At 47.9% G+C, this 57671-nt stretch carries 49 protein-coding genes and 1 other annotated feature (2 of these 50 running past the window's edge); of the genes, 47 read left to right on the top strand and 2 right to left on the bottom strand.

Annotation, left to right across the window (positions count from 1 at the left end; genetic code table 11):
- From thiI to argH, 10 genes are all read left to right on the top strand, one after another.
- On the top strand, positions 1-1143 hold the 3' portion of the coding sequence (gene thiI, locus ACTTK7_RS02995; protein WP_462865646.1) for a tRNA uracil 4-sulfurtransferase ThiI. 63 nt of this gene lie to the left of the window's left edge; 1143 of the gene's 1206 nt are visible here — the last part of the coding sequence; the start codon falls outside the window, past its left edge; it ends in the stop codon at positions 1141-1143.
- Positions 1144-1241: 98 nt separating this feature from the next.
- On the top strand, positions 1242-2867 hold the full coding sequence (locus ACTTK7_RS02990) for an amidohydrolase (protein WP_462865644.1): 1626 nt from the start codon (positions 1242-1244) through the stop codon (positions 2865-2867).
- A gap of 2 nt (positions 2868-2869) precedes the next feature.
- Positions 2870-3865, top strand: coding sequence for a signal peptide peptidase SppA (gene sppA / locus ACTTK7_RS02985; RefSeq protein WP_462865642.1), 996 nt, complete (start codon positions 2870-2872; stop codon positions 3863-3865).
- A gap of 11 nt (positions 3866-3876) precedes the next feature.
- The gene (locus ACTTK7_RS02980; protein WP_462865641.1) at positions 3877-4431 is read left to right on the top strand and encodes an RDD family protein; all 555 of its coding nucleotides are present in this window, start codon (positions 3877-3879) and stop codon (positions 4429-4431) included.
- A gap of 31 nt (positions 4432-4462) precedes the next feature.
- Positions 4463-4963 (top strand): thiol peroxidase, encoded by a 501-nt coding sequence (tpx, locus tag ACTTK7_RS02975; RefSeq protein WP_462865639.1) that lies wholly within the window; start codon positions 4463-4465, stop codon positions 4961-4963.
- A 165-nt stretch (positions 4964-5128) separates the two neighbouring features.
- Positions 5129-6127 (top strand): class I SAM-dependent methyltransferase, encoded by a 999-nt coding sequence (locus ACTTK7_RS02970; protein WP_462865638.1) that lies wholly within the window; start codon positions 5129-5131, stop codon positions 6125-6127.
- Between the two features lie 29 nt (positions 6128-6156).
- A complete protein-coding gene (locus ACTTK7_RS02965; RefSeq protein ID WP_462865637.1) occupies positions 6157-7350 on the top strand; it encodes an acetate/propionate family kinase in 1194 nt (397 codons plus the stop codon).
- 121 nt (positions 7351-7471) lie between these two features.
- On the top strand, positions 7472-9850 hold the full coding sequence (locus ACTTK7_RS02960) for a Lon protease family protein (protein WP_462865635.1): 2379 nt from the start codon (positions 7472-7474) through the stop codon (positions 9848-9850).
- 337 nt (positions 9851-10187) lie between these two features.
- On the top strand, positions 10188-11393 hold the full coding sequence (locus ACTTK7_RS02955) for an argininosuccinate synthase (RefSeq protein ID WP_462865634.1): 1206 nt from the start codon (positions 10188-10190) through the stop codon (positions 11391-11393).
- Positions 11390-12769, top strand: coding sequence for an argininosuccinate lyase (gene argH / locus ACTTK7_RS02950; protein WP_462865632.1), 1380 nt, complete (start codon positions 11390-11392; stop codon positions 12767-12769). The genes ACTTK7_RS02955 and argH overlap by 4 nt, the downstream gene beginning before the upstream one ends.
- A gap of 127 nt (positions 12770-12896) precedes the next feature.
- On the opposite strand, the gene ACTTK7_RS02945 is transcribed toward argH, so the two are convergent.
- Complete coding sequence (locus tag ACTTK7_RS02945) at positions 12897-13337, bottom strand: universal stress protein (RefSeq protein ID WP_091614868.1); 441 nt, start codon at positions 13335-13337, stop codon at positions 12897-12899.
- A gap of 174 nt (positions 13338-13511) precedes the next feature.
- On the opposite strand from ACTTK7_RS02945, the gene ACTTK7_RS02940 reads away from it, so the two are divergent.
- The 30 genes from ACTTK7_RS02940 (at position 13512) to rplT (ending at position 48986) form a co-directional block, all read left to right on the top strand.
- A complete protein-coding gene (locus tag ACTTK7_RS02940; RefSeq protein ID WP_462865631.1) occupies positions 13512-14270 on the top strand; it encodes an SDR family oxidoreductase in 759 nt (252 codons plus the stop codon).
- Positions 14271-14347: 77 nt separating this feature from the next.
- Positions 14348-15031, top strand: coding sequence for a metal-dependent hydrolase (locus tag ACTTK7_RS02935; protein WP_462865629.1), 684 nt, complete (start codon positions 14348-14350; stop codon positions 15029-15031).
- A gap of 200 nt (positions 15032-15231) precedes the next feature.
- On the top strand, positions 15232-16542 hold the full coding sequence (locus tag ACTTK7_RS02930) for a DRTGG domain-containing protein (RefSeq protein ID WP_462865627.1): 1311 nt from the start codon (positions 15232-15234) through the stop codon (positions 16540-16542).
- A 17-nt stretch (positions 16543-16559) separates the two neighbouring features.
- Positions 16560-17519 (top strand): DHH family phosphoesterase, encoded by a 960-nt coding sequence (locus ACTTK7_RS02925; protein ID WP_462865625.1) that lies wholly within the window; start codon positions 16560-16562, stop codon positions 17517-17519.
- 42 nt (positions 17520-17561) lie between these two features.
- Complete coding sequence (locus ACTTK7_RS02920; protein WP_462865623.1) at positions 17562-20858, top strand: DNA polymerase III subunit alpha; 3297 nt, start codon at positions 17562-17564, stop codon at positions 20856-20858.
- A 114-nt stretch (positions 20859-20972) separates the two neighbouring features.
- On the top strand, positions 20973-22208 hold the full coding sequence (ystJ, locus tag ACTTK7_RS02915; RefSeq protein WP_462865622.1) for an NADP-dependent malic enzyme: 1236 nt from the start codon (positions 20973-20975) through the stop codon (positions 22206-22208).
- A 265-nt stretch (positions 22209-22473) separates the two neighbouring features.
- The gene (gene accD, locus ACTTK7_RS02910; RefSeq protein WP_462865667.1) at positions 22474-23319 is read left to right on the top strand and encodes an acetyl-CoA carboxylase, carboxyltransferase subunit beta; all 846 of its coding nucleotides are present in this window, start codon (positions 22474-22476) and stop codon (positions 23317-23319) included.
- A gap of 15 nt (positions 23320-23334) precedes the next feature.
- Positions 23335-24297 (top strand): acetyl-CoA carboxylase carboxyltransferase subunit alpha, encoded by a 963-nt coding sequence (locus ACTTK7_RS02905; RefSeq protein ID WP_022793099.1) that lies wholly within the window; start codon positions 23335-23337, stop codon positions 24295-24297.
- A gap of 210 nt (positions 24298-24507) precedes the next feature.
- Complete coding sequence (gene pfkA / locus ACTTK7_RS02900) at positions 24508-25467, top strand: 6-phosphofructokinase (protein ID WP_462865620.1); 960 nt, start codon at positions 24508-24510, stop codon at positions 25465-25467.
- 84 nt (positions 25468-25551) lie between these two features.
- Positions 25552-27306: a pyruvate kinase gene (gene pyk, locus ACTTK7_RS02895; RefSeq protein WP_462865618.1), complete on the top strand. Its 1755-nt coding sequence runs from the start codon at positions 25552-25554 to the stop codon at positions 27304-27306.
- An 85-nt stretch (positions 27307-27391) separates the two neighbouring features.
- Entirely contained in the window at positions 27392-27790 is a 399-nt protein-coding gene (locus ACTTK7_RS02890) for an FxsA family protein (RefSeq protein ID WP_462865617.1), read from the top strand.
- 108 nt (positions 27791-27898) lie between these two features.
- Entirely contained in the window at positions 27899-28372 is a 474-nt protein-coding gene (locus ACTTK7_RS02885; RefSeq protein WP_022793103.1) for a DUF441 domain-containing protein, read from the top strand.
- Positions 28373-28609: 237 nt separating this feature from the next.
- Positions 28610-29725, top strand: a complete 1116-nt coding sequence (gene citZ / locus ACTTK7_RS02880) for a citrate synthase (protein ID WP_462865615.1) — start codon at positions 28610-28612, stop codon at positions 29723-29725.
- Positions 29726-29847: 122 nt separating this feature from the next.
- Positions 29848-31116, top strand: a complete 1269-nt coding sequence (gene icd, locus ACTTK7_RS02875) for an NADP-dependent isocitrate dehydrogenase (protein WP_462865613.1) — start codon at positions 29848-29850, stop codon at positions 31114-31116.
- Between the two features lie 29 nt (positions 31117-31145).
- A complete protein-coding gene (mdh, locus tag ACTTK7_RS02870) occupies positions 31146-32090 on the top strand; it encodes a malate dehydrogenase (RefSeq protein ID WP_462865612.1) in 945 nt (314 codons plus the stop codon).
- 171 nt (positions 32091-32261) lie between these two features.
- Positions 32262-32966, top strand: coding sequence for a response regulator transcription factor (locus ACTTK7_RS02865; protein ID WP_462865610.1), 705 nt, complete (start codon positions 32262-32264; stop codon positions 32964-32966).
- Complete coding sequence (pnpS, locus tag ACTTK7_RS02860) at positions 32963-34744, top strand: two-component system histidine kinase PnpS (RefSeq protein ID WP_462865608.1); 1782 nt, start codon at positions 32963-32965, stop codon at positions 34742-34744. The genes ACTTK7_RS02865 and pnpS overlap by 4 nt, the downstream gene beginning before the upstream one ends.
- Positions 34745-35007: 263 nt before the next feature.
- Positions 35008-37632, top strand: a complete 2625-nt coding sequence (gene polA / locus ACTTK7_RS02855; RefSeq protein WP_462865606.1) for a DNA polymerase I — start codon at positions 35008-35010, stop codon at positions 37630-37632.
- Between the two features lie 12 nt (positions 37633-37644).
- Positions 37645-38508 (top strand): DNA-formamidopyrimidine glycosylase, encoded by an 864-nt coding sequence (gene mutM, locus ACTTK7_RS02850; RefSeq protein WP_462865604.1) that lies wholly within the window; start codon positions 37645-37647, stop codon positions 38506-38508.
- Positions 38481-39074: a dephospho-CoA kinase gene (coaE, locus tag ACTTK7_RS02845; protein ID WP_322526535.1), complete on the top strand. Its 594-nt coding sequence runs from the start codon at positions 38481-38483 to the stop codon at positions 39072-39074. Before mutM ends, coaE begins: the two co-directional genes overlap by 28 nt.
- A 139-nt stretch (positions 39075-39213) precedes the next feature.
- Positions 39214-40245, top strand: coding sequence for a glyceraldehyde-3-phosphate dehydrogenase (locus tag ACTTK7_RS02840; RefSeq protein ID WP_462865602.1), 1032 nt, complete (start codon positions 39214-39216; stop codon positions 40243-40245).
- A 370-nt stretch (positions 40246-40615) separates the two neighbouring features.
- Positions 40616-40999, top strand: coding sequence for an adenosylmethionine decarboxylase (speD, locus tag ACTTK7_RS02835; RefSeq protein ID WP_022793113.1), 384 nt, complete (start codon positions 40616-40618; stop codon positions 40997-40999).
- 171 nt (positions 41000-41170) lie between these two features.
- Positions 41171-41650, top strand: a complete 480-nt coding sequence (gene nrdR / locus ACTTK7_RS02830; RefSeq protein WP_022793114.1) for a transcriptional regulator NrdR — start codon at positions 41171-41173, stop codon at positions 41648-41650.
- Positions 41651-41666: 16 nt separating this feature from the next.
- Positions 41667-43067: a replication initiation and membrane attachment family protein gene (locus ACTTK7_RS02825; protein WP_462865600.1), complete on the top strand. Its 1401-nt coding sequence runs from the start codon at positions 41667-41669 to the stop codon at positions 43065-43067.
- 18 nt (positions 43068-43085) lie between these two features.
- Positions 43086-44012, top strand: a complete 927-nt coding sequence (gene dnaI / locus ACTTK7_RS02820; RefSeq protein WP_322526532.1) for a primosomal protein DnaI — start codon at positions 43086-43088, stop codon at positions 44010-44012.
- A gap of 141 nt (positions 44013-44153) precedes the next feature.
- Positions 44154-45263 (top strand): cyclic dehypoxanthinyl futalosine synthase, encoded by a 1110-nt coding sequence (gene mqnC / locus ACTTK7_RS02815; RefSeq protein WP_322526531.1) that lies wholly within the window; start codon positions 44154-44156, stop codon positions 45261-45263.
- A gap of 330 nt (positions 45264-45593) precedes the next feature.
- On the top strand, positions 45594-47534 hold the full coding sequence (gene thrS, locus ACTTK7_RS02810; RefSeq protein ID WP_462865598.1) for a threonine--tRNA ligase: 1941 nt from the start codon (positions 45594-45596) through the stop codon (positions 47532-47534).
- 196 nt (positions 47535-47730) lie between these two features.
- Entirely contained in the window at positions 47731-48342 is a 612-nt protein-coding gene (infC, locus tag ACTTK7_RS02805) for a translation initiation factor IF-3 (protein ID WP_322526529.1), read from the top strand.
- A gap of 42 nt (positions 48343-48384) precedes the next feature.
- Positions 48385-48588 carry a 50S ribosomal protein L35 gene (gene rpmI, locus ACTTK7_RS02800; RefSeq protein WP_022793119.1) on the top strand — a complete coding sequence of 68 codons (204 nt, stop codon included), beginning with the start codon at positions 48385-48387 and terminating at the stop codon, positions 48586-48588.
- A gap of 41 nt (positions 48589-48629) precedes the next feature.
- The gene (gene rplT, locus ACTTK7_RS02795; protein WP_462865596.1) at positions 48630-48986 is read left to right on the top strand and encodes a 50S ribosomal protein L20; all 357 of its coding nucleotides are present in this window, start codon (positions 48630-48632) and stop codon (positions 48984-48986) included.
- Between the two features lie 41 nt (positions 48987-49027).
- Here the strand turns inward: rplT and ACTTK7_RS02790 are convergent, their stop codons facing one another.
- Positions 49028-49435 carry a hypothetical protein gene (locus tag ACTTK7_RS02790; protein WP_022793121.1) on the bottom strand — a complete coding sequence of 136 codons (408 nt, stop codon included), beginning with the start codon at positions 49433-49435 and terminating at the stop codon, positions 49028-49030.
- 266 nt (positions 49436-49701) lie between these two features.
- On the opposite strand from ACTTK7_RS02790, the gene ACTTK7_RS02785 reads away from it, so the two are divergent.
- The 7 genes from ACTTK7_RS02785 to polX form a co-directional block, all read left to right on the top strand.
- Positions 49702-50790, top strand: a complete 1089-nt coding sequence (locus ACTTK7_RS02785; protein WP_462865594.1) for a M42 family metallopeptidase — start codon at positions 49702-49704, stop codon at positions 50788-50790.
- 105 nt (positions 50791-50895) lie between these two features.
- Positions 50896-51663 carry a TrmH family RNA methyltransferase gene (locus ACTTK7_RS02780; RefSeq protein ID WP_462865592.1) on the top strand — a complete coding sequence of 256 codons (768 nt, stop codon included), beginning with the start codon at positions 50896-50898 and terminating at the stop codon, positions 51661-51663.
- A 55-nt stretch (positions 51664-51718) separates the two neighbouring features.
- Positions 51719-51937, top strand: a binding site (T-box leader).
- A 47-nt stretch (positions 51938-51984) separates the two neighbouring features.
- Positions 51985-53019 carry a phenylalanine--tRNA ligase subunit alpha gene (pheS, locus tag ACTTK7_RS02775; protein WP_462865590.1) on the top strand — a complete coding sequence of 345 codons (1035 nt, stop codon included), beginning with the start codon at positions 51985-51987 and terminating at the stop codon, positions 53017-53019.
- A 15-nt stretch (positions 53020-53034) separates the two neighbouring features.
- Positions 53035-55458: a phenylalanine--tRNA ligase subunit beta gene (gene pheT / locus ACTTK7_RS02770; protein ID WP_462865589.1), complete on the top strand. Its 2424-nt coding sequence runs from the start codon at positions 53035-53037 to the stop codon at positions 55456-55458.
- Positions 55459-55575: 117 nt separating this feature from the next.
- Positions 55576-55827 (top strand): cell division protein ZapA, encoded by a 252-nt coding sequence (gene zapA / locus ACTTK7_RS02765; RefSeq protein WP_022793126.1) that lies wholly within the window; start codon positions 55576-55578, stop codon positions 55825-55827.
- Positions 55828-55832: 5 nt separating this feature from the next.
- Positions 55833-56405 (top strand): CvpA family protein, encoded by a 573-nt coding sequence (locus ACTTK7_RS02760; protein ID WP_462865588.1) that lies wholly within the window; start codon positions 55833-55835, stop codon positions 56403-56405.
- Between the two features lie 137 nt (positions 56406-56542).
- A protein-coding gene (gene polX / locus ACTTK7_RS02755) for a DNA polymerase/3'-5' exonuclease PolX (RefSeq protein WP_462865586.1) crosses the window boundary here: on the top strand, positions 56543-57671 show its 5' portion. The gene runs 587 nt beyond the window's last position; the window shows 1129 of its 1716 coding nt (coding positions 1-1129); the start codon lies at positions 56543-56545; its stop codon lies off the right edge, out of view.

Below are 57671 nucleotides of genomic sequence, written 5' to 3'. Positions count from 1 at the left end.
GAATTCGAGCGGCAGTTAAGAGAAAACATTGATCACGCGGTGAAGGATTTCCCCCACTGTGAAGTGCGGCGTACCTACGGACGTATTGCGATTAATCTGCTCGGGGAACCTGCTGAAGAAGTTATTGAGGCAGTGAAGCCGGTGTTTGGAATATCCTCCATCAGCTATGCGAGAAAAGCAGACTTGTCGGAAGAGGAGATACAGCAGACGGCCTATCAAATGTTTTCGGAATATAAGGATAGAAAAACTACGTTTAAAGTGGAAGCAAGGAGGTCCAATAAAGACTTTCCTATTCATTCCACAAAGCTCGCTCCAAGCGTCGGAAGTTATATTCTCCATCATACCGAAGGCGTCGGGGTGGACGTGAAGAATCCGGAAGTAACCGTGGAAATTGATGTTCGCGAGCAGGGAGCTTATGTAAGCTGCGGGCGTATCAACGGGGCAGGGGGACTGCCGACAGGCACTGGCGGAAAAGTAGTCAGTATGCTTTCGGGTGGCCTGGACAGTCCGGTCGCTGCATATTTAGCCATGAAGCGCGGAGTAACGATCGAGGCAGTTCACTTTCACAGTCCACCTTACACAAACGAACGGGCAAAGCAAAAAGTGGAGGATATCGCCCGAGTTCTCAGCCGGTTTGGAGGGAGTATCAATCTTCATGTGGTCCCATTTACCCGTGTTCAGGAAGCTATCCGAAGGCAGGTGCCGGACGACCATACGATGACGATTACACGAAGAGCGATGCTTGAAATAGTAACCAAAATAGCGGAGAAGGAAGATGCCAGGGCAGTAGTGAACGGTGAAAGCCTCGGGCAGGTAGCTTCCCAGACGCTTGAAAGTATGAATGTTATCAACGAAGTAACAAGTGTACCGGTCCTTCGGCCGCTGATTGCCATGGACAAAGAAGAAATTATCAGCATCGCTAAGCGTATAGGCACCTATGATATTTCTGTGCGACCGTATGAAGATTGCTGTACTGTGTTTCAACCGGCCAGTCCTGCCACCAAACCAAAAATTGGTTTAGTCTACAAATATGAAAAACGCCTGAATAAAGAGGAATTGTTTGAAGAAGCGATAGCTGAAACGAAAGTGATTTCTGTATCTAATATGAAAAGTGGAAAAGAAGAGTTTGAAGACCTTCTCTGAAGAGCTTTTTTCATTTGCATAAGTGGTATAAAATGGAATTTTGAAAGGATTGAAACAAAACGGGGATTCGTCCGTAAAAAGGAGAGGCGGTTAATGCTGTGAAAACACTTTGGTATAACGGAAATATTTATACGATGAAAAAAGAAAAAGAACAGGTCGAGGCAGTTTTAACCTCGGACGGGACGATTGAAAAAGCAGGGATGCTAAGAGAGATAGAAAAAGAACTGCAAAATGCTGCTGTCCGACGGGTGGATTTAAACGGAAGCGCGATGTATCCTGGTTTTACAGACAGTCATTTACATATGATCGGACTGGGTGAAACGATGATCCAGCTGGATTTATCAGAGTGCACTTCTGCGGAAGAAATGGCTGCGCTGATTAAGGAGAAAACAAAAGAAATTCCTGCCGGGAAATGGGTCATCGGAGAAGGGTGGAATGAGAACAATTTCCCTGACCGGAAAATTTTCCACCGGGAGGAGCTTGATGATTTAGTGCCCGCTCATCCATTACTGCTGACACGAATATGCCGACACGCCGCATTGGTTAACACACGTGCCCTCGATGCTGGAGGTATCGATAAAGATACTCCGGACCCGGAGGGCGGCATTATTGTTAAATCAAGGAATGGGGAGCCTACAGGCTATTTGCTCGATCAGGCCGCCGATTTAGTGAAAAATGAAATTCCAGAGGTGTCTGAGGAATATTTACATGAAGCACTTGGAAAAGCGGTGAGTCATATGCATCAATGCGGACTGACTGGCGGGCATACGGAAGATCTTAATTACTACGGCGGATTTACGAGAACATTGAACACATTCAGAAATATTTTGGCCGCCACTTCATTTCGGGCGCATCTTCTCGTGCATCATGAAGTGTTTCCGGACTTTATACAGCAGGGTCATACGTATGGTCTTCTTGATGAAGGTCTGGAGCTCGGCGCTATGAAAATATTTGCAGATGGAGCACTCGGGGGACGTACCGCCCTTCTCAGCCGTCCCTACAATGATGCCCCTGAAACAGCAGGTGTTGCTATCCATTCGAGAGAGGAGTTAAAACAGCTCGTGGCAGAAGCCAGAAAAGAAAATATGCCGGTGGCTGTTCACGCTATTGGCGATTTAGCTTTGGAATATGTGATAGATGCTTTAGAAGCCTGGCCGGTGCCAGAAGGAGTGCGGGACCGGATTATTCACGTACAAATCGCTAGGGAAGATTTGGTGGAACGGCTGAAGGCTCTGCCGGTAGCCCTCGATCTTCAGCCACGTTTTGTGCTTTCGGATTTCCCGTGGGTCGAAGAACGTCTCGGAAAAGAAAGGCTTCGTTATTCCTTCGCCTGGAAAACGCTCCTCGATCAGGGGATCAACTGCGCGGGAAGCTCGGACGCTCCTATTGAATCTGTAGACCCGAGGACTGGGATTTATGCGGCTGTCGCCCGGAAAAAACCAGGTGAGACGCACGACGGCTATATGCCGGAAGAAAAACTAACTCCTTTTGAAGCCGTGGAGCTGTATACTGGAGGCAGTGCCAGGGCCATCAGCCGTGAACACGAGCTGGGAAGAATTGCTCCCGGTTATAAAGCAGACTTTACGGTGCTCAGGAAGGATCTTTTTCAAATAAAGCCGGAAGAGATTTTAACAGCCGAGGTGGAAGCAACCGTTGTAGGAGACGCAGTCGTGTTCCTGCCGGAGGAGAGCAGAATCAAAATTAATAATGAAACGGAGGAATAATCATGAATGCAAAAAGGTGGTTTGCTTTATTAGCGGCAGCGGTGCTTCTTATCGTTTCGCTTGGCGCCCAGACAGCTTTTTCCCTGTGGAATACAGTTTCGAACCAGGCGCAAAATCAGCAGAATCAGGAGGATATAGTGAAAGAGGGCTCTTCAGACAGCCGGATAGCAATGCTTGATGTAGAGGGCACCATTCAATCCTCGGGCGGCTCCGGTGCCTTCTCCGGGGAAGGCTACAACCATGATGAATTTCTGAGTAATCTCGAAGAAGCCGGGTCGAGCGCAGATGTGGACGGTATTATTATTAATGTAAACAGCCCGGGTGGCGGGGTCGTTGAAAGTGATGAAATCCACGACGCCGTCGTCGAGGTACAGGAGGAAGAAAATAAACCTGTATATGTTTCGATGGGGAACACGGCTGCTTCCGGCGGCTACTACCTCGCGGCCCCAGCGGATAAAATTGTAGCCCATTCGGCGACTATTACCGGTTCAATAGGTGTGATTATGTCTTCCCTGAACTACTCCGAGCTGGCTGAAAACCTGGGCATTGAAGGCGTGAACATAACGAGCGGAGAGTTTAAGGATATGGGATCACCTACGGAAGAAATGACAGAAGAAGATCGGGAAATCATGCAGGGAATCGTCGATGACATGTATGAAGATTTTCTGCAGGTGGTAATAGATGGAAGAGGCTTTAGTGAAGACGAGGCAAGGGATTTAGCTGATGGCCGTATTTATACGGGTGAACAGGCGGAAGAAAATGGACTGATCGATGAGCTTGGGACTTCAGAGGATACTATTGCAATGATGGAGGAAGATCTTGAACTCGGAGACGCTACTGTAGAGCGCTACACTTCGGATGCGTTTAGCTGGCAGTCGCTTCTGCAAAACTCCGTTCAGGGATTGTTCATTTCTGACGAAAAGCTGCTGGGACTCCAGGAACTGCTGAAGTCAGTCGGAAGCGACAGTCCGCGGCCAATGTATTTGTATGAAGGATAGGAGGGATAATGATGACTACAAATGGCGGCTATCCGGAAGACCCCCAGGGAACGGCACAAACAGTGCCGGAAGAAAACAATAAGAATGCTGATTCTCAGCCCGGCTCAGCAGATAAACAGAATTCCAATGGAAGAAATGAAACGATGGAAGAGCTGTTCGCAGGGTTTTGGATGCGCTTTTGGGCCTACCTTACCGATTTGATTATACTTTTTTCCTTAAACGGGATTCTTCTTTCTCCCTTCTATTTCACGGGAGAAGGGGAAATCTGGGGATTCATTACATTGTATGCTGTGTTTAACGCATTGATCACCTACGGATATTTTTTGCTTATGACAAAATTTTACGGGCAGACGCTTGGTAAAATGATTTTCGGTTTGAGAGTAGTCCGGGTGAACCGGGAAAAACTAAAATGGTCCGATATCATTTTCAGGGAAATCGTTCTCCGGTTTGCCTACCGCAGCCTGGTTATTACAAATCTGGCATATATCGTAGTAGCCTTCACACCACAAAAGGCTGGTATTCATGATATGATTGCGGATACGAGGGTCATTCATACAAGAAAATGATGCCCGGAACAAAAAGTGAAGGAGGAGTAAGATGACAGCAGTAACATTTAAAGAAAAGCCCGTGACACTTGTGGGAGACAAAGTCGAAGTCGGAGAATACGCTCCCGATTTCACTGTACTTGCCAATGATATGAGCCCGGTATCACTAAGTGATGCCTCAGGTAAAGTAAGGCTGATCAGTGTAGTGCCATCTATTGATACAGGTGTCTGCTCACAGCAGACCCGGAAATTCAATGAAGAAGCTGCTTCGCTTGATAATGTGGAAGTATGGACCATCAGCTGCGATCTTCCTTTTGCACAGCGGCGCTGGTGTGCAGCAGAAGGAATTGAAAATGTCCGTGTACTTTCCGATCATAAAGACCTGGACTTTGGTGAACAGTTTGGTCTGGTAATGGATGAGATGAGATTGCTTGCCCGTTCGGTGATCGTAGTGGACAGCGAAGGCAAGGTTTCCTATAAGGAGATTGTTTCAGAAGGAACGGACCATCCGGATTATGAAGCGGCAATTAACGCAGTCAACAATACAAACTAATGAAGAGAATGGCGCCTGCAAAGGCGTCATTTATTGTGTGTGCAGGCCTGGAGAGTAATCGGGTTTTTCCGTTTTCATTACTTCTCTTTAAAGACCACATTTGCTATACTGGCGTATTGTAAAGTGAGAGTGGGAAAGCATTACGCTGCAGAAGGAGGGCGTGTCATGGACGAAACGACACCGGTTGAACAGCTTTTTGAATTGCTGGATGACCTTGCGAAAACGATACAGCAGGAACTGAGTATAACGTATTTGGAAGCGATAGCCGAAGCCGGGGAGGATATCTTTCAGGGGACGGTAGTACAGCGCATGTCTGCAGAAGAAAAAGACCGTCTGGAGCAAAGCCTGGAAGAAAAGATGCCTGAAGCGATGGAGCAGGAGGATGTCCGCAAAGCGTTTCAGCTCGCCCTGATTAAAGGAATGAAGCAGTCCGTGCAGCAGCACCATGCTATTACACCGGACGCTGTTGCTATTTTCATGGGTTATTTAGTAGACAAGCTCATGAATGGCCGTAATGAATTTGTTATTGCGGATCCGGCTGTAGGAACGGGTAATCTGTTATCAGCCGTATTAAACCAGCTGTCGGAAAAAAATATTGAGGCTTACGGTTCAGAGGTTGACGAGACGTTAATTAAAATTGCCTATACGCTGGCGAATCTGCAGGAGCATGCTGTCCAGCTGTTTCATCAGGACAGCATCGAACAATTTGGTGCGCCAGATCCGGATGTGGTCATGAGCGATCTTCCGGTCGGCTACTATCCGAAAAATCAAATCGCCGAATTGTACCAGCTCGGAAGCACGGACGGAAAATCCTATGTGCATCATCTGCTTGTGGAGGGTATGATGAACCGGCTGAAGCCGGGTGGTTTTATGGTGCTTCTCATTCCAAACAACCTGTTTGAGGATGAAAAAGCAGCGGAGCTTCAGGCTTATGTAAAAAGACATGCGCATACGCTCGGCCTTCTTCAGCTGCCGGAAACGATGTTTCAGGCCAAAGAAGCATCGAAAAGCATATGGATGCTTCAAAAGAAAAGTCCTGATGTAAAACAGCCGGGGCAGGCGCTATTGGCAGAGCTGCCATCATTCAGCCGCCAGGAAGCGCTCCAGGATATGATGAAGCGGATCAACGACTGGTTTGTGCAAGAAGGGTTTATCAATAAATAAAGAGAGTAATTATTAGGAGTGGAGAAAGAATGTCTACCATTATTGCTATTAATGCGGGGAGCTCCTCGCTGAAATTCCAACTGCTGCAAATGCCTGAAGAAACCATTATCACTAAAGGAGTTGTGGAACGGATCGGCCTGGAGACTCCTTTTATTACCGTAGAGGTACAGGGAGAAAAGAAAACGGAATATCCTTCGCTGCAAAACCACGAAGAGGCTGTAAAAGCCCTGCTGGATTCGTTAACAAAGTACAATATCATTACCGATGTTAATGACATTGAAGGAGTGGGCCACCGGGTAGTTCACGGGGGTGAAACATTTTCGGATTCTGTTTTAATTACAGACCAGGTGCTCAGCGAACTGGAAAATGTAAGCGAGCTTGCCCCGCTTCACAACCCCGCTAACATTGTCGGCATTAAAGCGTTTCGTGATATTCTCCCGGATGTTCCATCGGTAGCGGTATTTGACACAGCTTTTCACCAGTCGATCCCAAAAGAAAAGTATTTATACGGTGTCCCGTATGAATACTACGAAAAGTACGGGGTGCGCAAATACGGCTTTCACGGAACTTCCCATAAATATGTAAGTCAGCGGATGACAGAGTTAATGGGCCGTCCGGAAAATGACCTGAAAATCATTTCCTGCCATATCGGCAACGGTGCCAGCATCACGGCGGTGGATCACGGCGCTCCCGTCGATACATCGATGGGCTTCACACCGCTTGCAGGTGTAATGATGGGCACGCGATCCGGCAATATTGACCCGGCGCTGATTCCGTATTTAATGGAAAAAACCGGTCAGACAGCTGCAGAAGTTATTGACACATTAAATAAAAAGAGCGGTCTGCTTGGCGTAAGCGGAGCATCCAGTGATTTCCGCGATGTTGTTCAGCAGGCAGGGGAAGGTAATGAAAGAGCCCAGACAGCGCTTGATATATATTTGACGCGGATGCATAAATATATTGGCACCTATGCAGCCAGTATGAACGGCGTCGATGCAGTTATATTCACTGCCGGTGTAGGGGAAAACAGCGCCCTGGTCCGTGAAAAAGTAATGGAAGGCCTTGAATTTATGGGCATTCAAATTGATAAAGAGAAAAACGGCAAGGCTTCGGGAGAGGCATTTATTCAGACAGATGACTCCCGTGTAGCTGTCGCAGTGGTTCCTACTGATGAAGAAGTAATGATTGCCCGGGACACAGTCCGGCTCGGCCAGGTTCAATAATTCAGATTCAACTCCTGTTTCGATGAAGCAGGAGTTTTTTACAAAATATATTATATTTCTGCATATATTCTCTGGATAATGGGAAAGAATGAGTAACAGTACTTTGAAAGGAGACAGATTTATGCAAACAGCCGAAATGCGCTGCAAACTTCCTGTCTCAGCATTAGCGGAGCGCTGCGATCCGCGCATGTTTTCCTTTCACACAACGAAAGAATTAACAGATAGAACTCAGGGAATGATTGGACAAGAGCGTGCAGTGAAAGCTATGGAGATGGGTTTGGAGATTCAGGATGAAAATTATCATATGTTTTTAACCGGAGCAAGCGGGCTTGGGAAAACGACATATGCCCGGAGAAAAGCAAAGCAGGCAGCAGAAAAAAGGCAGGTGCCGGCTGACTGGATTTATACATATTCTTTTGAGGATCCCCGCCGGCCGAGGGTGATGAGCATCCCCGCCGGTCTGGCTGAGCCGTTTGCTAAAGATATTAAAGAACTGATTGAGGATCTGCAGGAGGAGATCGCTGCGACACTTCGCAGTAAGTCCTTTGAGCGGAAAAAAGTATCTATGGCAGAAAAGCATGAAAAAGTGATTAATGATCATTGGGAAAAGCTTGAAGAGGAAGCCGCAGCAAAGGGGTTTGCTCTTGAAAAAACAGAAGAAGACATCGTGGCGGTGCCCCTTAAAGAAGACGGCGAACCCCACAGCGACGAAAGCTATAACGAACTTTCAAAAACACGGCAGGATTATATAATGGAGGAGTCTCAGGCAATTACCAGACAGGTGAACGACTTTTTGAGACAACAGCAGGTGGCGAAGCGTATTTTAAGACGCCAGCTCCGGGAAGCCGACGAGCAGATGGTTCAAACATCCATTCAGGGCTTTATTTCGACTTTAAAAGATGAATATATCAATGAAGGCTTACATAAATTTCTTTCGGACATGGAAAAGGACGTTATTCAGCACTGGCAGGAGTTTCTGCCGACAAAAAAAACCCAGGAAGGACGTCAGGCCGTATCGAACTTTTCGTTCCGCCGGTATGAAATTAATATCTTGGTGAATAACAGCGGTAATTCGGGTGCACCTGTCGTTTATGAGTCTCATCCGACCTACGTCAACCTGTTTGGAAAGGTTGAAATTGGCCGCAATGGAGGTTCGCCGGTGGATTTTTCCCACATCAGGGGCGGCGCTCTTCACCGGGCAAATGGTGGTTTTTTAATCCTTCATGCCGCAGAACTGATGTCGCATCCATTTGCATGGAAAGCATTAAAAAGAGCCATGCGGCTGGGCTATATCCGGCTCGAGACGCCTTATGAGGATTCTGATATATTTGCCAGCACTTACCTCGAGCCGGAGCCTGTGCCTTTCCAGGCAAAGGTGCTTCTTGTCGGCACGAATGCTTTATACCAGAAGCTGCAAAAAGAAGATGAAACCTTCCGCAAGCTTTTTAAAGTGAAGGTGGATTTTAATACCACCATGGAGCGGACAAAAGAAAATATATGGCAATACGCGACTTTCCTGGCCTGCTTTTGTGATAATAAACGGCTTCGTCCTCTGACACCGGAAGCAGTCGCAAGGCTTATTGATTACAGCACCAGGGAAGCAGGCCACCAGCGTAAGCTTTCAGTTAAATTTCACGAAGTAACATCTTTATTAATTGAAGCGGATTATTGGGCGGCGCAGGAACAATCAGCCATCATTGAACAAGAGCATGTGCACGCTGCCTTAAAAGAAACAAATTACCGCTCGGCTCAGCCGGAAGCAGCCATTCATGAAGCGATTGAAGACGGGACGATCAATATCGCAACGAGCGGAGAAAAAATTGGCCAGATCAATGCACTGGTGGTAGCTCACACAGGAGATTATTCATTTGGTTATCCGACCCGTGTCACCGCGCGTACATATGCCGGGAGCGGCGGTATCGTTAATATCGATAGGGAATCCCAGCTTACCGGGGCTTTTCATACGAAGGGCCTTCATACACTGACCAGCTACCTGCAGGCGGAATTTGCAAGTGACCGGCCCCTGCCGCTTGCGGCAAGCATCACCTTCGAACAGTCATATCATTTGGTGGATGGTGACAGTGCTTCAAGCACGGAGCTGTATGCGCTCCTTTCTTCGCTGGCAGAAGTGCCGCTCCGTCAGGACATTGCTGTAACCGGGGCTGTCAATCAGTTTGGTGATGTTCAGGCGATCGGAGAAGTGAACGAAAAAATTGAAGGCTTTTATTATGTATGCAAGAAACAGGGCCTTACAAAAACCCAGGGGGTAATTGTACCGACGCAGAACATTAAGCATTTAATGCTTCGAAACGAAATCAGGCGGTCAGTGGAGGCCGGTGATTTCCACATCTGGGCAGTGGATACTGTAAAGGAAGGCATGGAAATACTTATGAGTGAACATGCCGGTGAGGTAGGAGAAAATGGATTTTACGCTTCTAATACTGTCTACGGTAATGTACAGCAGCGGTTAATGGAAATGGCCGAAAAACATCAGGAATAAATAAGCAGAGAGGCCTGTGCGGGCCTCTCTGCTTATTTGTGTATTTATCCGTCTGCTTAGCAGAAGCATTCAATACTGGTTATGGGTCGTGCATGCACATACATTGGATTGCATGATATAGGGCAGATAACGCATAAAATATCAAAAAAATACAATTTTTATACTAAAAAATTGTATTTTCCGGTTGCAAATTCTTTCTGGGCTTGTTAAAGTAATGAAAGAAGTTGAATACAGTAATCATAAACAAAGGCGCTGGTCCTTTTAATTTTTTCAAAACAATGTATAAAAATAATTAATCAAGTATGAATATTCAATTATAATCTGGAGGGAAATAAGAATGGCAGACAAAAAAGTAGTTCTCGCTTATTCAGGCGGATTGGACACATCAGTAGCAATTAAGTGGTTGAGCAGTCAAGGGTACGAAGTAGTGGCGGTAGGACTTGACGTAGGCGAAGGAAAGGATCTGGAGTTTGTAAAAAATAAAGCACTGGAAGTGGGAGCGGTACAGTCATATACGGTAGATGCAAAGAAAGAATTTGCCGAGGATTTCGTACTTCCGGCCCTGCAGGCACATACGCTGTATGAACAAAAATATCCGCTCGTCTCTGCGTTGTCACGGCCGTTGATTTCAAAGAAGCTTGTGGAAATTGCTGAGCAGACAAATGCCGACGCGGTAGCACACGGCTGCACTGGCAAAGGAAACGACCAAGTAAGATTTGAAGTGAGCATTCAGGCTCTTAATCCTGATCTCGAAGTACTCGCACCTGTACGGGAGTGGAGTTGGTCGAGAGATGAAGAAATCGCTTATGCGAAAGAAAATGATGTTCCTGTCCCGGTCAACCTCGATAATCCATATTCAGTTGACCAGAATCTCTGGGGCAGAAGCAACGAGTGCGGTGTTCTTGAAGACCCATGGGCTACACCGCCGGAAGGCGCGTATGATTTGACGAATCCGCTCGAAAAAACACCGGACGAAGCAGATATCGTTGAAATTGAATTCAAGCAGGGAAAGCCGGTGGCACTTAACGGCCAGGCCTATGAACTGCAGGATTTGATTTTGGAATTAAACGACGTTGCCGGTAAGCACGGCGTGGGCAGAATTGATCATGTGGAAAACAGAATGGTCGGAATTAAATCAAGAGAAATTTATGAGTGTCCGGCTGCCATGACGCTGATTCAGGCGCACAAAGAGCTTGAAGATCTGACGCTATCCAAAGAAGTAGCGCACTTTAAGCCGGTTATTGAGAAGAAATTGAGTGAAGTGATTTATGAAGGACTGTGGTTCTCCCAGGTAAGACCGGCGCTTGAAGCGTTTTTGAAAGAAACGCAGACTAACGTGACAGGTATTGTACGGGTGAAATTATTTAAAGGCCATGCTATCATTGAAGGAAGAAAATCAGACTACTCCTTGTACAATGAAAACCTGGCTACCTACTCAACACACGACGAATTTGATCATAATGCAGCTGTCGGATTCATTCAGCTGTGGGGTCTGCCGACCAAAGTACAAAGTGCAGTTAACAAGAAAGGTGTTAATGTATGACCAAACTGTGGGGCGGGCGCTTTACAAAACAAGCGGAAGAATGGGTGGATGCCTTTGGGGCATCCATTCCTTTTGACCAAAAACTGGTGGAAGAAGACATCCAGGGAAGTATTGCGCACGTACATATGCTGAAAAACCAGGAAATCATCACCGAAGAAGAAGCCTCCGAAATTCACCGTGGCTTGAAAGCGGTGCTTGCCAAAGCAAAAAACAAAGAATTGGAGTATTCGGTGCAAAATGAAGATATTCATTTAAATATCGAAAAGTTTTTAATTGATGAAATCGGTCCGGTAGGGGGCAAGCTCCATACAGGCCGGAGCCGGAACGACCAGGTGGCCACAGATGTGCATCTGTATGTGCGAAATCATACACACATCGTTATGAATTCTATCCGGGCCCTGCAGCAGGCGCTGCTCCTGCAGGCAGAGGAGCATGTGGAAACTATTATTCCGGGCTACACTCATTTGCAGCGGGCCCAGCCTATATCCTTTGGGCATCACATGATGGCTTATTTTTGGATGCTTGAGCGGGACTATGGGCGTTTTGAGGACAGCTTAAAACGCACGAACATTTCTCCTCTCGGTGCAGGGGCCCTCGCCGGCACAACATTCCCTATTGACCGCCGGCAGACGGCAGAGGAACTGGGCTTTGACGATATTTACCAAAACAGCCTGGATGCGGTTAGCGACAGAGATTTTGCCCTGGAATTTATGAGCGCGGCGTCCACGGTCATGATGCATTTATCAAGATTGGCCGAGGAAATGATTTTCTGGTCAAGCCAGGAATTTCAGTTTATTGAGCTCGATGATTCCTTTGCGACAGGAAGCAGTATTATGCCGCAGAAGAAAAATCCGGATATGGCAGAGCTTATTCGAGGGAAAACCGGGAGAGTATACGGTAACCTGATGGGCCTGTTTACGCTTTTGAAGGGGCTGCCACTTGCGTATAACAAAGATATGCAGGAGGATAAAGAAGGACTGTTTGATACCGTGCGGACGCTCGAAGGATCTCTGGACATTTTTGCGGGAATGGTGGAAACGATGGAAGTCCGGACGGAAAAAATGGCGGAAACAACGAGCAAAGACTTTTCCAATGCTACAGAACTGGCGGATTATCTTGCTGTCAAAGGAGTCCCGTTCCGGGAAGCCCATGAGATTGTTGGCAAATTAGTGCTGGACTGCATACAAAGCAATAAGTATCTTGTGGACCTTTCCATGCAGGAATTTAAAGAAGCTAATGAAGCATTTGAAGAAGACATCTATGAAGTCTTAAAGCCTGAAACTGTTGTCAGCCGCAGAAATAGTGAAGGCGGCACCGGCTTTGAACAGGTGCGTGCCGCGATCAGGCAGGGAAAAAAGGTAATAAACCGAGCGTAATAAGCAATGCTTCTGCCCCGTCCGGACTAACCCTCCAGACGGGGCTTTTTAGGGTACAGAAGGGCCTGCCTGCATCGCCAATAGAAAGCCCCGCATCCTTAAGGATACGGGGTGTTTTTTCCGGTTCTTATTTACGTACAATTAAGACGTCACATTTTGCGTGGCGGGCAATGGCTTCAGACACGCTGCCGATAAACACACGCTCAACAGCATTCAGGCCGGTAGCCCCGGTGATGATTAAATCTGCTTCATAGTTTTTGGCCAGCTCACGCGGAATTTTTGTTTTTGGAGAACCAAACTCCAACGAGGAGACGACGTCAGGGACTCCTGCATTTTTTGCTTCTGCGGTATAGTTCTCGAGCAGTTCGTTGCCATATTCTTCTGCTCGTGCAATAATAGTACGGTCATACCGTTCCATTGTAGCGAATGTTCTTGTGTCAATAACATGAGAGATGATTAGTTTCGCCTGCTGCTCCTGTGCGATCTCAACAGATTTTTTGAACGCTGTTCTGGATTCATCTGAGCCGTCGACGGCAACAATAATAACTTCGTATCTACTCAATGCCATCCTCCCCTTTTGTCGTAGGATTTCTCTTTCCTATAGATATTTTTCCCTATTTTTTTATTTTAAAACGATTGTCTGTAGGTAAAAGGATGTGCCGGAGAAACAAGTAAAAAATGTTCAAATAATTTTCACTATTAAATGACTAATGATGGATGATATAAAGGCGGGTGAATAACGATGAGGCATGCGTTAATTACAGCAGGCACCAAAGGCCTCGGCCGAAAAGTTTCTGAAGCTTTAAAAGAAAAAGGATATACATTAACTGTTACTTACCGAAAGAAAGACGAAGCCTATTACAGAATGAAAGAGCAGTGGGAAGAAGAAAGCAGCCGTGTTCAGTTTGTTCAGGGTGATATGGTGTCCAGGCAGGACGTTGAGCGGATGGTGGAGGAGGCTTACACAGCCTTTGGCCGTCTGGATATTGTCGTAAATAACGCCGGCCCCTACATATTCGAGAAAAAAAAGCTGGCAGATTACTCTGATGAAGAATGGTACCGGATGATCGACGGCAATTTAAGTGCTGCCTTTCATTTGGCACGAAAGGCAATACCGATTATGCGCCGGCAGCAGTTCGGCCGTTTCGTCACATATGGTTTCCAAAATGCCCCAACAGCCCCGGGGTGGATTTATCGTTCAGCCTACGCCGCAGCGAAAAGCGGCCTGGTCTCGCTGACAAAATCAATATCAATTGAAGAAGCTTCTCACGGCATTACCGCAAATATGGTATTCCCAGGCATAGTGACCGGAGATTTTAAGGAAGCGGATATTCAGGAAGGCAGAAAGATAACCGACGAGTCCATTCCTGTAGGAAGACCAGCAACAGGCGGTGACATTGCGAGAACTATTTTGTTTTTAACGGATGACGATGCAGATATGGTTACAGGTTCTGTAATTGAAGTAACCGGCGGTGTGGATGTGCTTCATAAACGCAGGTAAATGGAAGGCAGTTTAAGTTAGCTCTGTAAAAGGTATAGTTCTCCGGAAACAGTATTTGATTGCGGAGGAGGATATACATGAAAGTATCTTATCATGGTCACTCAGTAGTAAAGATTGAAACGAACGGAAAAACGATTTTGATTGATCCATTTATTACAGACAACCCGTTAACTGATTTGAACGCGGAGGAAGTAAAGGCAGATGCTATTCTGCTGACTCATGGTCACTTTGATCACGTTGGCGACACGGTGGATATTGCTAAACGAAACAATGCGCTTGTCGTGGCACCGTTTGAACTGGCGCAGTACCTTGGCTGGCAGGGAGTAGAAACACACCCAATGCATATCGGCGGAGGGTACACGTTTGATTTCGGTCACGTGCAGCTAACGCAGGCATTTCACGGTTCCGGCTACTTCCTTGAAGAAGAACAAAAGATTATTTACACCGGCATGCCAAGTGGAATCATTTTCGAAGCAGAAGGTAAGAAAGTGTATCATATGGGTGATACCGGCTTGTTCTCTGATATTAAGCTCATCGCTGAAAGAAACAAGATTGATCTTTTATTCGTTCCTATCGGTGATAACTTCACAATGGGGCCAAAGGATGCCAAAACGGCAGCAGAATGGGTGAACGCGGAATATACAGTCCCAATCCATTACAACACTATGCCGCCTATTAAGCAGGATCCACAACAGTTTGTGGACTCGCTCTCACCGCTCAAAGGAAAAGCGCTGGAAGCAGGCGGATCCATCGAGCTGTAACACTTTTAAAAAACCGTTCAGTCATTAAAACAGACTGAGCGGTTTTTTTTAATGCAATTGCCGGCAGGCAGTTGAAGGGAGGGTTCTTGAACCGTATAATGTAATAGTACAGATGATATAACAGAAGTAATACAGTTAGAAATTTACGCAGACAGAACGCTCCCGGTAAATGCGTGAATAAAAAGGAAGGTACTGTGCCTATGGCGACCAAACATGAACAAATATTAAACTACATACTGGCCCTGGATGCAGGGGAAAAAATCTCGGTCCGTGGAATTGCAAAGAATTTAGAGGTAAGTGAAGGGACAGCGTACCGGGCGATCAAAGAAGCGGAAAACCAGGGAATTGTCAGTACAATCGAACGAGTTGGCACGATACGTATCGAAAAAAAGCAAAAAGAAAATTTTGAGCGCTTAACGTATGCTGAAGTAGTCAATATTATCGACGGTCAGGTGCTCGGGGGCAGAAACGGCCTGCATAAAACCCTGAACCGTTTCGTTATCGGTGCTATGAAGCTCGAAGCGATGATGCGCTACGTGGAGCCCGGAAACCTTCTGATTGTCGGCAACCGTTATCAGGTGCATAAGCTTGCGCTTGAAGCTGGAGCAGCTGTTTTAATCACCGGCGGGTTTGACACGAATGAACATGTTATTTCTCTGGCGGATGAACTGGGACTTCCGGTCATTACAACGACGTACGACACGTTTACGGTAGCCTCAATGATCAACCGGGCGATCTATGACCAGCTGATTAAAAAGGAAATTGTGGTCGTAAACGATATTTTAATTCCACTTCAGGACACTTATTTTATGACAGTGGATAACACTGTGGAAAAATGGCACGAAATGAACCAGAAAACCGGCCACAGCAGATACCCGGTGATCAGTGAAGATATGAAAATCCAGGGGATGGTGGCAGCGAAGGACGTTCTGGGGGCTTCTGTGCAGACACCGATCGAAAAAGTAATGACAAAATCTCCGATTACGGTGAGTGAACGAACGTCTGTGGCTTCGGTAGCCCACACCATGGTATGGGAGGGAATCGAACTGCTCCCGGTGATGGACGATGCGAAAAAGCTGCTTGGAGTCATCAGCCGGCAGGACGTATTAAAAGCACTGCAGATGGTGCAGCGCCAGCCGCACGTCGGGGAAACCATCGAAGATACGGTGACAAGCCGTTTTCGGGAGGCTCCGCCCGGGTCAGGCTTTATGTTTGAATGCGATGTTACCCCGCAGATGACTAACGCGCTTGGAACAGTGGCAAACGGAGTTATTATGTCTCTTGTTACAGAAACCGGCCGGCGTCTGCTTAGAGAATACAAAAAGGGTGACATGGTTGTAGAAAATGTAACACTTTACTTTATCCGCCCGGTACAGATTGAAAGTAAAATAGGTTTGAACGGAAAAATTCTTGAAGTGGGAAGAAAACACGGAAAAGTGGATGTAGAACTGTACTACGAAGGTGCAATTGTCGGTAAGGCGATGATGATGGTACAGCTGCTCGACCGCTGATCAATGGAGGAAAGATAATGCAGATGTTTCAGGCAATCATACAAACGATAGAACAATACAGTAAAATCATGATTTACCGGCACGAACGTCCGGACCCGGATGCTCTCGGTTCTCAGGCTGGAATGGCAGCATGGATTAGAAAACAGTTTCCGGACAAGCAGGTGGGCACTACAGGTGAAAATGAACCTTCTCTTTCGTTTTTAACGACGATGGATGAACATTCATTTGAAGTGGACGCTGAAACACTGGTTATCGTGTGTGACACTGCCAATATGGCAAGAATCGACGGCGCAGGCTGGGATCAGGGAGCGGCAGTTATAAAAATCGACCATCATCCAAACGAAGATCCATACGGCGAGCCGATGTGGGTGGATACGAAAAAGAGCTCCACCTGTGAAATGATTACCGAGCTGGTGCTGTATGCCCAAAAGTCTTACGGCTGGACAATCCCGAATGAAACCGCCAGCCTCTGCTACGCTGGGATTATCGGAGATACCGGACGTTTCCAGTTCAGTAACACAACGCCGAACACGATGCGCATGGCAGCTGAACTGCTCGCATTTGATTTTGACCCGGGAGCAATCTATGCCGAAATGTATAAAAACCCCGAGAGCCTGGTGCGTCTGCGCGGAGAGGTGCTTCAAAACTTCACGCTGACCGAAAACGGAGCAGCTTACATGTACCTGACCCGGGATCTGCTTGGTAAATACAATGTAACCATTAATGAATCTTCAGCGGTAATTAACTCGTTTGCTGATACAGAAGGAGTCATTGCGTGGGTATTTTTTGTGGAAGAAGAGCAGGGTTCATACCGTGTGCGTTTTCGTTCGCGCGGGCCGGTGATCAACCAGCTGGCTGTTAAATACCGCGGAGGCGGACATACAATGGCTGCAGGAGCGCAGGCAGAGAACAGGAAGGAAACGGAAGATATTATACTGGAGCTTGAAAATATCTGCCGAGATTGGAAGCAGCGGTAAAGAACGTTCATCACAGACCAGGACGAAGGGAGGGAGAGGCGCATGTCACTGCACGCGTATTCGGAATACAGCATTTTACAAAGCACTATCCGTCTCGAAAACCTTGTCCGCAAAGCAAAGGAATACAACTGGCCGGCAGCAGCGGTTACTGACCGGGACACGATGCACGGGGCAGTGGCTTTTTACCGTCTCTGCCAACAGTATCAGGTGAAGGGCCTCCCGGGGATTGAATTGTGGGTCCAGGGAGACACTAAAGAGGATGAAGAATTTCCGGTGGTTGCGCTGCCGCAGGACAACCAGGGCTACGGGCAGCTCATGCGGTGGGCCGGGGACAAGCAGCAGGACAGAAAGGTAACATGGGAACAACTGGCAGAGTCTGCCGGTTGTCTTTTTATCCTCCCGCTTGAAAACAGCGAGCCGGGCACCTTTAAGAACCGGAAAGATGCATTACATGCGTTTTTTGAAAAGTGGAGCAGGCGGTTCGGAACTGACGTTCTGTGGCTTGAAGCGCCCATGGCTGGAGAAGAAGTAGAATGGAGAAGGGCTGCAGAGCAATTCGGGCTCCCGATGGCAGCGTCTCCATTAATCAATATGCAGACAACCGAAGAGGAGCGGGCCTACAAGCTGCTGCATGCAGTAAAGAAAGGAATTGTCTGGAAAGATACCGTAATAGAACAGACCCCTTTCTCGCTCGAAATGTGGCAGCAGGAAGGATCTGTGATGTATGAAGCTGAACATATCGGTAACTGGAAACGGGCAGCTGATAAATGCCACGTGGATATTTCATTAGGGGAGAAGCACCTTCCGGTATTTCCAGCTCCGCGCGGGCAGTCTGCCGGCCTGTATTTAAAAAAACTTGCGGAAAAAGGAATGCAAAAGCGTTATAGTGCCGTTTCGGAACAAATGAGAGAGCGGTTGAAGCATGAACTGAATGTTATCATCGATGCCGGCTTTGCTGATTATTTTTTAATTGTGCAGGATTTTGTCGCGTTTGCTAAAAAGCAGGGAATGTATGTAGGACCGGGAAGAGGGTCGGCAGCGGGATCGCTCGTTTCCTATCTTATCGGTATTACGGATGTGGATCCCCTGCAGTACGGCCTTCTTTTTGAGCGTTTTCTGAACCCCGAACGTGCGGCGCTTCCGGACATAGATATTGACTTTCCGGACCACCGGAGGGAAGAGGTGCTGCACTATTTACGAAATAAATATGGGGAGAGCCATGTGGCTCAGATTGTTACATTCAATACGTTCGGGGCGCGGGCGGCAATAAGGGATGCGGGAAGGGTGCTCGAAATTCCGCAGGGGCTCATTAACCGGACGGCCGGTATGTTTTCAAGCGCTGATTCCATTGGCGGAAAAACTGCCGGCGACAAACAGCTGCAGCAGTGGCAGCAGAAAGAACCAAAAGTTGACTCCCTTCTCCGGGCGGCTTCCTTTTTGGAAGGGCTGCCACGCCAGACATCTATTCATGCCGCTGGCATCGTGTTAAGCAGCGAACGGCTGGAATCCTATACTCCCTTAATGGAAAGGAACGGCTCGCTGCTGTTAACGCAGTACCCGATGGAGGACCTTGAAGCTCTTGGACTTGTGAAAATCGATCTGCTGGGGCTCCGGAATTTAACGCTGCTTGAATATATGACCGAGGCTGTTCAAAAGATAGAGAAGAATTTTCAGTTAAGACGCATACCCATGGATGATGAAAAAACGTATCAGCTGCTGAGCTATGGGAAAACTAACGGAATATTTCAGCTTGAGTCGGCAGGAATGAAATCTGCCCTGCAGCAGATCAGGCCCGACCGTTTTGAGGATATTGCCGCCGTGAGTGCTCTTTACCGGCCGGGCCCAATGGCTCAGATCCCCTTGTATGCAGAGCGCAAGCACGGGATAAAAGAAATGCCTGATCTCCCTGAACATATTGAAGATATTGCAGGGTCTACATATGGCATTATCGTATACCAGGAGCAGATTATGCAGATTGCGGTGAAAGTGGCGGGGTATACAATGGGAGAAGCGGACTCCTTCCGGAGGGCTATCAGCAAAAAAAACGCTGATGAAATGAAAAAAGAAGAAAAACGCTTTCTTGAAAAAGCCGCAGCGTCAGGCGTGCCGAAAACAGAAGCAGAAACAATATTCAGCTGGATAGAACAGTTTGCCAATTATGGTTTTAATAAAAGCCACGCAGTGGCCTACAGCGTCATCTCCTATCAGCTGGCTTATATTAAAGCCCACTATCCGGCCGTATTTTTCTCTTCATTAATGACAAGTCATGTGCGAAGTGAAGAAAAATTTCTGGAATATCAGCGGGAAGCAAAAGAGCTTGGCATTAGGCTGCTTCCGCCTTCAATCAATCAAAGCGGCTACGGTTTTCGTATTGAGGAAGGAAATCTTCGTTTTGGCTTGAATATCATTAAACAGGCAGGTAAAAATAATATCCAGATGATTTTAAACGAAAGGAAAAACGGTGGACGCTTTGAATACTGGCTTGATTTTCTTCACCGCGTGGATACAAGAGCGATTGGCCGTCAGGGGTTTGTATACCTTATTCAGGCTGGGGTGTTTGATGAATTTGGTGTTGAGCGGTCGACGCTGCTCGCTTCGCTTGACCGTTCACTGCGGATGATCGAAGGAGAACAGGAATTCCAGGAGTTTGGCACAGAGCTGGCGCCGAGAATGCGCTGGATTGAAGCTGAGCCCCTTACCCGCGAAGAAAAGCTTGAGATGGAAAAAGAAGCCTCCGGATATTACTTAAGCGGCCATCCGCTGGATGCATACAGTGAACTTTTTGCTTCCTTCCGGTTATGGGATCTTGGAAGCTCGCTTCCAGCGGATAATCAGCTGCGCTGGGCCGGAGGGTTCGTGCGGACCGTAAAAACGGTGCGAACGAAAAATGGACAGTCCATGTGTTTTCTGACGATGGATGATGGCTCCGGGGAGCTTGAAGTGGTCGTATTTCCGAACGTCTACCGAAATGTAAAATCACTGCTTACAGAAAAGTCGATCCTTTTGATCCAGGGGCGCACTGATAAACAGGCCCGCACCAGCAAAATGATCGCAGAAGACTGTCTGTCCCTGCAGGAGCTTGAAAAACAGTCGGAGAATACACTGTTTGTTAAATTGCCGGCAGAAAGCGGAGAACAGGCACTGCGCCGAATTAAACAGATACTGCGGCAGTCGCCCGGTGCTGTACCTGTCATCGTCTATGATGAGCAGCAGGAGCGCACCATTCAGCTCGGAAAAAGCTTAAAAACGAATGCCGGCAGTGCGTGTATACGTGAACTTGAAAAGATTGTTTCAACAAAATCCATTATTTTAAAATCAAATAAAGATGCCGCTGACTGATTATTCTGTTATAATAGGTAACGTTTATAATTAAAACGAATGAAACATTTAATGTGCTTCTAAAAGCACAGGGTTATAATTAAAGTATAAAAAACGCTGAAGGAGAGTGGCACCATGCCGACAACCCGCGAGGAAGCACTACATATTCATAAACAGAATCAGGGAAAACTGGAAACGGTCTCGAAAGTACCGGTGAGAAATGGAAGAGATTTAAGTCTGGCATATTCTCCAGGTGTAGCCGAGCCGTGCAAAGAAATTTTTGATGATAAACAAAAGGTATTTGAATATACAATGAAAGGAAATATGGTAGCGGTCGTGTCCGACGGCTCTGCCGTGCTTGGCCTGGGTAATATCGGCCCGGAAGCGTCCCTGCCTGTTATGGAAGGAAAGGCGGTGCTGTTTAAATCCTTCGCGGGTGTAGATGCTTTTCCGATCTGCCTCGAAACAAATGATGTCGACAAAATTGTAGAAACGGTAAAATTAATGCAGCCAACGTTTGGCGGCGTGAATCTTGAAGATATCGCCGCTCCTAACTGCTTTGTCATTGAAGAACGGCTGAAAAAAGAAACGAATATTCCTGTTTTTCATGACGATCAGCACGGCACTGCAATCGTTACTGTAGCCGGGTTAATCAACGCCCTGAAGCTCAATAAAAAGCATATGTCTGAAATCCGCGTAGTTATTAACGGGGCAGGTTCAGCCGGCATTGCTATTATTAAACTTCTGCGCCGCTTTGGAGTGAAGGACGTAATTTTATGTGACTCCAAGGGAGCCATCTACGAAGGGCGTCCGGAGGGCATGAACGACATGAAAGCGGAAGTCGCAAAAGTAACGAACAATGAAAATGTTGCCGGCGGATTAAAAGAGGTTGTACAGAACACGGATGTATTTATTGGAGTTTCTGTGGCGGGAGTGTTATCGAAGGAAATGGTAGAGTCCATGAATGATGACCCTATCATCTTTGCGATGGCCAACCCGGACCCTGAAATTACTCCGGACGACGCGAAGGAAGCTGGAGCGAAAGTGATCGGTACGGGCCGCTCCGATTTTCCGAACCAGGTAAACAACGTGCTCGCGTTTCCGGGTATTTTCCGGGGGGCCCTCGATGTAAACGCCACCCATATTAACGAGGATATGAAAAAAGCAGCTGTATATGCTATTGCAGAGCTGATTACCGACGATGAGCTGAACGAAGATTATGTTATTCCGAATCCGTTTGATCCGAGAGTCGCTCCAGAAGTAGCTGCAGCAGTAGCGAAAACAGCTATGGAAACAGGTGTGGCGCGAAAAAATGCTGATCCGGAAAAAATTAAGGAAAAAACAAGAGCTCTTTCTGATATCGAAGAATAGTAAAGACCTACACTCTTAGCCATTGAAGATGTCTGGCTTTTCCTATATATTAGAGCCTGTATGTGATAAACTATGTGGGAGACTAATAGCAGGAGCGATCGCTGACAAAACGGTCGCTCCTGATGTACATCTGCAAATAAAACAACAGCGCTGCGTTATGTACACCCGCTGAACGGTGAATTGCATTCCGGGACGCTGCAGTCTGCTTGCGTTTTTATTATTTGCGGAGCAGCCAAGCATTAAATATGAAGAAGGTGTCTTTATGATGATCAAAGATTTATTCAGCAAAAGGCGGAAATATGCTTCAATGCCGGCTGAACGGGAACAGCCGAAAACAATGAATGAAGGCGTTATGACAAAATGCCCTAAATGTAAAACAATTGTGTATACGAAAGAGTTAATGAAACATGCCAATGTCTGTATGCACTGTGGTCATCATATGCCGATGACTCCTTCCGAACGGATCGATTTGATCCTCGATACGGATTCCTTCCGTGAATTAAACCCTCATATGGTTTCGGCAGATCCTCTGGAGTTCCCGGAATACAAAGAAAAGCTTGAAAAGGATCAGAAAAAGACTGGTCATAAGGAAGCTGTCGTCACAGGTGAAGGGACGATCGGAGGCACCCCGGTGGTTCTTGGTGTCATGGACCCGGCGTTTAGGATGGGGAGCATGGGGTCGGTAGTCGGAGAGAAAATCGCACGGGCAATCGAACGGGCACTTGACCTCCATGCCCCCTTTATTTTGTTTTCGGCTTCGGGCGGGGCCCGGATGCAGGAAGGGATTCTAAGCCTCATGCAAATGGCCAAGACGAGTGCAGCGCTGAAAAAAATGGATGAAGCAGGGCTTTTATTTGTATCAGTTATGACTCACCCTACTACCGGCGGCGTTTCCGCAAGCTTTGCCTCTCTTGGGGATTACAATTTTGCCGAGCCGGAAGCGTTAATAGGCTTTGCTGGAAGAAGAATAATTGAACAGACAATACGCCAGGAGCTTCCCGAAGACTTTCAGACAGCGGAATTTTTGCTTAAACACGGACAGCTCGACAAGGTACTGCATAGGCAGGACATGAAAAATGTTTTGTCCGCGATCGTGCAGATGCATACGTGAAGGGAGTAAGTGACAATGGAAAATCATCTTCCTTTTGAAAAACCAATCATGGAGCTCCGGAACAAAATCGATGAATTAAAAAGCTTCACAGATGAGAAGGACATTGATTTAAGCGGAGAGATAGAAAAGCTGGAACAGCGGCTGGAGCAGCTCGAAGCAGAAGTATATAATAATTTAAAGCCGTGGCAGCGGGTGCAGATCGCGAGGCACCCGGAGCGGCCCACCACGCTGGATTATATTGACAGTTTGTTTGAGCAATTCATTGAACTGCACGGCGACCGGCTGTTTGGCGATGACGAAGCAATTGTCGGAGGCATTGCCTTCTTTGAAGGAAGCCCGGTAACTGTTATCGGACATCAGCGTGGAAGGGATACGAAGGAAAATGTGCGCCGGAATTTCGGCATGCCGCATCCGGAAGGGTACCGCAAGGCGCTTCGACTCATGAAGCAGGCCGAAAAGTTCAACCGGCCGGTGATCTGCTTCGTTGATACGAAGGGCGCTTATCCCGGAAAAGCAGCGGAAGAGCGGGGTCAGAGTGAAGCTATTGCGCGTAACCTGATGGAAATGGCCGGGCTGAAAGTGCCGGTGATTAGTGTTGTTATCGGAGAAGGCGGCAGTGGAGGCGGTCTTGCGCTTGGAGTAGCGAATCATGTACATATGTTCGAAAATTCATGGTATTCGACGATTTCTCCAGAAGGGGCTTCCTCTATCCTGTGGAAGGATGCTTCATATGCAAGGGAAGCTGCTGAAGCTATGCGTATCACAGCCGGTGACTTGAAGGAATTTGGCGTAATTGATGAGATTGTGAAGGAACCCCGGGGAGGGGCCCATCATGATCCGAAAGAACAGATGGCTATTCTGCGAAAAACGCTTCAGCAATCTTTGAAGGATCTGCTTGTATTAACACCGAATGAATTAATAGAATCAAGGTATGAAAAATTTAAGCAGATGGGTACGTTTGAAGAAAGTGATTTTTAGGAAAGCGCCGGGTGGCGCTTTTTTTATGAAATTGAACGGGCCCCTGTTATTCAGCCGGTATTGAAGAAGCCGTACCGGGGACTGTCACAGAGGTCCCCTCTTAGTGTGGCTTTTCGTTTATAGCGGTTTTTTAAATACAATTACTTTTGTGTCATCGGGTCTATAACGGGTATAATGATAAACAGGAATGCAAAGGGAAGGAGTTATGGAATGAAACGGATTGGAGTACTAACTAGTGGAGGAGATTCTCCGGGAATGAATGCAGCCATCCGTGCTGTGGTCCGGAAGGCGATTTATCACGATCTTGAGGTTTACGGGGTTCAGTACGGTTATGCCGGGTTGATCGAAGGCGATATCAAAAAAATGGAGCTTGGCGACGTAGGGGATATTATCCACCGCGGCGGAACAAAATTGTATACCGCCCGCTGCGAAGAGTTCCGTACCCCCGAAGGACGCCAGAAGGCAGTGGATCAGCTGAATGCAAGAGGGATTGAAGCATTGGTCGTTATAGGCGGTGACGGTTCCTTCCGCGGCGCTGAAAAATTGACAGAGCTTGGTTATCCGACGATTGGCGTACCGGGCACAATCGATAATGACATTTCGGGAACGGATTACACCATCGGCTTTGATACGGCGCTGAACACAGTCATCGACGCTATTGATAAAATTCGTGATACCGCCACTTCACATGAGCGTACATACGTTATTGAAGTAATGGGCAGAGATGCCGGTGACCTCGCTCTCTGGTCCGGGCTCGCCGACGGCGCAGAGACGATTCTTATTCCAGAAGAAGAGTATGACATGGATCAGGTAGTAAGCCGTCTCCGCCGCGGTCACGCGAGGGGCAAAAAACACAGTATCATCATTATCGCTGAAGGCGTGGGAAGCGGAACAGAATTCGGCCAAAAAATTCAGGATACGACGAATCTTGAAACGAGGGTGACCGTGCTTGGCCATATCCAGCGCGGAGGCTCGCCGACCGGATTTGACCGTGTGCTCGCAAGCCGTCTCGGAGCGAGGGCCGTGGAGCTTCTTTTAAACGGTAAAGAAGGACGTATGGTCGGCATTGAAAAAAATGAGATTGTTGATAAATCCATTCCGGAAGTGCTTAAGCAAAAGCATCAGGTAGACTCCGGCATGTATAAATTGTCTCAGGAACTGTCGATTTAATTCCGGATTCAACGCAGTGTCACGGATGAAAAGTTTCTATGGTACAATGAACTAGGATTTTAGAGAGAGAACAGGAGGAAAATCATGCGAAAAACAAAAATTGTATGTACGATAGGACCGGCAAGTGAAGCGCCGGAAACGCTGGAGAAATTAATTGAAAATGGCATGAATGTAGCGAGACTTAACTTTTCCCACGGAGACTTTGCTGAGCATCAGGCCCGGATTGACAGCATACGCGAAGTTTCTGCCCGTTTGAAAAAAAACGTTGCTATTCTGCTGGACACAAAGGGTCCGGAAGTACGGACTCATACGATGGAAGGCGGCTCCATCCAGCTTGAAAAAGGGCAGTCACTCATCATCAGCACAGAAGAAGTCGTAGGGACAACTGAAAAAATCTCTGTCACCCACGATGGCCTGACAGACGATATGGAAGTCGGCAAAAAAATCCTTCTCGATGATGGACTGATTGAGCTCGAAGTTACCGGTATTGAGGACAAGGAAGTTCATACGAAGGTGCTGAACAACGGTGAACTGAAGAACAAAAAAGGCGTTAACCTTCCGAATGTGAAGGTCAATTTGCCAGGTATCACAGAAAAAGATGCGGATGACATCGAATTCGGGATCAGAAACAACGTCGATTTTATTGCCGCTTCGTTTGTGCGCCGGGCCTCTGATGTTTTGGAAATCCGGGAGCTCCTGGAAAAACACGGAGCAGAGGATACGTTCATTGTGCCGAAAATTGAAAACCAGGAAGGCATCGACAACGTTGAGGAAATTCTTGAAGTGTCCGACGGATTGATGGTGGCGCGCGGGGATATGGGCGTTGAAATTCCACCAGAAGAAGTACCGCTCGTACAAAAGCGTCTGATTAAACGCTGTAACTTCCTGGCGAAGCCAGTCATTACAGCTACACAGATGCTTGACTCCATGCAGCACAACCCGCGTCCAACCCGCGCTGAAGCAAGTGATGTGGCGAATGCCATTTTCGATGGTACAGACGCTATCATGCTTTCCGGGGAAACCGCGGCCGGGGACTATCCAGTGGAGTCCGTGGAAACGATGAGCAACATCGCGCTGAGAGCAGAATCCTCGCTGCAGTATCGCAATACGCTTGATGAAAAAACAAAAGAAAGCAAGCCTTCCATTACCAACTCCATCGGGCAGTCGGTTGCCTATACCGCCCATTCATTGAATGCTTCGGCGATTCTGACCGCCACCGAAAGCGGGTATACTGCACGCATTGTTTCAAAATACCGTCCGGAGTCACCGATCATTGCAGTTACAAGTAATGAGCGTGTCTATCGCCGGCTCGCTTTAATTTGGGGCGTTCAGGGGCTGCTTGGCACAAAATCGAGCACTACCGATGAAATGCTTGATGTTACCGTAAGCAAAGCGCTGTCGGAAGAACTTGTCAGCCGTGGAGATCTTGTGGTTATCTCTGCCGGAGTGCCTGTAGGTGAAACAGGAACGACTAATCTGATGAAGGTCCACGTGATCGGTGAAACGGTTGCAAAAGGCCAGGGTATCGGCCGTTACACTGCATCAGGCCGAGTCGTGGTAGCAGGAAGTGCAGAAGAAGCAAATGCCAAAATGACAGAGGGCGCAGTACTCGTCACCCAGGCAACGGATAAAGATATGATGCCGGCTGTGGAAAAAGCGCTGGCTGTGGTGACAGAAGAAGGCGGCTTAACCTCCCACGCTGCTGTTGTAGGATTGAATCTGGGTATCCCTGTAGTAGTGGGGGTTGAAGAAGCCAGAAGCTTGTTTGAAGACGGTGAGGAAATTACAGTCGACGCTTCAAGAGGTGACATTTACCGCGGACATGCAAGTGTACTGTAAGGAGTTCTGGGCACTATCTATATAACCGAAATTCTGAAACGAGGCAGGGATCTGGATAAAATTTTAAATGAAAGGGGGCGGGCAGATGGCTAAATGGTTTTTATTACTGCTGATTATTGTACCGGCCGCAGAAGTAGGTGTATTAATATTATCCGGTAACACGATTGGCATATGGCCGACAATTGCACTCATTATTGCGACCGGACTGCTTGGTGCCTGGCTTGCGAAACGGGAAGGCCTGCAGGTGTTCCGTACGCTGCAGATGCAGACGCAGCGGGGAGAGGTGCCTGGAGATATTGTTCTGGATGGCGTCTGTATTCTTGTTGGCGGTACGCTTCTGCTCACCCCGGGATTTATCACAGACGCTCTCGGTTTCAGCCTGTTAATTCCGTGGTCGAGAAGAGGAATGAAAGCCGTTTTAAAGAAATGGTTTAAAAAAATGGTGGATAATGGGAATATAAGAGTGATGGGGCGCAGGTGGTGAGCCTGCTCCCGATTGAAACTTCTGAAAACTTTCCGGGCGTACATGACATGAAATTGTCAAATGTGGTAGGATTATTAGGAGCGTTTAATTTGGAAGGATGACCATGCATTGTTATCGCAAGCCTCAGTTTTTTTACTTATACTGCTTGCGGTGGGGATTTTCGCAAAAAACCAGTCATTAATCATAGCTGTCGCTGCTTTAATCGTTATAAAATGGACAGGACTGGGCGATAAAATATTTCCGTTTATGCAGGCAAAAGGCATTGAAATTGCTGTTACTATTTTGACATTTGCGGTTCTGGTCCCCATTGCTACCGGGGATATTGGCTTTCGCCAGCTTGGTGAAGCAGTTCGTTCCTATTATGCATGGATTGCGCTCGCCTCGGGCATACTGGTTGCGCTTATTGCCAAGGGTGGTGTAGAGCTGCTTCAAACAGATCCGCATATCACTACTGCGCTTGTGCTTGGCACCATTTTAGCAGTAGCTCTGTTTAACGGTATTGCCGTCGGGCCTCTTATCGGGGCCGGCATCGCTTATATTGCGATGAGAGCCGTGGAGTGGTTTTCCTCTCTCGGCGGATAGGCGGCTGGATAACAGCCGGAGGTGTCTCCGGCTGCCCCCCACAGGGTAAAAGTCATTATTGTGTACACAATTGAATGCGCTATACCTCCAAAAAGTGGCAGTGCAATTGGGCTTTTATGTCAAAAACAGACCAACCGTTCTGTTTTCGAAGCGTATGTTTTATTAAAAGGAAAATGTAAGCATTTTCCTTCTTCAGTACATACGCTATACTTTTTGAATTAAAGGAGAGATTGTGTAATGAGTTCAACTCGTGGTTTAGAAGGCGTTGTAGCTACTACTTCCAGTGTCAGCTCCATTGTTGATGATGTATTGAGATACCAGGGTTATCATATTGATGACCTTACAGAAAATGCATCTTTTGAAGAAGTTATTTATCTACTTTGGTACGGGGAGCTTCCAACCAAAGAAGAATATAATAATTTCCGTCAGTCGCTCATGGATAATATGAGTGTACCGGATGAAATTTTTGAATACATGAAACAGTATCCGGTCGATAAAGTGCGCCCTATGGCTGCTCTTCGTACTGCAGTTTCGCAGTTGAGTCTGTACGACAGTGAAGCCGATGACATGAGCGAAGAAGCAAACCAGCGTAAAGCTGTGCGACTGCAGGCACAAATTTTATCTCTCGTTACAGGTTTTGCAAGAGTTCGAAAAGGAAAAGACCCGATTAAGCCTGATCCTGCACTGAGCTTTTCTGCAAACTTTTTGTATATGCTAAACGGAGAAGCACCGGATGAAACATCGATCAAAGCGTTTAACAAAGCGATGATTCTGCACGCTGACCATGAACTGAATGCATCTACATTTACTGCCCGTGTTTGTGTAGCCACGCTTTCGGATATGTATTCTGGAGTGACAGCGGCTATCGGCGCATTAAAAGGCGAGCTTCACGGCGGTGCCAATGAGCGTGTAATGGGAATGCTGACAGAAATCGGCACCCCGGATAATGTGGACAGCTATGTGCAGAAGCTTCTCGATAACAAAGAAAAGATTATGGGATTTGGACACCGGGTATATAAAAATGGCGATCCGCGTGCCAAATACCTGCGCGAGATGTCCCGTCAGCTGACAGAAGTTACCGGAGAATCAAAATGGTATGACATGTCGATGAAAGTTGAAGAAAAAATCGAAAACGAAAAAGGTCTTCTGCCGAACGTGGATTTCTTTTCAGCGTCTGTGTATCACAGTCTCGGCATTGACCACGACTTGTTTACACCGATTTTTGCAGTCAGCCGTACGTCCGGATGGATCGCCCATATTCTTGAGCAGTATGAAAATAATCGTTTAATCCGTCCGCGTGCAGAATACGTCGGTCCGGAAAATAAAACGTATGTTTCTCTGGAAGAACGGTAAGCTGGAGTTAAACAAGCGGAAAACGGTGCTTCGTTTTCCTGCTCCGCTTATTCAGCGTTCCGGGCATAATTTTGTGCCCGGGTAAAAAGAAAAGTTGATCACATTAAAGGAGGATTTATTTTATGTCTAACGGAGAAAAAATTCAAACTAATAATGGTAATTTAACGGTGCCAAACGAACCAATCATTCCTTATATCGAAGGGGACGGCATTGGCCCGGACATCTGGGCTGCAGCGGAGAAAGTATTGGATGCAGCTGTAGAAAAAGCCTATAACGGTGAAAAGAAAATTCACTGGAAAGAAATTCTTGTAGGCCAGAAAGCTTACGATAAAACTGGCGAATGGCTCCCGGAAGAATCCCTGGATGCTATCCGTGAATACTTAATCGCTATTAAAGGCCCGCTCACCACTCCTATCGGTGGAGGCATCCGTTCCCTGAACGTAGCACTGCGTCAGAAGCTTGACCTGTTTACGTGCCTGCGTCCGGTACAGCACTTTACAGGCGTACCTTCCCCGGTAAAGCGTCCGGAAGACGTTAACATGGTTATTTTCCGTGAGAACACTGAGGACATTTATGCCGGTATTGAATTCCAGGAAGGTACAGATGAAGTGAAAAAAGTAATCGACTTCCTGCAAAATGAAATGGGCTCCGAAAACATCCGTTTCCCTGGAACATCCGGTATCGGCGTAAAACCTGTTTCCAGAGAAGGTACTGAGCGCCTCGTCCGTGCTTCTATTCAATACGCACTTGATGAAGGCCGTGAAAGCGTGACCCTCGTCCACAAAGGAAATATTATGAAGTTTACCGAAGGCTCCTTCAAAAACTGGGGCTACGACCTTGCAGAGCGTGAATTCGGCGATAAAGTCTTCACATGGCGCGAATACGATGAAATCGTAGAAAAAGAAGGCAAGGAAGCAGGAAACGCTGCTCAGGATAAAGCGGTAAGCGAAGGCAAAATCATCGTAAAAGATGCTATTGCAGACATCTTCCTGCAGCAGATTCTGACACGTCCGAAAGAGTTTGATGTAGTAGCCACTATGAACTTAAACGGAGACTATGTTTCCGACGCGCTGGCTGCGCAGGTTGGCGGCATTGGTATCGCTCCGGGCGCCAACATCAACTATGAGACAGGACACGCTATTTTCGAGGCTACACACGGCACAGCGCCAAAATATGCCGGCCTGGACAAAGTAAATCCTTCTTCTGTTATTCTTTCCGGAGAACTGCTGCTTCGTCACCTTGGCTGGAATGAAGCTGCCGAGCTTGTGCTTCAATCCATGGACAAAACCATCGGAAGCAAAGTCGTTACCTATGACTTCGCCCGTCTGATGGACGGAGCAAAAGAAGTGAAGTGCTCTGAGTTCGGTGACGCTCTAATCAGCAATATGTAATCCAATCAATTGATAGGAGATGAGCATGCATGGCTATTACGCGCAGAAAAGTATCAGTTATAGGTGGCGGCTTCACAGGTGCTACTACGGCTCTTATGGTTGCCCAGAAAGAGCTTGGGGATGTAGTGCTTGTAGACGTCCCGGACAATGAAGGACCGACAAAAGGAAAAGCACTCGATATGCTCGAGTCGACTCCGGTAAACGGCTCGGATGTTAATGTGACCGGCACCTCGGATTACGCTGATACAGCTGGATCGGACATTGTCGTAATCACAGCAGGTATTGCAAGAAAGCCGGGAATGAGCCGGGATGATCTGATTAATACAAACGCAAAAATCATGAAATCTGTCACAAAAGAAGTGGTGAAACATTCGCCGGAATGCATTATTGTCGTGCTCACCAATCCGGCAGATGCAATGACATATGCGGTGTATAAAGAATCCGGCTTCCCTAAAAGCCGTGTTATCGGCCAGTCCGGGGTGCTCGATACGGCACGCTTCCGTACGTTTGTCGCCCAGGAAACCGGCATTTCCGTTGAGGACATCCAGGGATTCGTTCTTGGTGGTCACGGAGATGACATGGTACCGCTGATCCGTTACTCAAACGCTGGCGGAGTGCCGCTGACTAAGCTCATATCCCAGGAGCGTATTGACGCAATCATTGAACGCACGCGCAAAGGCGGGGGAGAAATTGTGCAGCTTCTTGGTAATGGAAGTGCCTATTACGCCCCGGCCGCTGCTCTTACGGAAATGGTTGAAGCGATTTTAAAAGATAAAAAGCGAGTGCTCCCATCCATTGCTTATCTTGAAGGCGAATATGGATATAATGATCTTTACCTCGGAGTGCCAACCATTCTTGGCGGTAACGGGTTGGAAAAAATTATCGAGCTCGAGCTGACAGATGAAGAACAAAATCAATTGAATACTTCTGCTGATTCTGTTCGTGATGTCATGAAGGCATTACCGAACGATTAAAGAAGTACTGTAGGCTGCCTGTACGATTACAGGCAGCTTTTTTATGCCTTCAGGAGAAAAACGATAAACATTGAGCTGTATGACTCGCTTATAGTATGATGAATGTGACAGATGCAGCAGCTCGGGAAAATAATCAGTGCCAAGGGGGGCACTGAGAGGCGGAGGGTTCATATGGCAACACGGTTATTGGTAGTAGATGATGAAGAATCCATTGTAACGCTGTTAAAATACAATCTTGAGCAGTCGGGATACACTGTTGATACAGCTTACGACGGCGTGGAAGCACTTCGGAAAGCACAGGAGGTAAAGTACGATTTGATTGTGCTCGATCTAATGATTCCAGAGATCGACGGCCTTGAAGTGTGCCGGAAAATCCGGACAGAAAAGATTCAGGTTCCAATTTTGATGCTGACGGCAAAAGACGAAGAGTTTGATAAAGTGCTCGGTCTTGAACTGGGAGCCGATGATTATATGACAAAGCCGTTCAGTCCTCGCGAGCTGGTTGCCCGTGTCAAGGCGATCATGCGCAGGGTGGACTATTCCGGTCAGGAAATGGAAAAAATAGAAAGAAAAAGCATCGGCCACTTAACAGTGTATCCCGAAAATTATGAAGCATACGTGAAGGAAGAAGAGCTTGAGCTGACGCTGAAGGAATTTGAGCTGCTCGTGTACTTAATTAACCATAAAGGACGGGTGCTCACACGTGACCAGCTGTTGAATGCTGTATGGAATTACGAATTTGTCGGGGATACGAGAATAGTTGATGTACATATCAGTCATCTGCGTGAAAAAATTGAACCGAATACGAAAAAACCGGTATACATCAAAACGGTCCGCGGTTTAGGCTACAAATTTGAGGAGCCGGCACCTGCATGAAGCGATTCCGTACCAGTCTGATCGTAGCTCTGATGGCGATTATTTTAATCGTTTTGACCGTCGTGGGGCTTATTATCGGGCAGATTGTCCGTTCTCTTTACGTGGATGAACTCGAGAACAGTCTGGAAAGAGAGGCCAACCTTTCTGCCTCGATTGCTGAAGAACGAGATGAAGAAAGCTGGGAAGCGCTGGCACAGAATATCAGCAGCCAGCTGGATGTCCGCGTGACGATTATGAATGAAACCGGTGAGGTTATTGGGGAAACGGAAGCTGAATCAGAGGAACTGGACAATCATTTTGAGCGTCCGGAAATAGAGGACGCCCGCGAAAGCGGAGAGGGAAGTAACATCCGTTACAGCAATACGCTGGAAGGAGAGCTCCTTTATTACGCTGTGCCATTTTCGTATGAAAACGATACCTATTATATGAGGCTTGCGATTCCTGTCGAACGAATCAATGCCACCAACTGGCTGATCTGGGGAACATTGATTGGCAGCTTTGGTATCGCGCTTCTGATCATTTTATATATTACCACAAAAGTGACAAATCAGTTGACAAAACCAATCACTCAGGCTACAAAAACGGCCAATGAACTGGCTAAAGGAAATTTCAGCGCCAGGGCTTATGGAAATACGCAGGATGAAGTCGGTCAGCTGACCCGTTCGATTAACGTGCTCGCATTTAATCTTGAAAGTGTGACAAAGGAAAACCAGGAGCAGCAGGAACGGCTTGAAACGCTGATCAATACGATGGAGAGCGGCTTGGTGTTTATAAACAGCCGCGGCGAGATTACATTGATGAATGCATACTGCGCCCGTATTTTTAAGGAAGACACAAGCCAGTGGCTCGATTTGCTGTACTATGAAGCGATGGACGAGAAAGAAATCATTAAGCTTATCCAGAAGATATTTTTAACGGAAAGCCGCTCCAGTGCTACTGTGCAGATGCTTCATGAACTTGAAGTGCGTTTTTTCCACGTCTACGGTGCTCCGGTGCTGGGGGAAAAAGAGGAGCTGCGCGGCATTGTGCTTGTGTTGCATGATATTACAGAGCTGAAAAAGCTCGAAGAAGTGCGAAAAGATTTTGTCGCGAACGTATCACACGAATTAAAAACGCCGGTTACTTCCGTGAAAGGCTTTACCGAGACTCTCCTGGACGGAGCCATGCATGACGAAGCTCTAAGCAGGCAGTTTCTGGATATTATTTGGAAGGAAAGCGACCGGCTCCAGGATTTAATTAGTGATCTTTTGGAGCTTTCAAGAATTGAGCAGGATTATTTTGAATTGAACCGGGCACGATTCGATGTAAGCAATACGGCCGCAGAAGCCGTCCGTCTGCTTGAGCCTAAAGCGATTGATAAGCACCTGCTGCTTACTTCGCGTGTGGACGCAGGGATTTATATGGACGGGGACGAAGCCCGGCTGAAGCAGATTATTATCAACCTGGTCAATAACGCCATTATTTACACAAAAGAAGGCGGGGAAGTGCAAATCCGGTTGTTTAAAGAATCAGAGGAAGTAGTGCTTGAAGTGGAAGACAACGGCATCGGTATCAGTCCCGAGCAGCTGCCGCGTATCTTTGAGCGGTTCTATCGTGTTGATAAAGCGAGAAGCCGCGGTTCGGGCGGGACCGGACTCGGGCTTGCCATTGTTAAACATCTGACGGACGCCCACGGCGGCCGTATCGAAGTGAACAGCACGAGGGACGCAGGAACGGTATTTACACTGCGTTTTCCGGGAGAAAGACAATCCATAGAGGAAGAATTTACAAATTCTTAACCTCCGGTAAACGACCTATTTACATTTATGCTATAACATAGTGGTCGAACGGGTTTTCATCCGCTGCTTGTTTTTGCGGCGGGCTGCATCCCCTCTGGAACGAAAGCACCCCTTGGCTTTCGTTCTTTTTTTATGCTTTTTTTCAGGTAGACATTCTGACGCTGTCCCCGGTATATGATAAAATATAACGATGAACGTGAAAGCCCGATTGATGGTGTACATAAGAAGCCGGTTTGGCTTTTTGAAATAAGGAGGACAATGATTTGAGTAAACTAGTGTTATTGGATGGAAACAGTATTGCTTACCGGGCTTTTTTTGCCCTGCCTCTTTTAAATAACGATAAAGGCGTTTATACAAATGCGATTTACGGCTTTACAACCATGCTTTTGAAAATTCTGGAGGATGAGGAGCCAAGCCACGTGCTGGTGGCCTTTGATGCCGGAAAAACAACCTTCCGCCACGATACTTACAGCGAGTACAAATCCGGCCGGGAAAAAACTCCTTCTGAGTTATCCGAACAGCTTCCAGTCATTCGTGAAGTGCTGGACGTTTTTAAGGTTCCTTATATCGAAAAGGAGAACTATGAAGCAGATGATATTATCGGCACCCTCTCGAAACAGGCCGAGGATGAAAACTGGGACGTGCGCATCTATACCGGTGACCGGGACCTGCTGCAGCTGGTCAGCCCTCACGTGCACGTTTCCTTTATCAAAAAAGGAATAACAAATACCGAACTGTACGATCCGGACGCGATTCAGGAGCGTTACGGCCTTGAACCTCTGCAGATTACTGATATGAAGGGGCTTATGGGAGACAGCTCGGATAATATTCCAGGCGTGCCCGGGATTGGGGAAAAAACTGCATTAAAGCTTTTACAGGAGTATGGCTCCGTGGATAAAGTGCTGGAATCCATTGATAAAATTTCCGGGAAGAAAATGAAGGAACGGCTCGAAGAAAACAAGGATCAGGCGAAAATGAGCAAAGAGCTCGCTGTTATTTACCGGGACACGCCGCTTGATTTGGAGCTTCAGCAGTTAAAGCATGAGGAATATGACGTAAAAGAAGTGACAGATCTTTTCCGCGAGCTTGAGTTTCAAACGCTCTTAAACAAATTTGATGACGTTGATGAAGCGCAGCAGACCTTCGATGAGCTGGCCTACAGGCATGTGACAGACGTGCAGGAGGATATGCTCGTTTCCCCATCTGCCCTGGTGGTGGAAGTGCCGGAAGAAAATTATCACCACGGAAGTATCTGGGGCATAGCGGTTATTAATGAAACCGGACGTTATTTTATTTCCACAGAGGATGCGCTGCAGAGTAAAGCGTTCCAGAAATGGGCTAAAGATGAATCCAAAGAAAAATATACGTTTGATACAAAGCGTGCTGTCGTGGCTCTCGGCTGGAAAGGCGTGGAACTCCGGGGCATCACCCATGATACGCTTATAGCCTCCTATTTAATTGATCCTTCCGTATCTTCGCACCACGTGTCTGATATAGCTAAGCGCCGGAATCTGCAGGTGGTTGACACTGACGAAGCGGTTTACGGCAAAGGCGCAAAACGCAAAAAGCCGGAGGAAGAAGCACTGGCAGAGCATCTGATCCGAAAAGGTGAAGCCGTCTACCGGCTGCAGGGAAAAATTGAAGAGGACTTAAAGCAGAACGAGCAGCTTGAACTGTTTAAGGAGCTGGAAATGCCGCTGTCGCTTGTACTCGGACAGATGGAAACTCAGGGCATCAGCGTGGACCGTCAGCAGCTTGAGGTGATCGGTGATGAGCTGGACGGCCGTCTCGCAGAGCTTGAAAAGGAAATTTACAAACAAGCCGGGCGTGAGTTTAACATTAATTCGCCGAAGCAGCTCGGGCCGATTCTGTTTGAAGAGCTCGGGCTGCCGGCTGTTAAGAAGACGAAAACCGGCTATTCCACGTCGGCGGATGTGCTCGAAAAGTTGAGTGACCAGCATGAAATTATCCCGAGTCTGCTGCTGTACCGCCAGATTTCGAAGCTGCGCTCCACGTATATTGAAGGGCTGTTAAAGGTGATCCACCCAACTACGGGCAAAATCCATACGATGTTCAACCAGGCGATTACGCAGACAGGGCGGCTGAGTTCTACCGAGCCGAATCTGCAGAACATCCCAATCCGCCTTGAAGAAGGCCGGCGTATCCGGAAGGCTTTCATTCCTTCTGAATCCGGGTGGTCCATTTTATCGGCAGACTATTCGCAGATTGAACTTCGGGTGCTTGCTCATATTGCAGATGATGAGGGGCTCAAGGAAGCTTTCCAAAACAATATGGACATTCACACAAAAACTGCGATGGATGTGTTTGGCGTTGGGCACGATGAAGTGACATCCAACATGCGCAGAAGCGCGAAAGCTGTAAACTTCGGAATCGTTTACGGCATTTCGGATTACGGCCTTTCGCAGAGCCTTGGCATCACGAGAAACGAAGCGAAAGAATTTATTGAGAGCTATTTAAAAAGCTATCCCAACGTGCAGAATTACATGAATGAGATCAAGGATGAAGCGAGGCGCGACGGATTTGTGACCACTCTTCTGCACCGCCGCAGATACCTGCCCGACATGAACAGCCGCAACTTTAACCAGCGCAGCTTTGCGGAAAGAACAGCTATGAATACTCCTATTCAGGGCACTGCGGCTGATATTATTAAAAAAGCGATGGTGGATGTAAGCAGAGCCCTTGAAGAAAAAGGTCTGAACAGCCGCCTGCTGCTGCAGGTACACGACGAATTAATCTTTGAAGTACCCGAAAATGAAGTGAAAACCATGCAGGAGCTTGTGCCGGAGCTGATGGAGCAGACAATTGAACTGTCGGTGCCTTTAAAAGCAGATGTAGCCCAGGGTCCGACATGGTATGATGCGAAATAAGGAGAGAGAACGATGCCTGAACTACCGGAAGTTGAAACGGTCCGGCGGAATCTGGAACACACGGCCGTAGGAAAAACGGTGGAGACCGTGAAAGTATACTGGCCTAATATTATTAAACGCCCCGATGACCATGAAGCCTTTTCCATGATGCTTGGGGGAAAGACAATTGAGCGCGTGCACCGTAAAGGAAAATTTTTAGTAATTTATCTTGAAGATCTGGCAGTTGTTTCTCACTTGCGTATGGAAGGACGTTACGAATGGAGTGATGGCGGGGAGCCCGATAAACACACGCATGTGCGCTTTCATTTCACCGACGGCACGGAGCTTCGCTATCGTGACGTGCGTAAATTTGGCACGATGCACGTATTCAGCCGGGGAGAGGAATGGAACGAAAAACCATTGAATCAGCTCGGCGCGGAGCCTTATCGTGACGCTTCTTTTACCGCTGATTACCTGCACACCCGGTTTCAAAAAACGTCGCGCAGTATTAAAGCGGTGCTGCTCGACCAGTCAATCATTGCAGGGCTTGGCAATATTTATGTAGATGAAGCGCTGTTCCGGGCAGGTATTCTCCCAGACGCTCCAGCTGCAGGACTCGGAAAGCCTGTGGTGGAAATCCTCCGAAAGCAGATAACGGAAGTGATGGAAGAAGCGGTAAAACAGGGAGGAAGCACGGTGCGTTCCTATGTGAATGGAGACGGGCAGGCCGGCGCTTTTCAATTAAATCTGTTTGTATATGGAAGAAAAGGTGAGCCGTGCAAGGTATGCAGTCATGAAATCGAGCGGGCTGTAGTAGCGGGCCGGGGCACGCACTACTGTCCAGTCTGTCAGACGAAGGAGGGGACGGAATGGTTATCGGCCTTACAGGCGGAATAGCAAGCGGGAAGTCACTGGTGGCAGACGCTCTGCGGGAGCAGGGCCTTCCTGTGATTGACGCTGATGTGATTTCACGGGAAGTGGTGGAGCCGGGAGAGCCTGCCCTGGAGCAGATTATTGAGCACTTCGGCCCGGAAATTCTCCAGTTTGATGGAACGCTCGACAGAAAAAAATTAGGCTCTGTCATTTTTAATGATACTGAAAAACGCCAGGTGCTTAATCAAATTATTCATCCGGCTGTGAGGCAGCGCATGATGAGCAAACGGGATGACCTCGTACGTGAAGGAAATGAACATGTCGTGCTCGACATTCCGCTTCTGCTCGAAAACAATTTGAACTTTCTGGTCGACCGCATTATCGTCGTTTATGTCAATGAAGCAACACAAAAACAGCGGCTCGTGGAGCGTGACGGCCGGGGAGAAGAGGATGCGGCCGCGAGAATCAAATCGCAAATGCCCCTCGAAGAAAAAAGAGACCTGGCAGATGCAGTTATCGATAATTCGGGGACAGAGAAGGAAACAAAAACTCAGGTAAACGAGCTGCTCCATCAATGGAAAATAAAATAAAGACGTCTGGATAACCACTTTTCGTAAAAGAAAGTGGTTATTTTTTAAAAATAGGTTGCAAGAATACGCTATCAATGTGTTATACTATTTTTAGATTTTACTTATAAAAGCATAACATATTTCCAGAGGAGGATATTAAATGAAAACAAGCATAGCGATCAACGGTTTCGGACGAATTGGGCGTATGGTTTTTCGAAAGGCAATGATGGACCCTGAAATTGAAGTGAAAGCCATCAATGCCATGTATCCTCCTGAAACGCTGGCTCATTTAGTGAAATACGATAGTGTGCACGGTCCGTTTCCGCTTGACGTGAAATCCGAAGGGGACGAAATGATTGTGGACGGAAAGCGGATCCGGCTGCTTCAAAACCGAAATCCCCTCGAACTTCCCTGGGAAGAACTGGGGGTAGATATTGTGGTCGAAGCAACGGGAAAATTCAACCGTGGCCCGGACGCTGAAATGCATATAGAAGCCGGAGCGAAAAAAGTAGTGTTGACTGCTCCTGGCAAAGAAGTCGATAAGACCATCGTAATGGGAGTAAACGAAGAGGACTACGATCCGGAACGTCACCACGTAATCTCGAACGCCTCCTGCACGACGAACTGTTTGGCGCCGGTCGTCAAGGTGCTTGAGGATAACATCGGTATTGAAAGCGGTTTAATAACAACTGTGCATGCATACACCAATGACCAGAACAATATGGATAATCCCCACAAAGATTTGCGCCGGGCAAGAGCCTGCGGTCAGTCGATTATCCCGACCTCTACCGGGGCAGCTAAAGCTCTTTCAGAGGTGATTCCTTCCATGGAGGGAAAAATGAATGGTATGGCTCTCCGGGTGCCAACACCGAACGTATCGCTTGTGGACATGGTCATTGATATGAAGCGTCCGGTAACAGAGGAAGAGATCAATCAAACGCTAAAAACGGCTTCAGAACAAAAATTAAAAGGCATTATTTCCTACTGCGAGGATCCGCTCGTATCAACAGACTTTAATGGAAACGAAAATTCATCTATTATCGATGCTCTCTCCACCATGGTCATTAACGACCGCCAGGTTAAAGTGCTTGCATGGTACGATAATGAGTGGGGCTACTCCTGCCGGGTAGTGGACCTCGTAAAAATGGTGGGGGAACCAGCTGTCGGCTACTCCTCCGTCGCTTCGTTTTAAAAATCGTTAATGTGGGAAAGCGTCCCTTGAGCGGGGCGCTTTTTTGTTTATCCTCTAAGGGGATTATGTACAGAAGTTACGGAGTATATACAGGCATTTAAGCCCTGGATTAAAGCTTTAAAGATGCTGCATGTGAAAACTGGTTGCAAATTGCAAATAAACGTCGTATACTGAATTTCGTGCCTGTGCGTCCTTGAATTTAACGGCAGAAATGCACAGTTTTCAGGCGTATACAGGTATACTAGCGGTTACTGTAAGGGTTAGTGCCAAATTGGACTAACTTTCCCCCAGAGTAGCCTTTAAAATGTGACGGGCCGATAAAAATACAGCGACCTAATGATATAAAAAGAAACAAAGGGGGAAACGTACCATGGAAACAATGGGACGCCATGTCATTTCCGAGCTCTGGGGTTGTGACGAAGAAACTTTAAACAATGTAAATGCAATCGAACGTATCTTTGTAAACGCCGCTTTAAAAGCAGGCGCTGAGATAAGAGAAGTGATTTTTCATAAATTCGCTCCGCAGGGTGTAAGCGGAGTAGTCATCATTTCAGAATCGCATTTAACGATTCACAGCTTTCCGGAACACGGCTACGCAAGTATCGATGTTTATACGTGCGGAGATCATATTGATCCGAACACGGCCGCTAAATATATTGCCGGTTCGCTCGGTGCCGAAGCGGAAGAAACAATAGAAATCCCCCGCGGCACAGGGCCTATCCGTGTAGAGCGCCCGGAAGCAAATGCCTTATAATACGCATACGAACACCGTTTAAGCACAGGTAGCTGCTTGAACGGTTTTTTATTGCCTGCAGTACAGGGGATTCAAAGAAATACACAAATTGTCATCCTCCCGTCAGGAGCGAATGTGATATGATAGAACCAATAAAAATAGAGACCGCCCATCAAATTGGAGATGATAATAATGAAATGCCCTGTATGCTACTCCAATGGCACACGTGTATTGGATTCGAGGCCAAGCAATGAAGGCCGTTCCATCCGGCGCCGGCGTCAGTGTGATACGTGCCACCACCGCTTTACCACATTTGAAATTGTGGAAGAACTGCCGCTTGTCGTAGTGAAAAAAAATGGTAACCGGGAGGAATTCAGCCGGGAAAAAATGCTGAGAGGCTTAATCAGGGCCTGTGAAAAGCGGCCAATCCCAATGGAAACGCTCGAGGGCATCGTTTCGAGGGTTGAAAATAAACTGCGGGAAGAGGGACGAACAGAAGTGAAAAGTGAGGAAGCCGGGGAGCTTGTCATGGAAGAGCTCGCGGATATTGATGAAATCGCTTATGTCCGTTTTGCTTCTGTTTACCGGCAGTTTCGTGATATAAATGTATTCATCAATGAATTAAAAGAACTGATTGATAAAGAAAATAAAGAGGATTCATCAAAATCATAAAAAGGAGGGCGGCGCTTTGAGTCTGCATTGGATGGAAGTAAAGCCGGTGGACGGGTACTACGTTCGCACAAGTAAAGAATTCAGCGAGAGCACAGATAAGACGATGTCTATGCTCTACCAGCCGTTAGTCGGAAGCAAAGCGATCGCTCTCTACCAGACTCTGCAGAATAAACTGGAAAAAGACTGCTATGAAAGCTCCGAAGCAACCCATCATGAACTGATGGCTTTTTTGCAGATGCCTTTAAATGAAATTTACGCTGCCCGCCGCCTACTTGAGGGTATCGGGCTTCTCAGGGTTTATGAACTCGAAACACACTCCCAGGATAAGACATTTGTGTATGATATCCAGCCGCCCATGTCGCCGCGCGCTTTTTTTCAGGATGATGTGTTAAGCGTATTTTTATATAACCGCCTTGGGAAAAACAAATACATTCAGTTGCGCCAGCGTTTTGGCATTTCAGCTGTGCCTGAAGGAGCAGAAGAAATTACGGCTTCGTTCAATGAAGTATTTGCTTCCCTGCATGCGTCGGAAATGGCTTCCGAGCCGCCTCCGGCAGATGAAGGGACAGAGTTTGTCGGTGGCAGTGAGCCGTCGCGTCTGCAGCTTGAAGAGAATGGATTCGACATGGAACTGCTAAAAGCTTCGCTTCCTTCCTTTCTCGACAGCTCCCGGCTGCTAACACCTTCGCTGCAGCAGACTGTCCGCCGGCTTGCTTTTGTGTATCAGCTGTCTCCTATTGATATGGGAAAAGTGATTCAGGAGTCCTTATCAGCAGACGATGAAGTAAATATAGAAGATCTGCGTAAAAAGGCAAAAAATCATTACCGTATGGAGCACGGAGCAGCCCCGCCTGCGCTCGGAAACCGCACAGAGCGTCAGGATCCGGCGCCGGCAGAGAGCCGCCCGGTGTCTGAACAGGAGCAGATGAAGCAGTTTTATGAACAGACGTCCCCCGTCACGTTTCTTCGTTCGGTGGCCGAAGGAGCCACTGTGCCGGAGTCGGATATCCATCTCGTGGAGGAGCTTTTATTCAGCTACCGTTTATCCCCGGGAGTCGTGAACGTGTTGACAGATTACGTGATGAAGAAAAATAATATGAAATTAAGCAAAGCGCTTGTGTATAAAATTGCCGGCCAGTGGACAAGGAAAAAAGTACATACCGTAGAGGATGCCATGAAGCTAGCGAAAGAAGAACACAAGCAGGCGCAGGAACGCCAGGCGCCTAAAAACAATTATACGAATAGGCGGTCTCAGGGCTATGTCCGAAACGATAAGCTGCCTAAGTGGCTGGAAAAAGAAGAGCAAGCGGAAAACAAACCGGCAGAAGGTGAAAATTCCACGCAGGAGCAGCTGTCGAAGGAAAGAGAGCGCTTTGAAGAAATGCTGAAGGAACGACGGGAAAGAGCAAACCGTTAAAAGAAAGGAGGCGGCTGGATGGATTCGATCGGATCCTCGTTGAACAGATGGATGGATAAGGATTGGAAGGAACGGATGGCCAGACTTGAAAAAGAAGTATTTGCCTACCCGGGAGTTATCGATTTCAAGCGCCGTCATCCGCACATACCAGCGGAAGAGTACGAAAAAAACAAGGCAGCTTTATTTGAGTATAAAAGGGAGCGCAGTAACTGCGATGCCTGTCCGGGGCTTGAAAACTGCCCGAACCTGATGCAGGGCTATCAGCCGGAATTGATGGAAGACAAAGGAAAAGTAACGGTTGCCTATCACCGCTGTTCATTAAAGGTACACGATGATGAAAAGAAAAAAAGACAGGCACTTATTAAAAGCTATTACATTCCAAAAGAGATACTGCACGCTTCCTTTGACCAGGTGGATATGGACCATGAATCAAGAGCGAAGGCGGGCACCGCAGCACTCCATTTCGCATCGACTACCGTGCCTGGAGAAGACGGACAGGGACTTTACCTGTACGGGAAATTCGGAGTCGGTAAAACGTATATTGCCGGAGCTATTATGAATGAACTGGCAGAGCGGAACATCGGTTCGATGATTGTACACGTGCCGGACTTTTTCCGTGAGATCAAAGAATCGCTTTCGGATAATACGGTGAGGGAAAAGGTGGACAGTGTTAAAGGCGTGCCGGTGCTCATACTCGACGATCTTGGAGCCGAATCGATGAGTGCCTGGACAAGAGACGATATTTTAGGAGTTATTCTGCAGTACCGGATGATGGAAAAGCTTCCTACAGTTTATACGTCCAACTACGATTACAGTGAACTTGAAGAGCATTTGACGTATTCCCAGAAGGGCGGTAACGAGCGGCTGAAGGCTAAACGCATTATGGAGCGCATCCGCCCGTTTACAGAAGAAGTGTTCATGGATGGACAGAACCGCCGGGGATAATTGGAAATGCAGAGGGCATTCTAAGTGTATAATACAAATAAATATGCTACCATGATGATAGCGCCCAGCATGCAGAAAATGGGTTGGATTCGCGATATTTTCATGCGAGCGCCACAAAGGAATTTTCTGGAGGGTATACAAATGAGCATTGATGGAATACTGGAACGTGCATTAAACGGAGAACGACTGACAATGGATGACGCTGTGCGCTTGTATGAAAGCGATGAAATAGAAAAAATGGGGGCTGCCGCAGATGAAATTAAAAAACGCTGGCACCCGGAGCCTGTCGCTACCTTTAACATAGGACGGAATGTCAATTACACAAACGTCTGCGATACCTTCTGCCGCTTCTGTGCATTTTACCGCCGGCCGGGCTCGGAAGAGGGCTACCTTCTTTCGGATGACCAGATCCTGCAGAAGATTAAAGAGCTCCAGGATGTCGGAGGAGACGAAATTTTAATGCAGGGCGGGACCAACCCGAATCTCCCATTTGAATACTATACGAACCTGCTCAAAAAAATTAAAAGTCATTTCCCTGATGTGACGATGCACTCGTTTACACCGGCAGAGGTGTACAAAATGATGGAGGTGTCCGGCCTGTCCCTGAGAGAGGTATTAACGGCTCTTCACGAAGCAGGTCTGGATTCACTTCCGGGCGGCGGCGCCGAAATTCTCACAGAGAAAACGAGAAAACGGATCAGCCGCCTGAAATGCACGGCCGATCAATGGATCGACTGCATGAAAATGGCTAAAGAGGTCGGTATGCACGGCACGGCAACGATGGTTATCGGCTTTGGCGAATCCAACGAAGAGCGTGCAGAACATCTGTGGCGCATTCGTGAGGCGCAGGATGAGTCCAACTGCTTTTTGGCCTTCATATCCTGGACCTTCCAGCAGGACTATACAAGCATGAAAGGCGAGCGTATTACACCGGAAGGCTATCTCCGCAACGTTGCCATTTCACGCTTATTCCTGGATAATATCCCGAACTTCCAGTCCTCCTGGGTAACAGCAGGGCCAGAAACGGGAAAACGCTCCCTTTCCTACGGCTGTAACGACTTTGGCAGTACCATGATGGAAGAGAACGTTGTCTCTTCAGCCGGTACGACACACAAAGTGAACATCAACCGTATTCTTCGTTTAATACGGGAAGCAGGCTACACGCCGGCTCAGCGTAATACGAAATATCATACGCTCCGGGTGTTTGAGGGAGAAGAGAATAGCGAAAAAGACTTTGTAATGCAAAACTAAATACAGGTTGCATGAAAAGAAGCTTTTCGCTATGCTGAAATAGCGAAAAGGAAAATGCAAGGATGAGGCCACGAAAATAAAACAGGCGTCCCAGAGAAGAGAACCACGGCTGGAAGTTCTCTACAAACCGTTTTATTTTTACCCCCTCGGAGCTTCGGCAGGGAACAGCAGTATCTGCCGGCGGATCCCCGGCCGTTACCCGGATAGAGTCGTCCCTGTGCAGGGGATGGAAACTAGGGTGGAACCGCGGCTGAGCCCGCCCCTTTCGAGGGGGCGGGTTTTTTATGTGTTTTTCTGTTTATTACAGTAATAAAAGGAGGATAAATTACAGTGGCAGAACAGGCAATTACGCTCATATTCCCCGATGGGAATGAAAAATCATATGATATTGGCACGACGACAGAGGAAGTAGCCGGCGGGATCAGCTCAGGACTGAAAAAAAACGCACTGGCAGGAAAAATTAACGGAAAAATGGTGGATCTCCGTACTCCACTCCAGGAGGACGGGCAGATTGAAATCATCACGTATCAGTCCCCGGAAGGCCTTGAAGTGCTCCGGCACAGCACCGCACACGCGATGGCGCAGGCCGTGAAGCGCCTGTTTGGTGACGTGCAGCTTGGTGTCGGCCCGGTGATTGAGAACGGTTTTTATTATGACATTGATACGTCGCACCAGTTGACGCCGGAAGACCTTCCCAAAATCGAAAAAGAGATGAATAAAATTATCGATGAAAATCTTGAAATTATCCGCGAGGAAGTGTCCAGGGAAGAAGCAGTCCGCTTTTTTAAAGAGCTTGGCGACGAGCTGAAGCTGGAATTAATTGAGGATATTCCGGAAGGAGAACAGATCGCGCTTTACCGGCAGGGAGAATATGTCGATTTATGCCGCGGGGTCCATGTGCCGCAGACCTCCAAATTGAAAAAGTTTAAGCTGATGAACATTTCCGGGGCATACTGGCGCGGGGACAGCAGCAACAAAATGCTGCAGCGCATTTACGGCACAGCCTTTGAAAAGCAGTCCCAGCTTGATGATCATTTGAAGATGCTTGAAGAGGCTAAAGAGCGCGACCACCGTAAAATCGGCAGAGAGCTCGACATATTTACGACAAGCCAGACAGTCGGGCAGGGGCTTCCGCTCTGGCTGCCAAACGGGGCCACCATCCGGCGGATTATCGAACGCTATATTGTGGATAAAGAAGTGCGCCTCGGCTATGATCATGTGTATACGCCGGTGCTTGGTTCCTCCGAGCTCTATAAAACATCGGGCCACTGGGACCACTATCAGGACGATATGTTCCCGCCGATTGAGATGGATAATGAAACACTCGTGCTGCGGCCGATGAACTGTCCGCATCACATGATGGTTTACAAAAATAAAAAGCACAGCTACCGCGATCTGCCGGTACGCATTGCAGAGCTCGGAACGATGCACCGCTATGAAAAATCCGGAGCGCTTGCCGGCCTGCAGCGGGTGCGGGCGATGACGCTAAACGACGGTCACATTTTTGCCCGGCCGGATCAGCTGAAGGATGAGTTCATCCGTGCAGTGCGGCTTGTCCGTGAAGTCTACCACGATTTCGGCATCAAAGATTACACCTTCCGGCTTTCCTATCGGGATCCGGAGGATAAAGAAAAATACGTGGACGATGACCAGATGTGGGAAAATTCCGAGCGTATTCTGAAAGAAGCGATGGATGCGATTGACGCTGAATACGTGGAAGCAGAAGGCGAAGCAGCATTTTACGGCCCGAAACTCGATGTCCAGGTAAAAACAGCAATGGGCAAAGAAGAGACACTTTCCACCGTCCAGATCGACACTCACCTGCCTGAACGATTTGATCTCACGTATGTCGGAAGCGACGGTGGTGAACACCGCCCGGTAGTCGTCCACCGGGGCATTGTGTCCACGATGGAACGCTTTATCGCTTTTCTGCTTGAAGAGTACAAAGGCGCCCTGCCAACGTGGCTTTCTCCTGTACAGGTGAAAATCATACCGGTCTCGCCTGACGTTCATCTCGACTACGCGAAAGAAGTGGAAATGGCACTGCAGGCATCGGATGTGCGGGTGGAAGTGGATACCCGGGATGAAAAGCTCGGCTATAAAATCCGTGAAGCCCAAACGCAGAAAATTCCTTACATGCTTGTGCTTGGCGATAAAGAGCAGGAAGCGAACGCCGTAAATGTGCGCAGATACGGTCAGCAGGACTCGGAGTCACAGCCGCTGAATGATTTTGTGGAAAATGTAACAGCGGCTATCAATGAATATCGATAAAAAGGTTGACGTCCTAATAGGGCCGTGCTAAGATGTCCTAGTGTGAAAATAATTAATCCCTAAAGAAGAAGCGCCCGCTTCTCACCTGACCGACAAACGTTGGCTGGTTATTACTAATATATTGAATGTGTAGAGCATATATTCTGTATACGTGTGGGCGCTTCTCTGTTTTAGAGGGTGTCTGCACGTTTTTTCGTTGTGCCAATGGTATGTATTTGCGTGGAAGCCCCGCGCACTAAATTTCTGGAGGTGGCTTATTATTCGTAAGGACCAAAAGGTAAACGAGGGCATCCGTGCCCGTGAAGTTCGACTCATCGACTCTAACGGAGAGCAGCTTGGAGTGAAATCAAGAAACGAAGCTTTAGAGCTGGCCGGGAAAGAAAACCTTGACCTTGTTCTTGTCGCTCCAAACGCAAAACCGCCTGTCTGCCGTATTATGGATTACGGTAAATATCGTTTTGAACAGCAGAAAAAAGATAAAGAAGCCCGGAAAAAGCAAAAAACGATCAACGTGAAGGAAGTTCGTTTGAGCCCGAGCATTGAAGAACACGACTTTAATACAAAACTGCGTAACGCACGCAAGTTTTTGTCTAAAGGCGATAAAGTAAAAGCAGCTATCCGCTTCCGCGGTCGTATGATTACACACTCTGATATCGGCAAAGAGGTACTTGACCGGTTTGCAAAAGAGTGTGAAGACGTGAGTACGATTGAAACGAAGCCGAAAATGGATGGCCGCAGCATGTTCCTCATGCTCGCTCCAAAAGCGGAGCAGGAACGGGAGCAAAAAGAAGAATCCAGTAAAGAATAGACAGCGGTCAGCCCGTTATATTAAAAAAGGAGGATGTCACTTATGCCAAAAATGAAATCTCACCGCGGAGCAGCAAAACGTTTTCGCAAAACAGGAAGCGGCCGTGTAAAACGCGCACGCGCATTCACGAGCCATATGTTTTCGCATAAATCCCAAAAGCAAAAGCGTAACCTGCGTAAGCCGGAGCTTGTTTCCAAGTCCGACTACAAACGTATCAAGACACTGCTGCCGAAAACGAAAAAATAAGCACGATCAAATAATTGAGATAAGCTAAGGAGGGGTTGACGATGCCAAGAGTAAAAGGCGGATATGTGGCACGTCGCAGACGTAAACGAGTATTAAAACTCGCGAAAGGTTATAGAGGTTCTAAGCACAGCCTGTTTAAAACAGCACAGGAACAGGTAATGAAGTCCCTGCAGTATGCTTACCGGGACCGTCGCCAGCGCAAACGCGAATTCCGTAAGCTGTGGATTGCACGTATTAATGCAGCGGCCCGGCTAAACGGCTTGTCCTACAGCCGCATGATGCATGGCCTGAAGCAGGGCGGTATCCAAATGAACCGTAAAATGCTCGCAGACCTAGCGGTAAATGACGAAAAAGCATTCGCAGAGCTTGCGGAAAAAGCGAAATCAAACTTAAATTAAACAAAAAAGCGGAGCGCCCAGTAACTCAGGCGTTCCGCTTTTTATTGTTTCTCGGGCTGCTTTGCTTCAAGCTGCTGCATGAACTCCTTCACCGGGCTGTTCCATTCGATGGCAGCTTCCGGATAGAGGGAGAGAATTTCCCGCTCGAGAAAGGTGAAATCCTCGCGCTGGAAGCCGCGCAAATGCTCGCTTTCAATCACCCACAGCGAAATCGTAACTACTTCAAATGCTTTTTCGGTTGTACCTACGTATTTTTCGCCTTCAAACATGACGCCTTTATGGGTGGCCAGTAAATTTTTCCGCACGTTTTGCTGGTCATCAAGCAGATAGAATTGTTTTTTATGGTGAGCCGCTTCCAGCTTTCTCCTTGAATTATTCCAGTACCTCCAAAACGAGTATATGATAATAATAAGAGCGATCAACAGCAGCACTCGTAAAAGAATACCCAATCTTTACACCCTCCTCTGCATCTATCGGATTAAGCGTACATAAGCCTTCTCATTTCTAATATATACGCACAGTCTGCTAAAAAGTTTCACAGCCACCGGGGTATGATAGATTATGTTTGAGCCCTGCGGCAAAGTTCTTTATACTGAATATGGAAGAACCCGCACCACACCGCTTGTATGGATGATAATATTAATTCGCAGCATTAATAATATTTTCCCTTTGCATGTGTGTGTAAAACAACCGTACATAAAGGAGGCAGCACGAAATGGCAGAATTAGATCCGACACTGCAGATGCTAAAGGACCTCACGGACGCAAACGGCGTCCCGGGGAACGAACAGGAACCGAGAAAGGTGATGACCCAGTATATTTCTCCTTACGCCGATGAAATGAGCACCGACCGGCTGGGAAGCCTGATTGCTAAAAAAACCGGCCAGGCTGGCGGTCCGAAATTAATGATTACCGGACATCTGGACGAAATTGGTTTTATGATATCGGGAATCGATGAAAATGGCTTTTTGAAATTCCAGACCCTCGGTGGATGGTGGAGCCAGGTGATGCTCGCCCAGCGGGTGAAGGTAATGACGAGAAAAGGAAATATTACCGGTGTGATCGGCTCAAAGCCGCCGCATATTCTGTCGGCGGAGCAGCGCAAGAAAGCAATGGAAATTAAAGATATGTTTATCGATATCGGCGCTTCAAGTAAGGAAGAGGCAGAATCATTCGGCGTGCGTCCGGGGGATTCGGTCGTGCCGGTATGTGATTTTGAAGTGATGAATAATGAAAAACTGCTGATGGCGAAAGCCTGGGACAACCGTATTGGCTGTGCTATCGCGATTGAGGTGCTGAAGCGTCTCGAAAATGAATCCCACCCGAATGAAATTTACGGCGTCGGTGCTGTACAGGAGGAAGTCGGCCTGCGCGGAGCGAAAACAGCAACCAACCTTATTCAGCCGGATATCGGCTTTGCTGTCGATGTAGGGATTGCCGGGGACACGCCGGGTGTGACAAGTAGCGATGCCAGAGCGAAAATCGGCAAAGGCCCGCAGCTTCTTATGATGGACGCCTCCGTCATCGCACACAAAGGGCTGCGTGATTTCGTTGTCGGTGTAGCTGAAGAGAAAGAAATTCCTTTTCAGTTCGACATGATGGCAAATGGCGGCACAGATGCAGGGTCTATTCACCTTTCCGGTGAAGGAGTACCGGCTATGGCCATTACGATTCCGACCCGCTATATCCATACACATGCGGCTATTCTGCACAGGGATGACTTTGAGCATGCCGTGCAGTTAATCGTAGAAATTGCTAAGCGTTTGGACCGCGACACAGTAGAGTCGTTAACGTACGAAGCATAAAAAACCAGCCTTTCTGTCCGTGAGGGACGGGAGGGCTGTTTATTTTCTTTCTGCGGCGGGTCAAAGTGTGCTACGATGAGAGAAAATACTGGGGGAGACAGCGAAGTGAAGCGGATAGAATCGGCAAAAAACCCGAAAGTAAAAGAGATAAAAAAACTTCATAAACGTAAGGAACGTGAAAGGTCAGGGCTTTTTTTAATTGAAGGAGACCATGCGCTGACAGAAGCCGTCCGGTCGGAGGCCTGGATTGAAGAAATTTTCATTGAAGAGCATAAAGAGTGGCCGCAGGTTTTTAATGAAATACCAACACCGGCAACAGAGGTAACAGAAAGCGTGATGAAAGAAATCAGCTCGACGGAAACGCCGAAAAATATTGTAGCTGTATGCAGAATTCCTGAATTTTCTAATGTGAGAAGCGGCGGATATTCGTTTTTCGTGCTGGTGGACAGCATTCAGGACCCTGGTAACCTGGGTACGATTATCCGGACGGTTGACGCGCTTGGAAAAGGCGTGGTCGTTCTCGGCACAGGCACCGTGGATGCGTACAACGAAAAGGTGGTCCGGGCGACGCAGGGATCATTGTTTCATGTTCCGGTACTGCAGGAGGACCTGGGTGAGTGGCTGGAATGGCTGCAGGAAACGGACATTCCGTGCTTCGGTACTTCGCTTGATGAAGGAACGTCGTATTCGGCACTTGAGCCGCAGCCCTACTTCGCGTTAATCATTGGCAACGAAGGAGCCGGCGTACAAAAGAAATGGCTCGAGCGGACCGACCAGAACCTGTACATTCCGATTCCGGGCCAGGCAGAATCGTTAAATGCGGCAGTTTCTGCAGGCATCCTGCTGTATCATTTGAAGCAGACAGATTGGTGATGGTTGCAATCGGGCCAGGCTTTTTCTATAATAATTCATATCGAAACATATAAACACAAATGCGCAGATGAAGAGTAGTAGCATTGCTTCCTGCTGAACAGGGAAAAGGTATCGCTGACTGAAAATACCTTGCAGCAAGGATTTGTGAATTCACTTCGGAGCAGCCGCTGGAGTATTCCCCGTGGAAGAAAAGCGTGCCGGAACCTGTCGTTACAGGAAAGTGAGCTGTGCACTGCAGCTAACAAGGGTGGTACCGCGAGCCTTCGTCCCTTTCAGGGAGAGGGCTCTTTTTATTTGGCAAAAAATGGAGGGAATCAGGATATGATAGAACGCTTGGAGGAGCTGCAGCAGGAAGCACTGCAGCAGATTGAAGAAGCTGGCGATACAAAGGAATTAGAGCAGGTGAGGGTGAGATACTTAGGGAAGAAAGGCCCGATTACGGAAGTGCTCCGGGGGATGGGACAGCTGTCCAAGGAGGAGCGTCCTGTTGTCGGTCAAAAGGGAAACGAAGTACGGGAAGCGATTCAGGAGCGTCTGGAGAAAAAAACAAAAATGCTTGCCGGCGAAGCGTTAAAGGAAAAGCTTGAAAAAGAAACGCTTGATGTGACGCTTCCGGGCCGTAAGGTCCAGCGCGGGGCGAAGCATCCGCTGACGAGCGTGGTGGAAGAGATTGAAGATATCTTTATCGGCATGGGGTTCGAAGTGACTGAAGGCCCGGAGGTCGAAACCGATTATTACAACTTTGAAGCGATGAATCTGCCAAAAGATCATCCGGCCCGGGACATGCAGGATTCTTTTTATGTCAGCAGTGACCTGCTGCTGCGAACGCAGACGTCGCCTGTACAGGCCCGCTCGATGGAACGTCACCAAGGCGAAGGGCCGGTGAAAATCATCTGCCCGGGCAAGGTCTACCGCCGGGATGATGATGATGCCACCCACTCCCACCAGTTCATGCAGATTGAAGGACTGATGGTTGACGAGAATATCCGGATGAGTGACTTAAAAGGAGTGCTCGAAACATTTGTGAAGAAATACTTCGGCGAGGAAAGAGAAATCCGCCTCCGGCCGAGCTACTTCCCGTTTACCGAGCCGTCTGCAGAGCTCGATGTTTCATGTGGCATCTGCGCCGGGGAAGGCTGCCGCATCTGCAAGCATACCGGATGGATTGAAGTGCTCGGGTGCGGAATGGTGCATCCGCGTGTACTGGAAATGAGCGGCTTTGACCCGGAGGTCTACAGCGGCTTCGCCTTTGGCATGGGAGTGGAACGCTTCTCCCTTCTGAAGTATGGTATCGATGATATCCGGCACTTTTACACGAACGATATGCGCTTTTTAAAACAATTCACTCGAGTATAGAAGGAGAATGCAGACATGTTGATCTCATATAAGTGGCTGAAAGATTATGTGGATATTGAGGATATTACTCCTGAAGAAATTGCCGATCGCCTGACTACGGGAGGCGTAGAGGTGGACGCTCTGTACCGGCGTGCCGAACCGATTGAGGGATGCGTGATCGGGTATGTTACCGAAGCCGAAAAGCATCCGGATGCGGATAACTTAAACATCTGTCAGGTGGATCAGGGAGCAGAGACTGTGCAGATTATTTGCGGTGCTGATAACGTGGCAGCCGGACAGAAGGTTGTAGTGGCAAAGCCGGGCACGGTGCTGCCCGGGGGCATGGAAATTAAAGCAGCAGAAATCCGAGGCCAGCAGTCCAACGGCATGATTTGTTCTCTCCAGGAGCTCGGTGTGGAAGCCAAGCTGGTGCCTAAGCACGTGGCTGAAGGCATTTTCGTTTTTGATGAAAATCCGGAGACGGGATCCGATGCGGTAAAAGCTCTTGGCTGGGACGATACGGTGATGGATCTGGACATTACTCCAAACCGTGCCGACTGCCTGAACATCCTCGGGGTCGCCTACGAAGTGGCGGCCCAGCTTGACCGGACCGTCCGGCTTCCTGTGACTTCAATAAAAGAAAGTGAAAAGCCTGCATCAGCAGCGGTCAATGTGAAAATCGAAAACGGTGAAGACACTCCCTATTACGGAGCGAGAGTCGCGGAAAACATTCAGGTGAAGCCTTCTCCGTATTGGATGCAGAACCGCCTGATGGCTGCCGGCATCCGGCCTATCAGCAACATCGTGGACATTACCAACTATGTGCTGCTTGAATACGGGCAGCCGCTGCACGCGTTTGATTTTGACGCTTTCGGCTCCGACGAAGTGCTCGTGCGAAGAGCGTTCGAAGACGAAGAAATCCAGACGCTCGACGGTAATAAGCATCATCTTTCGACGGAGCATTTAGTCGTAACCAACGGCACAAAGCCGACCGCTCTCGCAGGAGTGATGGGCGGGGAGCACTCTGAGGTCAGCGATCAGACAACAAATATTCTGCTTGAAGCGGCCCTGTTTCATCCGTCCCTGATCCGCCAGGCCTCCAAAGATACGCGGATACGAAGCGATGCAAGTGTCCGTTACGAGCGGGGGCTCGACACAGAGAGAGTGGAGCAGGCCGCAGACCGGGCGGCGTACTTATTCGCTGAATATGCGGGGGCCTCTGTACTTCAGGGCATCGAGCAGGAGGACCACCGGGAGCCGGGCGGCCGCTGGGTACGGGTGAGTGACCGCCGTATCAATCAGCTGCTTGGAATGGAGCTCAGCGGTTCAGAAATGGTCCGTATTCTCGAACGTCTCGGTTTTCAGACCGCCGATAAGGAAACGAGCAGTATTGAAGTATATATTCCAAGCCGCCGCCCGGATATCCGCATTGAAGAGGATGTGGCTGAAGAAATCGCACGGATGCACGGCTATCAGGATATTCCGAGCACGCTGCCTAAAGGCGCTACGACGGCCGGAAGCCTGACCGCCGAACAAAAAAGAAAGCGGACTGTGCGCCGATTTTTGGAAAGTGCCGGACTGAGTGAAGCTGTCACCTATTCCCTGACGACTGCAAGCTCAGCTCCCCGTTTCACGCTGTACCCGGAAAAGTACACAATGGAAGTATCCATGCCGATGAGCGAGGACCGCAGAGTGCTGCGGCAGAGCCTGATTCCTCAGCTTCTTGAAGGAGTCAGCTATAACCGCAACCGCCAGACGAAAGACATTGCCCTGTTTGAAATGGGCTCGGTGTTTCTTTCTGAAGAAGAAAATGCTGCCGTACAGCCGGAAGAACGTATTATGCTTGCTGCAGTAGTAAGCGGCAGATGGGAAAGCCACCTGTGGCAGGGAGAAACAAAAAATGCAGACTTTTACGTGATGAAAGGAATCGCTGAGGGCATTCTTGAAGAATTGCACGTAGAAAGCCGTGCTTCATTCACTCTGGCAGAGCGCAGCGATATGCATCCCGGGCGTACTGCAGATATACAGCTGGACGGGGCGCCGGTGGGATATGTCGGCCAAATCCATCCAACAACGGCTGGGGATTGGGATATAGCCGAAACGTATGCCCTCCAGGTTGATTTAACCTCCCTGCTTCAGGCGGTGGAAACGCCGGTTCGTTATCAAACGCTGCCGCGCTTCCCTTCCACTACACGTGACATTGCGATCGTTGTGGATGAGAGCGTCCCTGCAGCTGAAGTAAAAGAAATCATTGAGTCCGCAGGCGGAAGCACGCTGTACAGTACGTCCCTGTTTGATGTTTATCAGGGCGAAAACCTGTCACCGGGCAAAAAATCCCTGGCATTCACCCTCGTGTATCTGGATCCGGAAAGAACGCTTACTGATGAAGAGGTCAGCTCCGCGCACGACCATGTGCTTCGCATGCTTGAAGAAAAAACCGGGGCAGAGCTCAGGCAGTAAACAGCTGCCGGGCATCTCCTGGTTTAAAAAAGGGTCTGTACAGGGAAAGATATTCAGAGCCTTTTTATTCTGTTACTATTAAGGAAAAGGCACATTCAAGAACAGGGGGCGGAAGACGTGGCTGATGATCAAAGTAAAAAACGCACTACGGTTACAATATACGGCCAGCAGTACACGATTGTCGGTGATGAACAACCCTCGCATATTAATCAGGTCGCCAATTATTTAGATAAGAGAATGAAAGAATATAAAGCATACAATCCCTATTTGGATACGACCCGCCTGGCGGTATTGACGGCTTTAAACGTAGTGGATGACTATATAAAACTCAAAGAAGAAGTAAACAAGGACAAAGATTCTGAAGGATAATGGCTATGGAAATAGTAATAAACGTTCTGCTTGTTGTGATTTTAATCGGAAGCTTTTTTACAGGGCTTCAAAGAGGCTTTGTTCTTCAATTGCTTCGCCTTGTCAGTCTGGTGGCAGCGTTTATTGTTGCGTTTTTATTCTATGAAGAAGTCGCGCAGTTTTTAGAACAATGGATCCCCTACCCATTCGGCCAGCAGGCGGAAGGGACGTTCCTGGCTGCTTTTGATACCCGCAGCCTGTTTTATTATTCGATTGCCTTTCTTCTTTTGTTTATCGGCACCCGCATCATCGCCGGCTTTTTAACCGGAGCAGCAGGCGGCATTGCCAGGCTTCCGGTGCTTAGAACGATTAATTACTGGCTTGGTGGTGTGCTTGGGGTGCTCGAAACGTACGTAATTTTATTCGTTGTGCTGGCTGCAGCTATGCTGATGCCGTTTCCGGCTCTTGAGCCGGTAATAAACAATTCGGCAGTCGCCAGCTTTATATTACATGAAACCCCATGGCTTTCCGGCTGGTACGAGCAAATCATGCCGGCAGACCCCGGGAACATGGACGGCCCAATAGAGAATGAAGGCTGACTTCCCTGTGTTTCACAGGGGAGTCTGTTTTTATGCCTTCAGCCCGGCGGCGTGAGCTTAGACAGAATTATTAACTCCCGTTATACTCAAAAAAGAATGCCTAACATGATTAAAGCTGACATGTGGAGGAGAATAGCATGAATAAAAAAGATCTGATCGGCCATTTGGAAACAATCGCTGTATATATGGAAATCAAGGGGGAAAACCCGTTTAAAATTTCTGCCTACCGTAAAGCGGCTCAGGCGCTTGAATACGATGAGCGTTCACTAAATGAAATTGAAGATGCCGGCAGTTTAAAAGGCATCGGTAAAGGCACAGCTGCGCTGATAAAAGAATGGCGGGACAACAACGGGGAAACAGAACTGATGCAGACGTTGGCAGAAGAAGTGCCGGAGGGGTTGATTCCGCTGCTGAAGCTGCCCGGACTCGGGGGGAAAAAAGTGTCGAAGCTCTATCAGGAGCTGGACATAACGGACCGGGACTCGCTTGAACAGGCGTGTTTAACCCATGAAGTACAGAACCTCGAAGGCTTCGGGGCGAAAACTGAGCAGAAAATACTCGAAGCGCTCGCAGAAAAAGGCAGGCGTCCGGAGCGACTGCCAATTGCCTATATGCTGGAAATCGCCGAAAAGCTTGAAGCGTCTCTCGAAAAAGTGAAAGGTGTACAAAGGTATGCGCGGGCAGGCAGTCTGCGCCGTGTGGAAGAATCGGTGAAGGACCTGGATTATATTATGAGTGTGGAAGACGCTGAAAATGTCCGCAAACAGCTGGTGGAGATGTCTGAAGTAACGAAGGTTATTAACGACGGTACAAGCAAGGTCAGCATTGAAATTAAAGGTGAATATAACGTTCAAGTAGATATTCGCCTGGTGGAGGAAGAAGATTTTGCGAGCACCCTGCATCATTTCACCGGCTCTAAAGACCATAATGTACAAATGCGCCAGCTGGCAAAGGAACGAAATGAAAAATTAAGTGAATACGGCATTGAAGATCAGAATGGAAGCAAAACCACATTTCAGAATGAAGCCGAATTTTACGACCACTTTGGCCTGCACTTTATTCCTCCAGAAGCACGCCTGGGCAGGGATGAAACGGATAAATTCCGGCAGCCGTATCCATATATAGATAAGAAGCACATCCGCGGTGATCTTCATATGCACACCACATGGAGCGATGGCTCTCTTTCCATCCGCGAGATGGTGGAGGAAGTGAAGAAGCATGGCTATGAATGGATGGCTCTTACAGATCATTCCAAATACCTCCGAA

The organism is Marinococcus tarijensis, from assembly GCF_054971385.1.
Note: the sequence above shows the minus strand (reverse complement) of the source record. Positions and strands in the feature narration are given on the sequence as shown.

Excerpts from the sequence above, each read along its gene's own strand:
- citZ (WP_462865615.1), top strand. The coding sequence starts at position 28,610 with ATGAGTTCAACTCGTGGTTTAGAAGGCGTTGTAGCTACTACTTCCAGT.
- ACTTK7_RS02970 (WP_462865638.1), top strand. The coding sequence starts at position 5,129 with ATGGACGAAACGACACCGGTTGAACAGCTTTTTGAATTGCTGGATGAC.
- ACTTK7_RS02935 (WP_462865629.1), top strand. The coding sequence starts at position 14,348 with ATGAAAGTATCTTATCATGGTCACTCAGTAGTAAAGATTGAAACGAAC.
- sppA (WP_462865642.1), top strand. The coding sequence starts at position 2,870 with ATGAATGCAAAAAGGTGGTTTGCTTTATTAGCGGCAGCGGTGCTTCTT.
- ACTTK7_RS02960 (WP_462865635.1), top strand. The coding sequence starts at position 7,472 with ATGCAAACAGCCGAAATGCGCTGCAAACTTCCTGTCTCAGCATTAGCG.
- accD (WP_462865667.1), top strand. The coding sequence starts at position 22,474 with ATGATCAAAGATTTATTCAGCAAAAGGCGGAAATATGCTTCAATGCCG.
- ACTTK7_RS02905 (WP_022793099.1), top strand. The coding sequence starts at position 23,335 with ATGGAAAATCATCTTCCTTTTGAAAAACCAATCATGGAGCTCCGGAAC.
- argH (WP_462865632.1), top strand. The coding sequence starts at position 11,390 with ATGACCAAACTGTGGGGCGGGCGCTTTACAAAACAAGCGGAAGAATGG.
- rplT (WP_462865596.1), top strand. The coding sequence starts at position 48,630 with ATGCCAAGAGTAAAAGGCGGATATGTGGCACGTCGCAGACGTAAACGA.
- ACTTK7_RS02925 (WP_462865625.1), top strand. The coding sequence starts at position 16,560 with ATGCAGATGTTTCAGGCAATCATACAAACGATAGAACAATACAGTAAA.
- pfkA (WP_462865620.1), top strand. The coding sequence starts at position 24,508 with ATGAAACGGATTGGAGTACTAACTAGTGGAGGAGATTCTCCGGGAATG.
- ACTTK7_RS02865 (WP_462865610.1), top strand. The coding sequence starts at position 32,262 with ATGGCAACACGGTTATTGGTAGTAGATGATGAAGAATCCATTGTAACG.
- tpx (WP_462865639.1), top strand. The coding sequence starts at position 4,463 with ATGACAGCAGTAACATTTAAAGAAAAGCCCGTGACACTTGTGGGAGAC.
- ACTTK7_RS02890 (WP_462865617.1), top strand. The coding sequence starts at position 27,392 with ATGGCTAAATGGTTTTTATTACTGCTGATTATTGTACCGGCCGCAGAA.
- pnpS (WP_462865608.1), top strand. The coding sequence starts at position 32,963 with ATGAAGCGATTCCGTACCAGTCTGATCGTAGCTCTGATGGCGATTATT.
- icd (WP_462865613.1), top strand. The coding sequence starts at position 29,848 with ATGTCTAACGGAGAAAAAATTCAAACTAATAATGGTAATTTAACGGTG.
- ACTTK7_RS02840 (WP_462865602.1), top strand. The coding sequence starts at position 39,214 with ATGAAAACAAGCATAGCGATCAACGGTTTCGGACGAATTGGGCGTATG.
- mutM (WP_462865604.1), top strand. The coding sequence starts at position 37,645 with ATGCCTGAACTACCGGAAGTTGAAACGGTCCGGCGGAATCTGGAACAC.
- pheT (WP_462865589.1), top strand. The coding sequence starts at position 53,035 with ATGTTGATCTCATATAAGTGGCTGAAAGATTATGTGGATATTGAGGAT.
- ACTTK7_RS02980 (WP_462865641.1), top strand. The coding sequence starts at position 3,877 with ATGACTACAAATGGCGGCTATCCGGAAGACCCCCAGGGAACGGCACAA.
- ACTTK7_RS02785 (WP_462865594.1), top strand. The coding sequence starts at position 49,702 with ATGGCAGAATTAGATCCGACACTGCAGATGCTAAAGGACCTCACGGAC.
- pyk (WP_462865618.1), top strand. The coding sequence starts at position 25,552 with ATGCGAAAAACAAAAATTGTATGTACGATAGGACCGGCAAGTGAAGCG.
- ystJ (WP_462865622.1), top strand. The coding sequence starts at position 20,973 with ATGCCGACAACCCGCGAGGAAGCACTACATATTCATAAACAGAATCAG.
- pheS (WP_462865590.1), top strand. The coding sequence starts at position 51,985 with ATGATAGAACGCTTGGAGGAGCTGCAGCAGGAAGCACTGCAGCAGATT.
- ACTTK7_RS02965 (WP_462865637.1), top strand. The coding sequence starts at position 6,157 with ATGTCTACCATTATTGCTATTAATGCGGGGAGCTCCTCGCTGAAATTC.
- ACTTK7_RS02760 (WP_462865588.1), top strand. The coding sequence starts at position 55,833 with ATGGAAATAGTAATAAACGTTCTGCTTGTTGTGATTTTAATCGGAAGC.
- ACTTK7_RS02920 (WP_462865623.1), top strand. The coding sequence starts at position 17,562 with ATGTCACTGCACGCGTATTCGGAATACAGCATTTTACAAAGCACTATC.
- ACTTK7_RS02940 (WP_462865631.1), top strand. The coding sequence starts at position 13,512 with ATGAGGCATGCGTTAATTACAGCAGGCACCAAAGGCCTCGGCCGAAAA.
- ACTTK7_RS02955 (WP_462865634.1), top strand. The coding sequence starts at position 10,188 with ATGGCAGACAAAAAAGTAGTTCTCGCTTATTCAGGCGGATTGGACACA.
- rpmI (WP_022793119.1), top strand. The coding sequence starts at position 48,385 with ATGCCAAAAATGAAATCTCACCGCGGAGCAGCAAAACGTTTTCGCAAA.
- ACTTK7_RS02945 (WP_091614868.1), bottom strand. The coding sequence starts at position 13,337 with ATGGCATTGAGTAGATACGAAGTTATTATTGTTGCCGTCGACGGCTCA.
- ACTTK7_RS02930 (WP_462865627.1), top strand. The coding sequence starts at position 15,232 with ATGGCGACCAAACATGAACAAATATTAAACTACATACTGGCCCTGGAT.
- dnaI (WP_322526532.1), top strand. The coding sequence starts at position 43,086 with ATGGATTCGATCGGATCCTCGTTGAACAGATGGATGGATAAGGATTGG.
- speD (WP_022793113.1), top strand. The coding sequence starts at position 40,616 with ATGGAAACAATGGGACGCCATGTCATTTCCGAGCTCTGGGGTTGTGAC.
- mdh (WP_462865612.1), top strand. The coding sequence starts at position 31,146 with ATGGCTATTACGCGCAGAAAAGTATCAGTTATAGGTGGCGGCTTCACA.
- nrdR (WP_022793114.1), top strand. The coding sequence starts at position 41,171 with ATGAAATGCCCTGTATGCTACTCCAATGGCACACGTGTATTGGATTCG.
- coaE (WP_322526535.1), top strand. The coding sequence starts at position 38,481 with ATGGTTATCGGCCTTACAGGCGGAATAGCAAGCGGGAAGTCACTGGTG.
- mqnC (WP_322526531.1), top strand. The coding sequence starts at position 44,154 with ATGAGCATTGATGGAATACTGGAACGTGCATTAAACGGAGAACGACTG.